The sequence below is a fragment of the Dactylosporangium aurantiacum genome, from assembly GCF_000716715.1.
Classification (GTDB): Bacteria; Actinomycetota; Actinomycetes; order Mycobacteriales; family Micromonosporaceae; genus Dactylosporangium; species Dactylosporangium aurantiacum.
Genome location: NZ_JNYJ01000029.1, coordinates 1 through 57,671 on the forward strand (window position 1 = coordinate 1; position 57,671 = coordinate 57,671).

A 57,671-nucleotide genomic window follows, 5' to 3' on the forward strand; every position below is an offset into this window, starting at 1 on the left:
GACCCGCAGGTAGTCGTTGGCCTTGTCGCCGACGTCGGCGTGCGACTCGCTGGTGGCCTTGACGTAGGTGCCGATCCCACCGTTCCAGAACAGGTCGACGGGGGCGGCGAGGATGGCGTGCATCAGCTCGTTGGGCGTCAGCGAGGTCAGCGCGGCCGGGATGCCCAGCGCCGCCTTCGCCTCGGACGTGAGCTGGATCGACTTCGCGGTGCGCGGGTAGACCCCGCCACCGGCGGAGATGATCGACCGGTCGTAGTCGTCCCAGGACGAGCGCGGCAGGTCGAACAGGCGCTGCCGCTCCTCGTACGACGCCACCGGGTCGGGGGTGGGGTCGATGAAGATGTGCCGGTGGTCGAAGGCCGCGACCAGCCGGATGTGCCGGGACAGCAGCATGCCGTTGCCGAACACGTCGCCGGACATGTCGCCGACGCCGACCACCGTGAAGTCGGTGGTCTGGGTGTCGACGCCCAGCTCGCGGAAGTGCCGCTTGACCGACTCCCAGGCGCCCTTGGCGGTGATGCCCATCCTCTTGTGGTCATACCCGGCCGAGCCGCCGGAGGCGAACGCGTCGCCGAGCCAGAACCCGTACTTGACGGAGATCTCGTTGGCGATGTCGGAGAACGTGGCGGTGCCCTTGTCCGCGGCGACCACGAGATACGGGTCGTCCGGGTCGTGGCGGACCACGTCGGCGGGGGCGAGGATCTTGCCGCCGTCGAGGTTGTCGGTGACGTCGAGCAGCGCGGAGATGAACAGCCGGTAGCACTCGACGGCCTCGTCGCGGTCGCCCGGCAGCTGCTTGAGGACGAAGCCGCCCTTCGCGCCGGTCGGCACGATCACGGCGTTCTTCACCATCTGCGCCTTGACCAGGCCGAGGATCTCGGTGCGGAAGTCCTCCCGCCGGTCGGACCAGCGCAGGCCGCCCCGGGCGACCGCGCCGAAGCGCAGGTGCACGCCCTCGAACCGGGGCGAGTACACCGCCGCGATCAGCTCCTTGGACTGCACCGCGCGGCTCTCCTCCGACAGCGGCAGCCGGGGGTCGAACCGGGCCGCGAACAGCGCGACGAGCTTGGAGGCGATCGCCGGGTACTGCAGCAGCGTCGACTCCATGTAGTCATGGGAGAACACGGTGCCGGCCTGGCGCAGGTACTTCGCGTAGGCGCGCAGCACGACGACCTCGCGCCAGGTGAGGCCGGCCTTGATGACCAGGGTGTTGAACCCGTCGACCTCCGCCTCGCCGCGCCAGGTCGCGGAGAACGCGTTCTCCAGGTGCGGGCGCACGTCGGCGATCGGTCGGGAGTCGGCGGGCAGCTGCAGCCCGAAGTCGTAGAGGTAGATCGTGCCGTCGGCGCGGTGCATCTCATACGGCCGCTCGTCGGTGACCCGCACGCCGAGCGAGTGCAGCACCGGCAGGACCGCGGACAGCAGCATGGGCTCGCCGTAGCGATACACCTTGAACCGGATGTCGCTCTCGTCCTGGCGGCGCCGGTAGACGTGCATGACGAGCTGCCCGGGCTCGTCGAGCAGCTCCAGCTTCGCGACGTCCTTCACCGCCTCATACGGCGTGTGCTCGTCCTTGTAGGTCTCCGAGAGGGCCCCGCTGTAGCGCTGGTAGAGCAGCTTCGCCTGGTGCTCGTCGTCGAGCTTGCGCTCCAGCACCAGCCGGAAGTCGTCGTCCCAGAGGCGGGTCGCCTCCGACAGCCGCTCGGTCAGGTCGTCGACATCGACCTCGCCGGGCGGGTTGCCGGGCTCGGTGCGCACGATGAAGTGCACCCGCGCGAACTTCGACTCGCTGACCCGGGTGGTGTAGTCCACGCCGATGCCGTTGAGCTCGGCGAGCAGGATCTGCTGGATGCGCAGCCGGTTGTCAGGTCCTTGCCGGAGTGGCTGCGCGGGGACAGACCCGAGCGCTCCACCACCTCGGCGACCTTGCGCTTGACCACCGGCAGGTCCCGCACGCTGGTGCGGTAGGCCGCGGAGGAGAACAGGCCGAGGAAGCGCTTCTCGCCGGTCACGTTGCCGTCGGCGTCGAAGAGCTTGAACCCGATGTAGTCCAGATACGCCGAGCGGTGCACGGTCGCCCTGGAGTTGGCCTTGGTGATGATCAGCAGCCGCTTCTCCAGCGCCTTGGCATACGCCTCGGCGGTCATGGAGCTCAGCACCCGCGGGTGCGGCTGGTCGGCGCGCAGGATGCCCAGGCCGGTGCCGAGGACGGCCTGCAGCAGGTCCTCGCCGTTGTCGCCCTTCACCAGCTTGTACTGCCGGAAGCCCAGGAACGTGAAGTGGTCGTCGGCGAGCCAGCGCAGCAGCTCGACGGAGTCGGTGATGTCCTTGTCGGGCACCGGCAGCTGGGCGCTGCCCAGCTCGTCGGCGAGCGTGAGCGCCTGGGTGCGCATCTTCGGCCAGTCCTCGACCGCCTCGCGCACGTCGTTGAGCACCCGGGCCAGGTCGGTGCGGACCGTCTCGAGGTCCTGCTCGTCGCGGATGCGGTCGATCTCGATGCGGATCCAGCTCTCGACGATGTCGCCCGGGGCGGCGTCCTCGGGCTCGATCCCGATCCGGACCCCCTCCAGGGCGCCCAGCGGCTGGCGGCGCACCACGACGAGCGGGTGGACGAGCAGGTTGACGTCGAGATTGCGGGCCGACAGCGCGCTGGTGACGGAGTCGACGAGGAACGGCATGTCGTCGGTGACGATCTCCAGCGACGTGCCGCCGGTCACACTGAGGCCCAGCCGGAGCTTCAGCTCCCCCGGGACCCGCTGCGCGGCGAGCTCCAGGTGCGACGCCGTGGCCGCGACCATCTTCGACACCTGGCAGCTGGCCAGCTCCTCATCGGGGACGAGGCGCCAGTAGTGCGCCACCAGTGCCGGGTCGACGTCCTGCGCGGCGGCCAGGACGACCGCCTCGGCGACGAGATGCTCGGCATTGGGCACTGTCTGCGTTAACTCGTCGTCCTCGATCGTTGGCTCGGCGACCGCAGTGCGCACCGTTGCCGTGGGCCGGTTCATCGGTCAGTTCTCCCCTCACCCACGACGCTGTGGGTTGTCCCGCACAGCCTAAGACGTCCCCCCGACATTGCTGATCGGTGCATACCCCGGCAGCCGGGTTCGGCATCGTCGGTTACCCGATCGACCGGTGGGTCCCTATACCAATTGTCCTACTTACCCGATCTTGGGGCGTGCGGATGGTGGCTTTCATGACGCAGAATCGCCCCCATGGCCGTTTCGTTTCGTCGCATGATCGCCCTCCTCGCCGGGCTGACGCTGCTGGGCGCCCTGCCCGCCTGCTCCAGCAAGCCACCGGACGACGCGCTGAAGACGTTCCTCGCCGCGTGGGAGCAGGGCAACATCGCCGGGATGAAGTTCGTGGGCACGGACGGCAAAGCGCTCAGCGGCGACGCCGCGCAGAAGCTGTGGACGACCGTGGCCGGCGATCTCGCGGCGACCCCGCCCAAGCTGACCATCAAGGGCGCGCCCGCGGTCAAGAAGGACGAGGCCAGCGCCGTGGTGACGGTCAAGTGGCCGGTCGCCGGCTCGACCTGGGAGTACGACACCACGGTCAACGCCAGGCGCGTCGACAAGCAGTGGACGGTCGTCTGGAACGCCAAGACCATCAACCCGGACCTCGACGCCAACGACAAGATCGTCGTGCGCAAGACGGCGGGTCCCCGCGGCAGCATTCTCGACGGCTCCGGCCAGCCGATCGTGAGCAGCAAGCCCGTGGTGATCATCGGCGTGCAGCCGCGCTCCGTCACCGACATCAACATCGTGGTGAAGAACCTCGGCGACGCGTTCACCGCCGCCAAGGTGCAGGTCGACCTGTCCAACCTGCCCAACCGGGTGAAGTCCGCGAAGCCCGACGCGTTCGTCGAGGTGGTGACGCTGCGCAAGGAGGTCTACGACACCGTCGCCAACAAGCTCAACTCGACGCCCGGCGTCGTCACCCGCAACTCGACGCAGACCCTCGGCCCCTCGGCCCAGTTCGCCCGTGCCCTGATCGGCACGTCCGGCGAGGTGACCAAGGAGATCATGGACAAGAACCCCGGCAAGTACAAGGTCGGCGATGTCGTCGGGCTGTCGGGCCTGCAGCAGAAGTACGACGCCGACCTGCAGGGCAAGCCGGGCGTCTCCGTGGTGGTGCCGATGCCAACCGGCACGCCGGACAAGAAGCTCTTCACCACCGAGGCGGCACCGGGCGCGGCGATCAAGCTCACCCTCGACGTCAACATGCAGAACGCGGCCGAGGCGGCCCTGGCCCTCGACACCCGCCGCTCCGCCCTCGTCGCGATCCGCGTCAGCGACAACGCGATCGTCGCGGTCGCCAACGGCCCCGGGGCCGCCGGCAACAACTTCGCGCTCCTCGGCCAGACCCCGCCGGGCTCGACGTTCAAGACGATCACCGCGCTCGGCGTGCTCAGCAAGGGCATGACCGGCGAGACCACGGTCGCCTGCCCGAAGAACCTCACCGTCGACGGCCGCACGTTCAAGAACTCCCACGACATGGAGCTCGGCAACGTGCCGTTCCGGGTCGACTTCGCCAAGTCGTGCAACACCGCGTTCGCCGCCCTCGCGCCGCAGCTCGCCCCGGACGGCCTGGCCAAGACCGCGCAGAGCGTCGGCATCGGCATCCCGTGGGACCTCGGCGTCGACGTGTTCACCGGCAAGGTCTCCGCCAACGGCTCCAAGTCCGAGCAGGCCGCCGCCGCGTTCGGGCAGGGCACCACGCTGTCCTCGCCGGTCGCCCTGGCCGGTGCCGCCGCCGCGATCGCCCGCGGCCAGTGGAAGCAGCCGCAGCTGGTGCTCGACCCCGCGCCGAAGAACCCGGCCGCCGACGGCCCGCAGCTCGACCAGGCGGCGCTGGACTCGCTGCGGCAGATGATGCGTGAGGTCGTCACCGCCGGCACCGCCGACCAGCTCAAGGACCTCCCGGGCGACCTGCGCGGCAAGACCGGCACCGCCGAGTACGACAACGACCCGGCGCACACCCACTCGTGGTTCATGGGCTACCGCGGCGACATCGCGTTCTGCGTCTTCGTGGAGAACGGCGGCGCCAGCACGGCCGCCGCGGTGCCGATCGCCGGGAAGTTCTTCCAGACCATCGGCTGACGGTCCACGGCCCAGCCCCGCCACGGTGGGGCTGGGCCGTCACCGCTGCTTCGGTGTCCGCCCCTCGTCAGGTGTACGGGCAGCCGGCACCACATCCGTCAACGGCGACTCGGGCGGCTCGGCGACCTCCCGCGGCGGCCTGCCCTGCGCCGGCACGAACGGCACCACGGCCTCGCGGTCCTGGACCGGCGCCTCGTCCTGCGGCGGCTCGGCCCGGCGGGCGAGCCGCCCCGTCGCCGGCGGCGCCGAGATCGGCGCGAGCGTCAGCGCGAGCCTGGGCGCCCGGCGCCCCTTACGCCCGGGCCGCCCGAACAGCGGCGCCCCGCCGGCCTGATCGGCGCCGTCGTCGACCGCGACCCCACCCGCCGGCTCCTCCGCGTCCGCCGGGCCGGCCTCATCCAGATCATCCTGTTTGCCCGGTTCATCCACCGGCGCGAGCCCACCGCCGACGGCGACCCAGCCGCCGTCCGCGGCCCCGGCCTCCGCCGTGGCCTCGACGTCGATCGGCTTCCGGGTGGTGATGCCGATCACAGCCCCGCGACTGTACGCCGGCAGCCTCGGCGCCTCACCCCGGCCCGCGACGTCCCGGCCGAGCCCCCGGTCGGCGGCCAGGTCGACCACCGCGCCGGTCCGCACGTCGACCCAGGCGACCGGCGGCAGGTCGAGCCCCGTGGCACCGGGCCCGTCCGCGGTGGAAGGCGCACCGCCGGCGTCACCCGACGGCTCGGTGCCGGTGGGCGCCTCGGGCAGGTCCGCCGCTGGGGCGGGCGGCCCGTCAGGCTCGGGCCCGGCCTGCGCCGCCGAGGCAGACAACTCCTCGACCTGCGGCTCGTCCTCCGCCGCGGGGGCGGGCGACCCGTCGAGCTCGGGACCGGCCTGCGCCGCCGCCGGGTCCCCCACCGGGTCATCCGCCGGCTCGGGTGAGAGCTCACCCAGTGGCTCGGCGACCTCCCCGACGGTCACGGCCTGGACCGGGACGTCGTCCGGGTCCGCGCCGACCGGCTCGCCGTCCGGGTCCAGCCCGTCGGCCGCCGGCACGAACGGCGGGTCCAGCGCCTCGGCCACCGGCGCGAACGGCGGCTCCATTGCCTCTGCCGCCCGCTCGAACGGCGGCTCCAATGCCTCAGCCACCGGCTCGAACGGCTCCTCGCCCGGGTCCACCGCCTCGGCCACCGGCGCGAGCGGCGGGTCCACCGCCTCGGCCACCGGCACGAACGGCGGGTCCAGCGCCTCGGCCGCCGGCACGAACGGCGGGTCCAGCGCCTCGGCCGCCGGCACGAACGGCGGGTCCAGCGCCTCGGCCACCGGCGCGAACGGCGGGTCCAGCGCCTCGGCCACCGGCGCGAACGGCTCGGCGGGCGGGGCCTGCAGCGGCGGCCCGGACACCACCGGGGCGACGTCCGTGGCGGCCAGCGCGGCGGACGTCACCAGCGGCTCCAGGCCGGCGACCAGGACGTCGGTGACCTCGCGCGCGTACTGCCCGTCGGGGTCGTAGTCCGGGTCGAAGACGGTGACCTGCACACCGACGCAGCGCGGGTCCGAGACCAGGCCGCTGAGCAGGATCTCCAGCTCCCGGTAGGCGATCCCGCCGACGTCCGGCGCGTCGACGGCCGGCATGACCGCCGGGTCGAGCACGTCGACGTCGACGTGGACCCAGAAGCCGGCGCAGTCGCGCAGCTGCTCGCGGGCCCACTGGGCGGAGCGGGCGGCGCCGTGCGAGCGCAGCTCCGGCACCGCCCGGGCGACGATCCCGGCGGCCTGCAGGTCGAGGCGGTACTCGTCGTGGGTACGGATGCCGAGCAGCACGACGTCGACGTCGCGGAAGTAGGGGCGGCGCTGCTCGATGGAGGCGAGGTTGCCCTGACCGCGGCCGGTGGCCAGGGCGAGGGCCTCCCCGGCCGCCGCACCGACGTAGGAGGCGTTGCCCTCGTGGCGGAAGTCGGAGTGGCCGTCGACGTAGACCAGGCCGACCCGGCCGGCGAGATCGGCGGAGTACCGCCGCATCGCCAGGCCGGCGCCGAGCAGGATCGAGCAGTCGCCGCCGAGGACGACCGGGAAGTCACCCGAGGCGAGGATGGCGCCGATCCGGTCGGCCAGCCGCCGGACGAAGACGGCGATCTCGTCGGCCTGGGCGACGCCGTCGCCGGGCTGCCAGCCGGCCGGGTCGTAGCGCGGCGGGGTGATGCACCCCGCGTCGCGGGCGCCCAGCCGGGCCAGCAGTCCGCTGTCGCGCAGCGCGCCGGGGGCTTTCGCGCAGCCGGGGACCGAGGTTGCGGTCGGTGGCCGCAACCCCAGGTTGCTCGGTGCGTCGACGACGGCGATCCGGCGCATCCCGCCCCGGCTCAGAACAGCGCGCTCGCCAGCGCCCGGCGGGCCTTGGCGACCGCGGGGTCGTCGGGCCCCGCGACGGTGAACAGCGAGACGAGGTGTTTGCGCACCGTCTCGCGGTCGTCGCCGGGGGTGCGGCGGACAAGGTCGATGAGGCGGCGGTAGGCGGCTTCGGCCTGACCGGTCAGCACCTCGATGTCGGCGGCGAGCAGCTGCGCGGGCACGTCGTCGGCGGCCTCCTGCGCCGCGGCGAGGACCGCCGCCGGGTCGAGCCCGCTGGTGCGGCGCAGCAGGGCGACCTGGGCCAGCCCGGACTCGGCGACCGGGTCGGCCGGGGTGTCGGCGAGGATGTTGCGGTACGCCTGCTCGGCGGTGTCGAGGTCGCCGTCCATGAGCGCGTCGTCGGCGGCCAGCAGCCGCGGGTCCTCGCCGCGCTGCACCTCGACGCCGGCGGCCTTGAGGACCGCGTCGATCCACTGGCGCAGGTGGGTCTCGGGCAGCATCTGGTTGAACGCGTCGACGGGCTGCCCGCCGACGATCGCGACGACGAACGGGATGCCCTGGATGCGGAACATCTGGGCCAGCCGCGGGTTGGCCTCGATGTCGACCCGGCCGAGCAGCCAGGCGCCCCCGCCGTCGGCGGCCAGCTTCTCCAGCAGCGGCGAGAACTGCTGGTGCGGCTGGCTGCCCTGGACGAAGAAGTCCAGGACGACGGGGGTGGTGACCGAGCGCTGCAGGACCGCGTCCTGGAAGCTGGTCTCGGTGACGTCGAACACGAACGCCGAGCTCGGCGCGGCAGCTGGTTGGGCAGATCGCTGCGCCGCGGCCTGATTGCTCCGGGCCAGGGCGCCGAGGTCCACCGCCCCGCGGGTGAAGATCGACTGGGTCTGCCTTGGGTCGCTCATGGAGCTAGTTTTGCACGTGCCCCAAGTGATCTGCCGCAAGTGACCGGTCGGATCCACCCGCCACCAGGGTGACGGCGCCGTCGATGTGCTCGACGGTGAAGAGGGTGCCGGGCGGGAAGTCGCCGAGCACCTCCGGCGGCAGCTGGACGGTGCCGTCCCCGGCGACGACGGCGAAGTCCTGCCCGTCGCGGCCCTCGGCGCCGACCCGGCCGTCGCGGATGGTCACGGCCCGGCCCAGGCGGGTGCCGACGTCACCGTCATGGGTGACCACGACGATGGTGGTGTTGCGCTCCTGGTTGACGGTCTCCAGCGCCTCGAGGACCTCGTCCCGGCCGGCGGTGTCGAGCTGGCTGGTCGGCTCGTCGACGAGCAGCAGGCCGGGCCCGGCGGCGATGCCCACGGCGAGGGCGGCGCGCTGGCGGGCGCCGGGCGCCAGCTCGTCGATGCGGGCGCGGCCGAGGCCGGGCAGGCCGACGAGGTCGAGGATGCGGTCCGGGTCGTCGAGCTTGATGCCCTCGGTGCGGGCCGCGCGCCGCTGGGCGAGCCAGATGTTGCGGTGCAGCGTCGCGTACGGCAGCAGGTTGCGGGCCGCGCCCTGCAGCACCACGCCGATCTCGGTGCCGCGCAGGCGGGCGATCTCGCCGTCGGAGAGCTTGCCCATGTCGTAGGTGCCGATGTTGACCCTGCCGGCGGAGGGCCGCATGAGCCCGGCCAGCAGCGCGATGAGCGTCGACTTGCCGGAGCCGGACGGCCCGACCAGGGCCAGGGTCTCCCCCGGGCCGATCGACAGGTCGACGCCGGCGAGGGCCACGACGTCACCCGCCTCGGCACGGTAGATGTGCACGACCCGCCGGCAGGCCACCGCCAACCCGTTCATGAGCAGTCCCCCATCTATCGCTGTCTGGTCGCGGCACGGAGCCGGGCACCGGCGAGGAGCGCCACACCGGTGAGGGCGAGGACGGACGCCGCCCAGGCGGCGGCGACCGGGAGCGGTGACGGCCAGATCGGCACCGGGAAGGTGCCGGGGTCGTCGGTGAACACCGGAAGATGTTCGCGCACCAGGAGCCAGCTTGCCAGAGCCGCGAACGGTCCGATGACCGCCGCCGTGCCGACGAGCGCCAGGTACCCGTTGGCCGACGCGTCCCGGCGGGCGACGCCCTGCGCCCGCAGCGCCCGCAGCTCCCCGCGGCGGCGCTGCCGGTCCAGGGCGGTGACGAGCCACAGGGCGCCGCCGGCGAGCAGCACCGCGAGGCCCGCGGCCAGCTCGTGGAAGCGCAGCGCGACCGCCGGCCCCTGCTCGTCCAGCGCGGCGCGGCGCGGCCCGAGCCGCTGGTCGGACATGACCACGAGGCCCTGCGCCGCGACGCGGTCCAGGATGTCGGCGGGCGCTCGGTCGTTGAGCCAGATCTGCGGCTGCAGCGTGTCGCCGCCGCCGCTGGAGATGCGGTCGATGTACTCGAGGTCGACGAGGCCGCCGCGCACCCCCATCCGCGGGATCTGCCCCACCTCGCCGTCGACCTTGACGGAGACCCTGGTCTGGTCGAAGCCGGACATGTGGTCGCCGATGCCGGCGGTGCGCGCCATGACGACGGGCAGCGGCGAGGGGAAGTCGGTCGGCAGGAGGCGGAACGCGACGTCGGCGCCCTTGTAGTTGGACACCTCCATGCGCAGCCCGTCGCCGATGAGGTCGAGGTCGGGCACGATCAGCCGGGGGCCGGGGGTCTCCGGGACGCGCCACTCGCCGGCGGTGCCGAAGGTGGTGAGCCGCTCCCCGCGCTGGGTCATGCCGTGCAGGGTGATCGTGGCGTCGAAGCCGCGCCCCTCCGGCTGGCTGATCTGCAGCGCGGCGAAGCGGCACCCGTTCACGCACATCGGCAGGTTTCTCGTGTACGTGTGCCGCCCCAGCTGCGGCGCGCCGAAGTCGACCTCGCCGACGGTGGAGCCGTCCAGCGGCACCGCCACGACGACGAACCGGACGCGGAAGGCGTCGACGAGCTTGTCGACGGTGATGTCGATCGACACGTCCTTGTTGTCGACGATGAGGCTGTCGCGTGCCACGTCGGGCCGCAGCGCGGCGGCGGCCTCCGCGGCGGTGAGGTGCGGGTCGTTCCACAGCGCGACCCGGGCGAGGCGCGAGGAGTCCACCGCGAGCATCGGCGGCACGCCGGAGTCGTCCGGCGGCGGCAGCATCGCCGTGGCCATGGCGAAGTCGCCGGCCGGGTCGATCGCCCGGACCTTGCCGAGCAGCTGGGTGCGGCCGACCGGCTCGACGGTGAGGACCCGGTCGGCGCCCTGCTCCACCCGGATGCGGGTGTCGCGGTTGTCGTCGGAGGCGGTCGCCGCGGTCGTCGCGAAGCACGCCAGGGCGACCGCGACCACGAACAGGGCGAGGATCCGCTGGCTGCCGGGGCGGCGGGCCATCGCGTACGCGGCGAGCGTCGGGCCGATCCGGCCGCGGCGCAGGGCCCGCCGGCCGCTGCGCTCGGCGAGCGGCAGCACGCCGCGGGCGGCGAGCAGGCCGAACGCGATGACGACCAGGGACGGGCCGAAGACCGCGAAGCCGGTCAGGCCGCCGTCGCCCTCGCGCAGCTGCAGCACGGCGACGACGGCGAGGACGACCACGGCGACCTCGAAGACCGGCGCGCCCCAGCGCGACAGCCGGCTGGGCACGTTGCGCAGCAGGTCGATGGTCCGCTTGGCGAGCTCGGCGCGCTGGGCGAGCACCGCGGCGAGGACGGCGCCGACCAGCGCGACCACCGCCCAGCGGTTGGCGCCGGCGGACAGCGGGACGTCGCCGCTGCTGCTCAGCAGCAGCCAGGCGGCGAAGCGGACCAGGTAGTGGCCGAGCAGGAAGCCGGCGGCGCCGCCGAACAGGATCGGCACGATGCTCTCGCCGGCGGCGAGCCACCAGCGGCGCGGGAACGTGGCGCCGCGCAGCGACAGCAGCCCGAGCTCGAGCCGGCGTTCGGCGGTGGCCGACGCGACCGCGACGAACAGCACGAACCAGCACAGCAGCACCAGCGGCACCGCGGCGACCGGCACCACCTGCGCGACGAGGCTGCGGTTGCGCTCGATCCGCTGCAGCAGCTGCGGCAGGTCGGCCTTCACCGTCGGCGCCCCGGACAGCCCGACCAGCTGCGACCGGCCGCTCTCCACGGCGGCGTTGACCGCGGCCAGGCTCTCGCCGGTGATCGCGCCGTGGTCGATCACCACGTCGAGGGCCTGCTTCTCGGTGACCCGCTCGACCGACTCCAGCGTGAGCCGGCCGGCCAGGATCGGCGCGGTGACGAGCCGGTCGGAGGGGCGCTCGTCGAAGTAGTCGAAGTCGGCCCAGTACTGCTCGGTCTTGTCCAGCGGCTCGTAGACGCCGACGACGGTCATCGTGCCGAACGCGCCGGTGGGCATCCACTCGCGGCCCTCGGCGTCGTACGCGCCGGCGGCGACCTCCAGCGTGCCGCCGACCTTGGTCTTGAGCTGGTCCATGCTCTGCCGGTTGAGCACGATCTCGCTCTGGCTGATGAAGCAGCGGCCCTCGATGAGGCGCACGTGCGCGCACGCGTCGTCGCGGTACACCATCCGCGGCGCGACCGGCTCGACGCCCGGCGTGGCGCTCTGCACGTACGTGTTGAACTCGACGCTGAAGACCGAGCTGAACCCGGGGAAGGTGAACACCTTCGGCACCAGGTCCTCGAACGCGCGGTCGCCCGCCTTGGCGTCGCGGCGCGCCTGCACCACCAGCTCGGCGACGGGCGCGGCCTCGACCTCGCTCGCCACCACGGCACGGTCGGCCGTGGCGACGTAGACGGGCGCGCTGACCGCGGCCGCCATGGCGAACATCGCCAGCACGAAGGCGGTGACCGCCTGCCCGGGACGGGCCCGGATCATCGACAGCACGAGACTGATCACGGCGTCACCTCCGCTGCGCTCCGGCGCCGCCGTGATCCAAGACTGCGCCGATGATGCCCGGCCCCTCCACTGCGCTCCGGACCGGTCATGGTGCGCTCCATCCATCGGCGAAGTACGGCAGGACGTCGCCGACGTAGGCGCGGATGAGCACGGCGAGCAGGACCCCGGTGACCAGGGAGACGCCGACGAGGATGAGGTACCCCTCGACGGCCACGCGCTGCACGACGCGCGCCGGCGCGCCCTGGATCCGCATCGCGGCCAGCTCGCGGGCGCGCGGCCGGCGTTCGACGGCGGCGACCACGAAGGCCGCGCCCACCGCGAGCGCCACCCCGAGGACCGCCGACAGCAGCATGAACTGCAGGGTCAGCGGCGGGCCGAAGGACGCGTACCGGGCGGCGGTGTCCTCGATGGACTCCTCGCCGAGCACGATCAGCCCGCGGGCCTCCAGCCGGGCGCGCAGGTCGGACGGCGCGCCGGGGGCGATCCAGACCTGCATCGACTCGCCCGCGCCGAAGTCGGCGCCGAGCCGGTCGGCGTACTCGAGGTCGGCGAGCACCCCCTGCTCGCCGAGGCGTGGCAGGCGGGTCGCGGCGCCGGCGACGTGCTCGGCGATCGACGCCGAGCCGTACGTGACGCGCTGGTCACCGGCGATGCGGCTCTGCAGCTTCCGGGCCCGGATGGTGGCCAGCGGCGCGGGCGTGTCGACCGGGTAGACGCCGGCGTCGGCGGCGGGGCCGGGCCGGATCGGCGCGACCCGCAGCAGCAGCCCGCCGCCGGTCGGCGTCACGATGAGGTTCGGTGGCGCCGGTGACACGGCCAGCCGCCACCGGGAGCGGTCCGCGAGGGAGTCGGTGGTCACCGCGGGGCGGCCGTCCGACAGGCCGCGGACGGTGACCTCGATGCCGGGCCGGGCGGCGAAGAAGACCTTCTGCTCCAGGGTGCTCTGCGTGATGGCCAGGGAGCTGAGCCGGCAGCCGGGCGCCGTTGCGCAGGCCGGGACCGGCGCCTTGAGCACCGCGGCGCCCTCCTGCAGCGGGCCGACCCGGGCGACGACGCGGTTGCCGGCCGGGTCGGCGAGCACCGCCTCGAAGAACAGCGTGCGGCCCCGCTCGACCGCGGTGACGCGCACGTCCAGGTCGAAGGCCAGCTCCCCACCGGTGATCATGATCGGGTCGGGGGCCGGCGGGTGCAGCGCCGCGGCGGCCTGCCTGGCGCCCATCCCGTACTCGGGCCGCCACGCCGCGACGGCGGGCAGGCGCGGCGCGTCGACGAGCAGGACCCGGTCCTGGCCGGAGCGCAGCGACTGGACCGCCGCCATCGCGTACCGGCCGGACTCGTCGGCGGCGCGGACCGCCTGGAGCAGGGCGAGCCGGTTCTCGGCGCGGACGGTGAGCACCCGGTCGGCGCCGACCTCCAGCTCGGCGCGGGTGTGCCCGGCGCGCTTGCCGGCGTCCCAGGTGACGTACGACGTGCCGAGCAGCGCCACCGTCACGATCATGAGTGCGGCGAGCCGGTGCACGCCGGGCCGGCGGGCCAGGTAGATCGCGGTGAGCGCGCGGGCCGGCCGGCCGTGCCGCAGCGCCCCCTCGACCAGCCGCCCGGCGACGGCGGTGATCGCGCGGGACGCGACCAGGGCACCGGCGAGCGCGGCGAGGCCCGGCGCCAGCAGCGCGAGCCCCGCGGCGTCGCCGGAGGCGCGGTGCCTCACCTGGTACAGGGCGATCCCGGCGACGATGACGAGCACCAGGTCGAACAGGTCACGCCACGCCCGGGCCTTGCCCGGGGTCTGGCGCAGCAGCTCCGCGACGCTCGCCCCGAGCGAGCGCCGCTCGGCGAGCATGGCGGCGGCCAGGGCGCCGAGGACGGCGACCACGACCGCCTGCAGGGACAGCGCGGTAGCCTGCCGCACCACCGTCGCGTCCTTGATCGTGCCGGTGACCGAGGTCGCCACAAGGTAGCCCAGCGGCAGCCCGACCAGCGCGCCGGCCAGCATCGGCACCGCGCTCTGCCCGCCGATGAGCGCCCAGGTGCGCCCGCGGGTGGCGCCGCGCAGCTTGACCAGGCCGACGTCCGGACGGCGTTCCTCGCCGGTGTACTTGACCGCCAGGTACAGCGCGAACCAGCACAGCAGCAGCAGCTGGAACGCGCCGACGGGGACGCCGAGGCCGACCAGCTGCCGGTCGCGCTCGACCCGGTCGACGGTGGCGTAGAGGCTGGTGTACATGGTCAGCCGGTTGTTGGCGGCCTTGACCGACGCCGCGTCGAGGAAGGCGCGGACCTCCGACGGGGAGTTGTCGACGAACAGCTCCGGCTCGGCGACCATGTCGACGATCGTGCGGATCTGGGAGGGGCGCAGCTTGTCGAACACGGCCGGGCCGACCAGCACCGCGTCGTCGACGGGCTCGGTGATCTCCGGCGGCGCGCCGACCGGCAGGTCCGCCGCGATCAGCAGGGCGTTGCTGGTCCAGAACGGGTCGAGCGGGTCGAGCGGCCGGTAGATGCCGGTGACGGTGAACTGCTCCACCCCCACGCCGGAGGTCGCGTCGAAGGTGATCGGGTCGCCGGGCTTCGCGCCCAGCCAGCGGGCGGTGCGGTAGCTCAGCATCACCTCGTCGGCGCCGGTGGCGCAGCGGCCCTCGATCCTGGCCTTCTCGCAGGCGCCGGTGCGCAGGGTGAGCGGCGAGTCGGTCTCCCGCTTCACGCCCCGGGTCGCGCCGTTGTCCTGCGCCGTGGCCGCGATCAGCGACCCCTCGACGTACGCCTGCGTGTAGCTGACGAACCCGCCGAGCTCCACGACGGAGGCGGTGAGCGCGGCGGTCGCCTCCAGCTGGGCGGCGATGTCGCCCTCCGCGGGACCCTGCCCGACCGTCTCCAGGGACCGCTCCTGAATCGGCGCGGCCTCCACGTGGCGGGTCGCGATACCCTCCGTGGACGCCAGGACGTACCAGGGCGCGGCGGCCGCGGCGGCCGCGGCGAGCGTGCTCAGCAGCAGCAGCGTCACCGCCTGCGCCCGCCGGGCCCGCAACGCTGCGAGCACGAGTGCCAGCAAGGCCCCTCCCCCGTCGGTCAAGGTCGTTCGTAGGTAGACCAGCCGGGGGAGGCACCGGTTGCATTGCGATCAGGTAACGCGGTCTAGAAGCGGGCGGGCTCCCGGTAGATGCCCCATTCGTCCTTGAGTGCCCCGCAGATCTCGCCGAGCGTCGCCTCCGCCCGGCACGCGTCCAGCATCGACGGGATCATGTTGCCGCCGGTACGCGCGACCGCCACCATCTCCTCGAGCCGCCGCCGCACCAGGTCGTTGTCGCGCTCGGTGCGCCGGGTGGCGAGCAGCTTGTTCTGCTCGATCTCGACCTCGTGGGAGACCCGCAGGATGTCCAGGTCCCGGGTCAGCGAGCCGGTGTGCACGTTGACGCCGACGACCCGCTTGTCGCCCTTCTCCAGGGCCTGCTGGTAGACGAAGGCGCTGTCGGCGATCTCCGACATGAACCAGCCGTCCTCGATGCCGCGCAGGATGCCGGCGGTGATCGTGCCGTCGCCGCCCATGTCCCGGATGCGCTGGAAGATCGCCTCCGCCTCGGCCTCGATGCGGTCGGTGAGGGCCTCGACGTACCAGGATCCGCCGAGCGGGTCGGCGACATTGGTGACGCCGGTCTCCTCCATCAGCACCTGCTGCGTGCGCAGGGCGATCTCGGCGGCCTCGTCGGTGGGCAGCGCGAGGGTCTCGTCCAGCGCGTTGGTGTGCAGCGAGTTGGTGCCGCCGAGAACCGCGCTGAGCGCCTCGACCGCGGTGCGGACCACGTTGTTGTACGGCTGCTGCGCGGTCAGCGACACCCCGGCGGTCTGCGTGTGGAACTTGAGCCACAGGGCCTTCTCGCTGGTGGCGCCGTACACGTCGCGCAACCACCTGGCCCAGATCCGCCGCGCGGCGCGGAACTTGGCGATCTCCTCGAAGAAGTCGATGTGCGCGTCGAAGAAGAAGCTCAGCCCCGGCGCGAACCGGTTGACGTCCAGCCCGCGCGACAGGCCCAGCTCCACGTACCCGAAGCCGTCGGCGAGGGTGTAGGCGAGCTCCTGCGCGGCGGTCGCGCCGGCCTCGCGGATGTGGTAGCCGGAGACGGACAGCGGCTTGTAGCGCGGGATCTGCGTGCCGCAGTACTCCATCAGGTCGCCGATGAGGCGCAGGTGCGGCTCGGGCGGGAAGAGCCACTCCTTCTGCGCGATGTACTCCTTGAAGATGTCCGTCTGCAGGGTGCCGTCCAGCCCGCGCAGGTCGGCGCCCTGGCGCTCGGCGGCCACCAGGTACATGCAGAAGACCGGGACCGCCGGGCCGGAGATCGTCATGCTCGTGGTGACGTCGGCGAGCGGGATGCCGTCGAAGAGCACGTCCATGTCGGCGGCGGAGTCGATGGCCACGCCGCAGTGGCCGACCTCGCCGAGGGACTGCGGGTCGTCGGAGTCGCGCCCCATCAGCGTGGGCATGTCGAAGGCGACGGAGAGCCCGCCACCGCCGGCGCCGAGCAGCATCTTGTAGCGGGCGTTGGTCTGCTGGGCGTTGCCGAAGCCGGAGAACTGCCGGATCGTCCAGGTGCGGCCGCGGTAACCGGTCGCGTACAGCCCCCGGGTGTACGGGAACTCGCCCGGCCAGCCGATGCGCTCGAAGCCGGGCACGTCGGCGCCCTCGGGCGGCCCGTAGACCGGGTCGACCCGGGCCCCGGACAGGGTGGTGAAGTCGGCGTCGCGCTTGCGGGCCTCGTCGTAGCGGCGCTGCCAGCGGGCGCGGCCCTCGGCGATGTCGTGGGCGTCCATCGGGTGTCGGCGCTCCTCGGGTGATCGGGGTGTCCGTCTCACCGTCGATGGTAGGCGCTTCCTGAACGATCGCTAAGGAGGGTGGGACAACTCCCACCCTCCGCGACGCTGTGACGCCCCGGCGCTACGCGGCCGACGCGGCCGCCGACTCGGGCAGCGTGTCGCTCACGTGCACGTCGTCCACGACGATGTCCACGGACGTGACCTCGAGCCCCAGCAGATTCTCCACCGCGCCGATGACGTTGGCGCGGACCTTCTCCGCGACGGAGTAGAGCACGAAGCCGTACTCGATCACGAGGGTGACCCGCACGGCGGCGCTGCGGCCCTCCAGGCGGACCTGCACGCCGCGGTTGCCGCTCTCGCGCTCCTCGCCGTCGCCGAGGCCGATCCGGTCGCGGACCGAGGCGAAGACCCGGGCGACGTCGCCGCCGAGGTCGTAGACGCCGGGCACCTCCCGCGCGGCGATGCCGGCGATCTTCTCGACCACCTCGTCGGCGATGGTGGTGGTGCCCCGCTCGGCGGTGAGCTCGGCGCTGTTGCGCAGCCGGTCGACGACCTGGGCGGCGATCCGGCCGGACGCGGCGGCGGTCGTCGAGGCCAGCTCACCGACCCGGTCGGCGGCGTCGGAGGCGAAGGCGCCGACCCGCTCGGCGGTGGTGCCCGCCACGGAACCCGGGGCGGCGGGCTCGACGGACAGCGCGTCGCCGGTCATGTCGGGGTCGTCCACATCGGTGCGTTGCGCGGGGATGCCCGCGGTCACCTCGGTCATTGCTGCTCCTCCCCTGGGTCGGTGGCCGAGCGCGAGCGTACCCGCGCCTGGCCACCGCAGGCAGGGTCCGTTCAGCGGACCAGCTGGGCCACCCCGTCGGAGAGGTGCAGCTCCCGGTCGCAGGCGGCGGCGGCCTCCGGGTCGTGCGTGGCGAAGACGACCGCCGCGCCCCGGCGGGCCTCCTCCTGCAGCAGCTCCATGACCTTCTGCCGGTTGGTGGAGTCCAGCTCGCTGGTCACCTCGTCGGCGAGCACCACGTCACCGTGCAGGGCCAGCCCGCGGGCGATCGCGGTGCGCTGCTGCTGGCCGCCGGAGAGCTCCTCGACCAGCTGGTCGGCCTGGCCGGCGAGGCCGAGCCGCTCCAGCGAGGACACGGTCGCCCGCCGGGCGTCCGCCGGTGCCGCACCGCCGGCGATCATCGCCACCTGGATGTTCTCCTGCGCGGTCAGGATCGCGGCGAGCCCGTTGTCCTGCGGGATCAGCACGACCTTCTCCGCCACGGCGTGGTCACGGTCCCGCAGCGGCGTGCTGTCGACGGCCACGACCCCGGCGGCGGGGCGCAGCAGACCCGCCATCGCCCACAGCAGCGTCGTCTTGCCGGCCCCGGACGGGCCGGTGACGGCGAGGATCTGCCCCGGCGAGACGACCACCGACACGTCGCGCAGCACCGGGTGGTCGCGCTCGTACGCCACCGTGACGCCGTCGACCGTCAACGTCTTCACTGCATGTCCTCCAACATCTGCGACATCACCGGGGACCTGGCGGGCACCAGCAGCACCGTGCCGTCGGCCTGCGGCTCCACGCCGACCAGCGAACCGGGCGGCAGCAGGCGCAGCGCGTCCTGCGGCAGGTGCACCGTACCGTCGCGACCCACCACCGCGTAGTCCTCTCCACGCCGGCCCTCCGCGCCGACCCGGCCGTCGCGGATGGTGACGGTGCGGCCCATCCGCCGGCCGACGTCCGGGTCGTGCGTCACGACGACCACGGTCGTGCCGGCCCTTCGCACCGCGTCCAGGGCGAGGAGCACCTCGTCGCGGGCGTGGCTGTCGAGCTGGCTGGTCGGCTCGTCGGCGAGCAGCAGTCCCGGCCGGGCGGCCAGCCCGACGGCGAGCGCCAACCGTTGACGCTCACCAGGAGAGAGTCGCTGCGGCCGTTGCCGGTTGCGTCCCCGCCCGCTCAGCCCGACCGTGGCGAGGACCTCGCGCGGGTCCGGCAGCTGCCGGCGCCGGTCGCCGGGCACGCCGCGCTGGGCGAAGCGCACGTTCTGCTCCGCGGTCAGGTACGGCAGCAGGTTGCGCGACGCGCCCTGCAGCACCACCCCGACGTCGGTGGCCCGCAGCTGCTGCAGCTGCGCCGGGGTGGCCCGGGCCAGGTCGTGCTCGCCGACGCTCACCCGCCCCGCCGACGGCGGCAGCAGGCCGGCGAGCAGCGACAGCAGCGTCGACTTGCCCGACCCGGACGGGCCGAGCAGCGCCACCGACTCGCCCGGGGCGATGTCCAGGTCGACCCCGGACAGCGCCACCACGTCGTAGCCCTCCAGCCGGTAGATGTACACCAGCCCACGACACGTCACCGACAGCCCGGTCACTGGGCACCGTCCCGCAGTCGCTCCGGCGTGGCGCGGCCCATCAGCCGCAGCACCATCAGTACCGCCGCCGACAACCCGATCACGATGACGCCGGCCGCCACCGGCAGGGCGCCCGCGCCGGGCCGGACGGTGACGGGCGCGGCGACCCCGACCGTCACGAGCGGGATCCCGGGCAGCATCACCATCGCGCCGACCAGGCCGGCCCCGAGACCGACCACGAGCGGCAGGCCCAGCAGCGCCCGGTACTCCCGGAACACCGCCCGGCGCAGCTGCCCGGCCCGCACCCCGGCGACCCGCAGCGCGGCGAGCTCGTAGAGGCGGGCGCGGACACCCACGTACGCGGTGAGCAGCACGACGCCGATCGCGAGCAGGATCGCGGCGCCCCCGGCGAGCAGGTAGAGCCACAGCCCGAGGGCCGGCGCGCGGCGGGCCAGCTGCGAGAGCTGCCCGTCGATGGTCTCCGTGCGCAGCACCTGTACCCCGGCCGCGGCGAGCCGCCGGTCGAGGTCCGCGGGCGCCGCGGCGGAGGCCCACACCTCGTAGCGCAGGGTGGCGTTGTCGGCGAGGCTGGCGCCGCGCTCGGCCATCCGGGTGGCGTAGTCGAGGTCGAAGAGGACCCCGCGCCGGCCCGCCCTCGGCAGGCTGGCCGCGTGCGCCGCGACCGTGAACGGCTGCGGCTGGTCGGAGAAGCCGGGCAGCCGGAACGTCGCCGCCGCGGCGTCGTCGGCGGGCGCGCCACCGGCGAGCACCGCGGGCAGCGCGGCGGGGGTGTCGACGTGCTCGACGACGGCGTCGGCGGGATCGCTGCCGGACACGTCGACGCCGAGCGCCGCGCCGGGCCGGACCGTGACCTGCGCGCCGCCGCCGGAGTGCCGGGGCTGCCAGCGGCCGGCGAGGTCGAAGCCGGGCGCGAGGGGCCCGCCGTCGCTCTGCAGGCCGCGCACGGTGACGCTGACCGCGAAGGGTTCGCTGCCGCCGGCGGCCCGCCCGACGGCCAGGCCGACGAGGCGGCAGCCGTTCGCGCAGCCGTTGAGGGTGGCGTGGTACGACTTCGCGCCCTTGCTCAGCCCGCCGAGCGTCACCGTGCGGGGCGGCTGGCCCGGCGCGGCGACGATCGCGGCGACCCGCAGTGCCGGCCTGGCCGGCAGCGCGTCGACGGTGATGTCGGCGGCGAGGTCCCTGCCGACCCGCAGCGGTGCCGCGACGTCCGGGTGCAGGCGCGCGGCCAGCTCGCCGACGTCGGCACGGGAGCGCCCGCGCCAGACGGCGACGTCCGCGAGCCGCCCCGACTGCACGCCCACCAGCTCGACGGGGGCGTTGTCGAAGCGCTGGCTGGCCCGCACCACGGCCATGGCGTGCCCGCCCGGGTCTGCCCGGTCGACCGCCGCCTCCAGGGCCGACGGGTGGTCGGCGGCGACGGTGAGGACCCGCTGCGCGCCGACCGTGTCGTCGGCGACGTCGCGGCGGGCCTGCGCGGCGGCGTCCCACGCGGTCGCGGCGAACGTCAGCAGCGCCACCGCGACCGTCACCACGACGACGAGCCGCTGCCCGCCGGGGCGGCGCGACAGCTGCGCGGCGGACAGCAGCGGCACGATCCGGCCGCGCCGCCGGGCGATGCGCAGCCGGGCGTTCGACCACAGGCCGAGCAGCCGGGCGGCGGCGACGCCGACGACGACCGCGAGCAGCGGCGGCGCGAGCAGGGCCAGCGGGGAGCCGCGGTCGTTGACGGCGGCGGCGAGGCTCGCCACGGCGAGCGCCACGACGACGCCCTCCGCGGCGCCGGCCCGCCAGCCGCCCCGCTCCGGGACCCGCCGCAGCAGGCCGAGGACGGGCCGGGCGAGGGTCTGCCGGCCGGCGAGGACGGCGGCGGCGAGCCCGGCGGCCAGCGCGACACCGGCCGCGGCGAACACCGGCCAGCGCACCTCCACCCGGACCCCGCCGGCGAGCAGCGCACCGGCGGCGGCCTGCACGAGCAGCAGCCCGGCGGCGATGCCGACCGGCACCGCGGCCACGATCAGCAGCAGCACCTCGCCGAGGCCGAACCTGGTCGCCCGCCCGGCCGGGTAGCCGCGCAGCTTGGCCAGGGCGATCTCCGGCGCCCGCTCGTCGGTCAGCGAGGCGACCAGCAGGAACAGCACGAACCAGCACAGCAGCAGCAGCGGCACGGCGATGACCGGTGCGGTGCGCCCGATGCTGGCCCGGTCGGTGTCGATGTCGCGCAGGACCGCGGGCAGGGTGGTGGTCACCTCCAGCTCCTGGCCGCGCAGCCGGTCGCCCAGGGTCTGGATGCCGTCTCGGAGCCCGGCGACGTCGTCGAGCCGGACCCGGTCGGCGCGCAGCGGGTACTCCAGGCGGGTCGCCAGGGTCGCCATGCGCTCCAGCCGCAGGTCGTCCTCGGTCATCGAGAACAGGGCGTCGGCCCGCTCGCCGTCGCCGCCGGCGGCCGCGCTGAAGTAGGAGGTGCGGCCCCAGTACGCGGCGTCGCCGTCGGTCGGGGTGTAGAGGCCGCGGATGGTGAACGTCCGGTCGTGCCCGCCGGTCGCCGGGCCCATGCGGACCGTGAGCCGGTCGCCGACCTTGAGGTCGCGGGCCGTGGCGGTGCGCTTGCTGACCGCGACCTCGCCGGGGTTGTCCGGGCAGTCGCCGTCGATCGTCAGGTGGTAGCAGGCGTTGTCGCGGTACGCGAGCTTGGCGCCCACGTCACCGAAGGTGACCTCCGTGTCGATGGCCGCCACCGGCAGGTCGAGCCGGTCGGCGAGCAGCTGGTCCTTGGTGAGCGCGGTGTTCATGGCCAGCCGGATCTCGGCGAGGTCCTTGAACGCGGCGCTGTCTGCGGTGCCCTTTGCCCCGACGGTCAGCCCGGTCGCGTCGGTGGACGCTGCGGACAGGCCGTCGGTGAGCACGGACTGCTGCGCGGCACGGCTGTACGCGGGTGCCAGCACGGCCGCCGTGGTCGCCGTCACGGCGAGGAGGAAGACCACGAACGACCGGCCGGCCCGGTATCTGATGCCACGCAGCATGACGGTCCAGGCCGTCAAGATGTGCCCCCTGTGCTGGTCGAGCTGAAGGTTGACCCGCAGACCTTAGCGGCCGTTCGGCAGCCCGGTCATGGTCACCAGCTCTCCCGCCGCGCTGTGCGGATCCAGGTCACCGTCCGCGACCCGCCGCGCCAGCCCGGCCAGCACCTCGCCGTCCCGCAACGCCTCCATCCGGCCACGCAGCGTGCCCAGGGCGATCGCCTCGATCTCGGCCGCGGCCCGCCGCTCCCGGCGCCGGCGCAGCTCGCCGGTGTCGTGCAGGTGCTCGCGGTGCTCGGTGATCGCGGCGACGATCTCCTCGATGCCCTCGCCCCGGGCCGCGACGCTGCGCAGCACCCTCGGCCGCCACTGGCCCGGCGCCCGCTCACCCAGGCCGATCATGCCCTGGATGTCGCGGTACGTGGCGTCGGCGCCGTCCCGGTCGGCCTTGTTGACCACGAAGATGTCGGCGATCTCCAGCACGCCCGCCTTGGCCGCCTGGATCGAGTCGCCCATGCCGGGGGCGAGCAGCACGAGGGTGGTGTCGGCGAGCCCGGCGATCTCGACCTCGGCCTGCCCGACGCCGACGGTCTCGACCACGACCGGGTCGCAGCCGGCGCCGTCGAGCACCCGCACCGCCTGTGGGGTCGCCGCCGACAGCCCGCCGAGGTGCCCCCGGCTGGACATGGAGCGGATGTAGACGCCCGGGTCGGTGGCGTGGTCCTGCATCCGGACCCGGTCGCCGAGGATCGCCCCGCCGGTGAACGGGCTGGACGGGTCGACGGCGAGCACGCCGACGCGCCGGTCCTGCTTGCGGAACGCGCGGACCAGCTCGTTGGTGGTGGTGGACTTGCCCACGCCGGGCGAGCCGGTGAGCCCGATGACGTGGGCGTCCCCGGCGTACGGCGCGAGGGCCGCCGCGACCTGCGGCAGCACCTCGTCGCCGTCCTCGACCAGCGACACCAGGCGCGCGACGGCGCGGGGGTCGCCCTCCCGCGCCTTCGCCACCAGGTCCGGCACGTCCCGGGACCGCCGGACGCTCACCGCTGCCGTTCCTTGCCCTCGTCGCATGTGCTGCTCATGTACGGCATGATCGCCGTTTCCCGTGCCGGGCGCTTCGCGCTGGTCCTCCGGTGCGCCGGCCGGCTCACTGCTTGGGGACGCGCAGCAGCAGGGCGTCACCCTGGCCGCCACCGCCGCACAGGGCCGCGGCACCGAGCCCGCCACCGCGGCGGCGCAGCTCCAGCGCGAGGGTCAGGGCAAGCCTGGCACCGGACATGCCGATCGGGTGGCCGAGCGCGATCGCGCCGCCGTTGACGTTGACGATCGCCGGGTCGACGCCGAGGTCGGCGGTCGACTGCACGCCCACCGCGGCGAACGCCTCGTTGATCTCGATCAGGTCGAGGTCGGCGGTGCTCAGCCCGGCCTTGCCCAGGGCGTGCTTGATCGCGTTGGACGGCTGGCTGGTCAGCGAGTTGTCGGGACCCGCGACGTTGCCGTGCGCGCCGATCTCGGCGAGCCAGGTCAGCCCCAGCTCCTCGGCCTTGGTCCGGCTCATGACGACGACCGCGCAGGCGCCGTCGGAGATCGGCGAGGACGTCGCGGCGGTGATGGTGCCGTCCTTGCTGAACGCGGGCCGCAGCTTCGCGAGCGTCTCCACCGTCGTCTCCGGCCGGATCTGCTCGTCGTCGGTGACCAGCAGCGGGTCACCCTTGCGCTGGGGGATCTCCACCGGCACGATCTCGTCGGCGAAGCGCCCCTCCTTCTGCGCGGCGGCGGCCTTCTGGTGGCTGGCCGCGCCGAACGCGTCCTGCTGCTCGCGGGTGATGCCGAGCCGGGCGACGTGCCGCTCGGTCGACTCACCCATCGACACCTGGTCGTAGGCGTCGGTCAGGCCGTCCAGCGCCATGTGGTCGCGGATGACGACGTCGCCGTACTTGTACCCCTGGCGCTGCCCGACCAGCAGGTGCGGGGCGTTGGTCATCGACTCCATGCCACCGGCGACCACGATGTCAAACTCGCCGGCCCGGATCAGCTGGTCGGCCAGGGCGATCGCGTCGAGGCCCGACAGGCAGACCTTGTTGACGGTCAGGGCCGGCACCGACATCGGGATGCCGGCGTCGATCGCGGCCTGGCGGGCGGGGATCTGCCCGGCGCCGGCGGTCAGCACCTGGCCCATGATCACGTACTGGACCTGCTCGGGCGCGACGCCCGAACGCTCCAGCGCCGCCTTGATCGCGATGCCGCCGAGCTTGGTGGCGGGAAAGTCCTTCAGCGCGCCGAGCAGGCGCCCCATCGGTGTGCGGGCGCCGTTGACGATCACCGACTGAGTCATCCGGAGGCCTTTCGAGAGATGGTTCACATCGCACCGTCGCGACTGAACGATTACTAGGGTCCAGACTATCGCCATGACCTCCTCCGACCCGCAGTTGGATATCTCACCCGTCGGCATCCTCCGTATCGATCACGTCGGTATCGCCGTGGCCGATCTCGACGCCGCGATCGAGTTCTACGGCCGCGTCTTCGGCATGCGCTGCGTCCATCAGGAAACGAACGAGGAGCAGGGCGTGCGGGAGGCCATGCTCTCGGTCGGGCCGACCACCGACGGCGGCTGCCTGCAGCTGCTCGCCCCGCTGAGCCCGTCCTCGACCATCGCGAAGTTCCTGGACCGCAGCGGCCCGGGCGTGCAGCAGCTCGCCTACACGGTGACTGACATCGATGCGACCTGTGCCGAGCTGCGCGCCCGCGGCGTGCGGCTGCTGTATGACGAACCGCGCCGCGGCACGTCCGACTCACGGATCAATTTCGTGCATCCGAAAGACGCCGGAGGCGTGCTCGTGGAGCTGGTGGAGCCTTTCCGCGCAGCTTCGCGCAACCACTCCTGAGCCGGTCAGTGGACTTCTTCACAGGCCCGTTCCTGATTTAGCTACCGTTCAGTAACGTCCGGCGCAGGGCATCGAGATGTGTCGCCGAGCCCCATAGGCACCCCGCTTTCCGGGGTCCCACGCTTGTTGCCTTCAAACCCTGACGTTAGGAGCCAGCGGTGCAGCACATCCTCGACGCGATCATGCAGGCGGAGCGGGCCTCGGACCCGGCAGCCGAGCTCCGCGCCGTGGCCGGCCTGCCGGTGCCGTCGTCGTACCGCGGCGTGGTCGTGCGCGCCGACGAGACCGAGATGTTCGACGGCCTCGCCACCCGCGACAAGGACCCGCGCAAGTCCCTGCACGTGCAGGAGGTCCCCACCCCCGAGGTCGGCCCCGGCGAGGCGCTGATCGCGGTCATGGGCAGCGCGGTCAACTACAACACCGTCTGGACCTCGATCTTCGAGCCCGTCTCGACGTTCGGCTTCCTGCAGCGGTACGGCCGCCTCAACGACCTCGCGAAACGCCACGACCTGCCCTACCACGTGGTCGGCTCCGACGCCGCCGGCGTGGTGCTCAAGGTCGGCCCGGGCGTGAGCAAGTGGAAGCCGGGCGACGAGGTGGTCGCGCACTGCCTGAGCGTCGAGCTGGAGGACGCCACCGGCCACGACGACACGATGCTCGACCCGCAGCAGCGGATCTGGGGCTTCGAGACCAACTTCGGCGGCCTCGCCGAGCTGGCCCTGGTCAAGGCCAACCAGCTCATGCCCAAGCCCACCCACCTGTCCTGGGAGGAGGCCGCCTGCCCCGGACTGGTCAACTCCACCGCCTACCGGCAGCTCGTCTCCCACCACGGCGCGCAGATGAAGCAGGGCGACACCGTGCTCATCTGGGGCGCGTCGGGCGGGCTCGGCTCGTACGCCACCCAGTTCGCCCTCAACGGCGGCGCCACCCCGGTCTGCGTCGTGTCCAGCCCGCAGAAGGCCGACCTGTGCCGCGCCATGGGCGCCGAACTGGTGATCGACCGGTCCTCGTACACCTTCTGGAAGGACGAGCACACGCAGGACACCGCGGAATGGCGCCGCTTCGGCGCGGAGATCCGCGCCCTGACCGGCGGCGAGGACCCCGACATCGTGTTCGAGCACCCCGGCCGGGAGACCTTCGGCGTCAGCGTTTACGTCGCCAAGCGCGGCGGCACCATCGTCACCTGCGCCTCGACGTCCGGGTTCATGCACCAGTACGACAACCGCTACCTCTGGATGCACCTGAAGCGCATCATCGGCAGCCACTTCGCCAACTACCGCGAGGCGTGGGAGGCCAACCGGCTCATCGCGCTCGGGCGGATCCACCCGACACTGTCGCGCTCCTACCCCCTCGAACAGACCGGCCAAGCCGCCCACGACGTGCACCGCAACGCCCACCAGGGCAAGGTCGGCGTGCTCTGCCTCGCCCCGACCGAAGGCCTCGGCGTCCGCGACCCGGAGCTGCGCGCCCGCCACGAAGCGGCCATCAACCGCTTCCGCAACCAGTAACGGCGCGCCCCACGAACCCCGCGTCGGGGCAGTCACAGCGCAGTGGCTGTCCCGCCGCGGCAGTTGCCAGCTTCGGCGGCAGTTACCAGCTTCGGCGGCAGTCGCCGCGGCGGCCGGGGGGTTCCCACTCCGGAGCCCCCCATGCTCGCCGGCGCTCGCACTGCCTGCGCTGCGCGCGGCAGACTCACCCGCGTGCGCGCCGCATCCCGGTGGTCGCTGTTACCGGCGGTTGGCCTGCCCGCCGCCGCCCGGCGCCGAGGCGGCGTGCGACGCCCAGCGCCGATGCGGGCGTGCGACTCCTCTGCCACAGCCGGCCTCCGACGAGGCGCGGCCACTCCCGCGGCGACAGACGGTAGGCAGCTCCGCCGACGGACGCTCCGGCGCCCGCCCAGGCGCTCCGACCCGCGGACCGACCGGGACTTTCACCCACCGACTCCCCCGGACCTGCCTCCGCCGGCCGACAGCGCCGCTCCCCAAGGACTCGCCTCCCAACGCACCCTTTCCCACGGCCGGCCGCCGACCAGGCGCGGCCACTCCCGCGGCGACAGACGGAGGACGGCTCCACCGACGGACGCTCCGGCACCTGAACGGACGCTGCGACCTCCGAACCGGCCGAGGCGCCCACCCGTCGAATCCCCCGGTCATGTCCCCTCCAGTCGACCGCCCTTCCCATGCCGGCTCCGGGGCGGGTGCGGCGTCCGGATCGTTCGCTTCGGCCGGGAACGATCCTTTGGCGGCACAACGATCAATGCGGGGGAATCGTGCGGCGTCTATGGCGTGGCGGGTGCATGAGGGGCGGTCGATCAACGGTGGCCGAAATGGGGGTGCGGGGCGGGTCGCCGGGGCGCAGTTGGGGGTGGCGGGGGTGTCGCGGGGCATGTCATCCGGGGTGGTCGGCGGTATGGGGATTGTCTCGGCAGGCCCGCCGTTCGGTGACCTTGACCTGGCCGGACGGTCACCCGACACGCCGACAAAGCGTGACAAACACGTGGCGTGTCCTGCCCCGGTGAAGTTGACCTTGTGACCATCTCGGATGAGTGCCGCTGCACCCTTGCGAAAGCCCCCCGGTGGTCTGCAAGTATGTGCCAATGCCCCAGCAGCAGTCCTCGGTTGACTTCTTTCAGAACGGCTCGGATCACGAAGAGCTGAGTGTGGTCCTGCGTGGTTACGACCGCGCGCAGGTCGACGCCAAGCTGCAGCGGATCAACGCGCAGCTCCAGCAGGCCAACCAGGCTCGCGAAGAGGCCGAGAGCCGCCTCGCCGAGGCCCAGCGGCGCATCCGTCAGACCGAGCAGCGGCTCGGCACGATGGAGCAGAAGCTGAGCGACACCAACAAGCAGCTGGAGGAGAACAACCGGCCGACGCTGTCGGGGCTGGGCACGCGGGTCGAGCAGATCCTGCGGCTCGCCGAGGAGCAGGCCAACGACCACCGGGGCGAGGCCAAGCGGGAGACCGAGGGCATCATCTCCGCCGCGCGGCTCGAGGCTCGCGAGATCACCGACAAGGCGCGGGCCGAGTCCGCCGCCATGAAGGCGACCGCCGAGCGCGAGGCCGGCAACCTGCGCACCGCCGCCGAGCGGGAGGCCGCCGAGGTCCGGGTGCAGGCCCGGCGCGAGGCCGACACGCTGCGCGCCGACGCGGAGCGCGAGACCAAGCAGCTGCGCACGGCCACGGCGCACGAGGTCGCCGAGCTGAAGGCGACCGTCGAGCGCGAGGTGGCGACGCTGCGGGCCACCGCCGAGCGGGAGATCACCCAGCTGCGCGCCAAGGCCGCCCGCGAGGCGGAGGAGAAGCGCGCCGAGGCGACCAAGCTGCTCACCGACGCCCGGGACAAGCGCGACAAGGACCTGCAGTCCCTCGCCCTGGAGATCGCCGAGCGGCAGGAGAAGGCGGAGCGCGACGAGTCCGCCCGCCACGCCTCCGCGGTCGCCGCGACGCAGAAGCTCGTCAACGAGGCCGAGAGCCGCGCCCGGGCCGCCGAGGACCGCGCGAAGGAGATCGAGCAGCGGGCCGAGGCGCGCCGGGTCGAGTCCGAGCGGTCCGCCGCCGAGACCCTCGACAAGGCGAAGAACCTCGCCGAGAAGACCGTCAACGAGGCTCGCGCCGAGGCGCACCGCCAGCTCAGCGAGGCGCGTGCCGAGGCGGAGGAGACGACGCAGCGGGCCCGGCGCGAGGTCGAGGACCTCACGCGCCAGAAGGACGCGGTCACCTCGCAGCTCGGTCAGATGCTGTCCGGCCTCGCCGGGATCATGCCGTCGGTCCAGCCCCCGCAGCAGGGTGGCCCCGCCGACGCGAAGAAGGGCAAGTCCGGAGACGGCGAGAAGGTCTCCGCCTGACGCTCGCGGGACGCGGTGATCCGACCGCTTCTCGATCATTCACGGGGAGTTCGATCGCACGTCCCGTCATGCGCGGTGTGTAATTGCGCGTGGCGGGACGTTGCGTGTGAGGATGGGTGTTATGTCAGACCGCGACCTCTTCGACACGGGCCCGGGCGGGGTCTCTTCTGAGCCTGACTTCGAGACCGCGCTGCGTGGGTACAACCGCAGCCAGGTCGACAAGTACTGGACCCAGTCCGAGAACGAGATCCATGCGCTGAAGCTGGAGAACGAAGAGGTCTGGGGTCAGGTCCAGGCGCTCGCCGCACAGGTCCAGGACCTGCAGATGGAGCTCGCCGACCTGCGCCGGCGCGGTCCGGTGGGCGATGTCTCCTTCCGGCATCTGGGTGCCCGGGTGGAGCAGATCCTCGGCCTCGCCGAGGACCAGGCCGAGGCGATCCGGGCCAACGCCGTGCAGGACATCTCGGGGCTGCGCACCGAGGCGGAGCGGCTGCTCGCCGACGCCCGCACCCGGGCCGCCAAGGCCAACGAGGACTTCGAGCTCGCCCTCGCCGCCAGGCGCGCGGAGGAGGAGCGCGCGGTCACGGAGCGTCGCGCCGCGCTCGCCGCCGAGGTCCGCGCGATCGAGGAGCGGTCCGTCGCGTCGCGCGCCGAGGCCGAGCGGATCGTCGCGCACGCCCATGCCGAGGCGCAGCGCATCACCGCCGAGGTCACCGCGCAGCTCGAGCAGGCCCGGCACCAGGCGGAGCGGGAGCTGCAGGCGCTGCGCGCGAGCGCGGAGCAGCACGCGGCCCAGGTCCGCGCCGAGGCCGACCAGCACGCCGCCGCCGCGCAGCAGCACGCGGCGACCGTCACGACCGAGGCCCAGCAGCAGGCCGCCGCGCTCCTCGCCGATGCGCGGCAGCAGGCCGAGGACGTCACCAAGCAGGCGCAGGCCAGGGCGGCGGCGCTCACCGCTGAGGCCGAGCAGCAGGCGGCCGCGGTCACCGCGCAGGCCCAGGAGGCGGCCGCCGCCGTCGCGGCCAAGGCGCAGGAGGCCGCGGCGACCGTCGCCGCGCAGGCCGAGGAGCACGCCGCCGCCGTCACCGCCCAGGCGGAGGCGACGGCCGCGGCCGTCGCGGCCCAGGCGGAGCAGTCCGCGACCGCGGTCACCGAGCAGGCCGCCGCGCAGGCGAAGGCGATCGCGGACACCGCCGTGGCCAAGGCGGAGGCGGCCGCCGCCGAGGCGCACGCCGCCGCGACCGAGGCGCACCGCAAGAGCACCGACGAGGCCACCCGCAAGGCCACCGCCGAGGCCGAGGCCCGGGCGGCCGCCGCCCGCGCCGCGATCGAGCAGGAGCTCAGCGAGCTGCGGGCCACCCACGACACCGAGCTCGCCGAGCTGCGCGCCACGGCGGAGCGGGAGCTCGCCGAGGCCCGCGCCGCGGCCAAGGCGGAGGCGCAGGAGCTGAGCGCCACCGCACAGGCCGAGACGGAGGAGCTGCGCGCCGCCGCGAAGACCGAGGCCGAGGAGCTGCGCACCGCCGCGAAGGCCGAGGCCGACGCGCTGCGCGCCGAGGCGGCCGCGGCCGTGACCGCCGCCGAGGCCACCGCCGCCGCACAGGCCACCGCGACCGCCGAGGCCGAGGCCGCGGCCGCCGCCGCCCAGGCGAAGGCGGAAGCGGAGCAGGCCACCGCCAAGGCGAAGGCCGAGGCCGACAAAGCCACCGCCAAGGCGAAGGCCGAGGCCGACAAAGCCACCGCGAAGGCGAAGGCCGACGCGGAAGCCGCCGCCGCGGCGCAGGCCGCCGCGGGCGCCAAGGCCGCCGAGGAGCAGGCGGCCAAGGTCGAGGCCGCCACGGCGAAGCTCGCCGAGGCCGAGGCCCGCCTCGCCGAGGTGCAGTCGCAGGAGGCCGCCCTCCGCGCGCGGCTCAAGGAGTCCGCGGACGCCGAGGCCCGCCTGGCCGAGCTGCGCGAGCAGGAGACGGAGCTCACCAGCAAGATCGCCCAGACCGAGGCGGCGCTGAGCACCGAGCTGACCGGGCTGCGGGCGCAGGAGACGGAGCTGACGACCCAGGTCGCGGCCGCCGAGGCGCGCCTGGCCGAGCTGCGGCAGCAGACCGTGGACGCCGAGGCCCTGAGCGAGAAGGTCGCCGCGGCCGAGGAGCGGCTGCGGCAGGTCGAGGAGAAGGCCGCCGCGGCGCAGCAGCGGGCGCAGGAGATCGAGCAGCTCGCGACCGCCGCCGGCGCCGAGGCCGCCGAGCGTGCCGCGAAGGTCGTGGCGGAGGCCGAGCAGGCCGCCCAGGCGATCCTCGAGGCCGCCCGCGCCGAGGCCGCGCAGGCCGCCGTCGCCGAGGCCGCGCAGGCCGCCGTCGCCGAGGCCGCGCAGGCCGTCGCCACCGCCACCAAGGACAAGGACGCGACCAACAGCAACGGCAAGGTGAAGGTGGCCGCCGAGTAGACCGGGCAGGTCACGGGGGTGAGCGGAGCCGCCGGCCGGCCGGAAACCCCGAAAACTCCCGTGCCGCAGCTGCGGAAAGCCGACACTCAGGTTGAGGGCGCGGCGAGGGATCACGTATCGTCCGCGGGTCTGCGCGCCGGGTCACGTACAGGGGAGGTCGTGTGAGCAGCACGGAGCAGGTGCAACGAGACCGGCCCGGGCGTCACACCGCTCCACCCACCCCGCAGCGCCGGCGCACCGGCCGCGTCGCGATCGGCGTCGCCGTGCTGCTCGTGCTGGCCGCCGGCACGTTCGCGGTGGTGCAGTACGTGTCGAGCGACTCGCAGAGCCAGTCCAGCGGCGGCACCGAGAAGGCCACCGTCATCAGCACCGCCGGCACCGTCGTCGACGGCCAGCAGCTGACCACGGCGCTGCACATCAAGGCCGACAACGTCAAGGTCGTCAACTCGACCGTCCGGCACGCGGGCACGGTCGCGATCCGGGTGTTCCCCGGCGTCAGCGGCACCGTCGTGGAGAACACGGAGGTGTACTGCGACGGCAAGGACATGGTCGGCGTCGGCAACGGCGGCTACACCGCCACCAAGGTGAAGGTCCACGGCTGCGCGACCGGGTTCCAGCACTACGCGGGCGCCCCGGCGCGGGTGACCGACTCGACGGTCGACGACCAGCCGTACCAGGCGAGCTACGCCTTCACGGAGTCCGGCAAGAAGCACCCGACCAGCGGCGCGGGCCTGGTCGCCGGCCCGGTCAAGGCCGCGAAACCCTGGCCCGGCCCCGACAACACGGGCGTGCCGGCGGGGACGCAGCTCACGCCGTACACGGGCCAATACGCGATCACCCAGGACAACACCGTCATCGACGGGAAGATCCTCACCGACTGCCTGGACATCAGGGCGAAGAACGTGACGATCAAGCGGTCGAAGATCAGCTGCAAGAACAAGGGCGGCATGATCATCCGGGTGTTCGACGACGTGGTGCCTGACGCGAGCCTGCTGCTGGAGGACTCCGAGGTGGTGGGCGAGGGGCAGGGGCTCGGCCTCGGCTTCGGCCACTACACGATGCGCCGCGTCAACATGCACCACCTCAACGAGGGCCCCCGCGTCTCCGACGGCGCGGTCATCGAGGACAGCTGGATCCACGACCTCGTCTTCACCGACGAGAAGGACCACCAGGACATCCTGCAGACGACCGGCGGCGAGCACATGATCGTGCGGCACAACACCCTCGAGGCGTTCAACCCGGCCACGAACGACCCGTTCAACGCGGGCTTCCAGCTCGGCTCCGAGACCGCGCCGAAGCTCAGCGACCTGCTGGTCGAGGGCAACCTGTTCTCCGGCGGCAACTACACGGTGAACCTGCGGCCGGACACGAAGGCGGAGAAGGTGGTCTTCCGCAACAACGTGTTCGTGCAGAACAGCAGGTACGGGCCCGCCTCCAACGAGGACCTGCCGGGCGTCACCTGGGAAGCCAGCAATGTCTACCTCGAGGGCGGCAGGCCCGTCACCGCGGCGCCCTAGAAGCGCACGACGGCCTTCGTGACCGTGTACGCCTCGGCGTAGTGTGCCCGGCACTCCATGCCGCGGATCCGGGCCAGGCCGAGGAACACCTCGTCGTCCCACCAGTCGCGGGCCTTCTGCGACGGGAAGTGCTCGTGCAGCAGCGCGACCTTCCGCCGGCCCTGGTCGGGCGTCAGCGGCACGTACACGTTGCGGCGGGACAGGTCACCGTCCCACTTCGGGATCTCGTAGTGCATGACCAGCGCGTCCCGGAACGCGGTCGAGGCGAGCGAGCCGAGCAGCCGGTGGTCCTGGTGCGCGTCGTCGGTCGACGGGGCGAGCACCAGGTCCGGGGCGCCGAGCCGGGCGGCGGCCTCGACGATCTCCTTGGCCGCGTTCCAGTGCGCCGGCAGCCGGCCGTCGGGCAGGTCGTGCAGGTGGAACTCGACCGTGCCCTGGGACAGGAACGCGGTGGCCGCGGCCCGGGCCTCCTCCTGCCGGGCCGGCACCCCCGTGGCCAGGACGTAGTGCACCGTGACCCCGGCGGGCAGCGACAGCAGCAGCCCGCCGGCGGCGATCTCGATGTCGTCGGGGTGCGCCCCCAGGGCGACGACGGACCGGACGCCGGCGAGCGAGAAGTCGATCACGAGCGCTGCGTCGGGACGAGGGACGGGCGGCGGGTGGAGTCCCACAGCATCCACGGGCAGTTGCCGTGGTTGTAGGCCTCCTCCATCTCGGCGCGGTCCTTGAACGTGTCGACCGCCCGCCAGAACCCGTCGTACTGCTGGGCCAGCAGCTTGCGGTCCGGGATGAGCCGGTCGAAGGCGTGCGGCACCATGTCCTCGCCCTCCCGCAGGTGGTCGAAGATCTCCGGCCGCATGATGAAGTAGCCGCCGTTCTCCCAGGTCATCAGCTCGCGGAAGTCCCGGACCCGCGAGACGGCGCCGTCGGGGCCCATCTCGACCACGTGGTGCGTGGAGACCGGCGGCACCGCGAGCATGCTGACCGCGGCCGTGGACGCGCGGAAACGCTCCACCATCTCCGGCAGCGGCGCGTCGGTCAGCGTGTCGGCGTAGTTGGCCAGGAACATCGGCTCGTCCTCGACGTACTTGCGCACGCGCATGAGCCGCTCACCGATCGTGGCCTTGAGGCCGGTGTCGATGAAGGTGATGTTCCAGTCGGTGATGTCGGTCGAGAACAGCTGCACGTCGCGGTTGCCGCCGACGAGGGTGAAGTCGTTGGACAGCGTCTCGTCGTAGTGCAGGAAGTAGTCCTTGACGACCGCGGCGCCGTAGCCGAGGGCGAGGACGAAGTCGGTGTGCCCGAAGTGCGCGTAGTAGCGCATGACGTGCCAGAGCAGCGGCCTGTCGCCGATCATGGCCATCGGCTTGGGCACGTTGCTGGTGCCCTCGCGCATCCGCATGCCGAGACCACCGCAGAACAGGACGACCTTCACGACGAACTACCCCTCAACGTCGAGTGCCGGGATCGGGTAGACCAGCTTGCCGCCCCAGTCGCGCACGTAGGACAGCTGCGCGCTGATCTCGGTGCGCAGGTTCCACGGCAGGACGAGGACGTAGTCGGGCCGGTCGGCGGCGATGCGCTCCGGCGCGTGGATCGGGATGTGCGTGCCGGGCAGGAACATGCCCTGCTTGTGCGGCGACCGGTCGACCGTGTACTCGAGCAGGTCCTCGCGGATGCCGCAGTGGTTGAGCAGCGTGTTGCCCTTGCCGGGGGCGCCGTAGCCGACGACCCGCTTGCCCTCGGCGCGGGCCCGCATGAGGAAGTCGAGCAGGTCGCGCTTGATGGTGAAGACCTCGTCGGCGAAGCCCTGGTGCCCCTCGAACGTGTGCAGCCCGGCGGCCGCCTCGGCGTCGAGGACGGCCTTGACGGCGACGGACGGCTCGCCCGCGGTCCCGGTGTGTTTCGCGTGTACCCGCAGCGACCCGCCGTGCGTGTCGAGCTCCTCGACGTCCACGACGGCGAGGCCGCCCTTGGCGAGCGCCCGGGACGCGGTGAGCAGCGACAGGTACTGGTAGTGCTCGTGGTAGATGGTGTCGAACTGCCGGCGCTCGATGAGGCGGAGCAGGTGCGGGAACTCCAGCGTGACCAATCCGTCTGGTTTGACCAGATTCGCCAGACCCTGACTGAAGCCAATAATGTCCGGAATATGGGCATAAACGTTATTTGCCGCTACCAGATCGGCGCGGCCGTATTGCGCCGCGACCGATTCGCCGGTTTCCGGCCCGAGAAAGCAGACCTCGGTGCGGATCCCCTTTTCGCGGGCGACCGCCGCGACATTTCCGGCCGGCTCGACGCCGATCACGGGAATACCCGCGGCCACAAAGTGCTGCAGAAGGTACCCGTCATTACTGGCCACTTCGGCGACCAGGCTCTCGGCCGTTAGGTTGAGTTTCTCGATCATCGCGACCGAGTACCGCCGGGCGTGCTCCACCCAGGATGATGAATAGGAGGAGAAGTACAGGTAGTCGGAAAAGATCTCCTCACCTGCCACGTACGCCGGGAGCTGCACCAACAGACACTCAGAGCAGGTGCGCACGTGCAGTGGGTAGAACGTTTCCGGGGCGTCGACCCTGTCCGCCGGTACGTAGCTCTCACACAACGGTGACATACCGAGGTCGACGAAGGTCTCGGTGAGCTCGGCGCCACAGAGCCGGCACGAGACAACGGGCATGCGTCCCCCCAAAATAATCGTTGGCGCTAGGCTCCCAGCTATACGGCAGGAGCAAGATGTGGACGCGTCAGCCTAAGGCAGAATCCAAGCCAAGAAGCTAGCGGTCACCGAAGACTGCTGTTCAACGCCAGAGTAAGAAGTCCGACACACCACCGAGGGCACTTTCGGTCCCTCTTAGACTCGCCTTCCACCCGCCGAGCGTTCGGGAGCTTTGCCATGCGCGTACTCGTCACTGGTCACGACGGATACATCGGCAGCGTGCTGGTGCCGATACTCCGGCAGGCCGGGCACGAGGTGGTCGGTCTCGACACGGGGCTGTTCGCGGACTGCGTCCTCGGGCCGGCGCCCGAGGAGGTCAAGACCCTGCGGGTCGACCTCCGTGACGTCGAGCCGTCCCACGTCACGGGATTCGACGCGGTCGTGCACCTCGCCGCGCTGTGCAACGACCCGTTGGGCAACCTCAACCCCGACCTGACGTACGACGTCAACCACCGCTCGACGATCCGCCTGGCGAAGGCCGCCAAGGCCGCCGGGGTGCAGCGGTTCCTCTTCTCGTCGTCCTGCTCGCTGTACGGCAAGGGCGCCGACGACACCCCGCTGGACGAGACGGCCGGCTTCCAGCCGGTGACGCCCTACGGCGAGTCCAAGATCCTGTCCGAGCAGGGCCTGCTGGAGCTCGCCGACGACGACTTCTCCCCGGTGTTCCTGCGCAACTCCACGGCCTACGGCTTCTCGCCGCGGCTGCGCGGCGACCTGGTGGTCAACGACCTCGCCGCGCACGCGCTGCTGACCGGGCAGGTGCGGCTGCTGTCCGACGGCAAGGCGTGGCGCCCGCTGGTGCACATCGAGGACATCTCCGCCGCGTTCCTGGCGTTGCTGGAGGTCGACCGGGGCCGGGTGCACGCCAAGGCGTACAACATCGGCAAGAGCAGCGAGAACTACCTGATCCGCGACGTGGCCAACCTCGTCGCCGAGGTGGTGCCGGGCAGCGAGGTCACCTTCGCCGAGGGCGCCGGCACCGACCTGCGCAACTACCGGGTCACCTGCGACCTGATCGCGGCCGAGGTCCCCGAGTTCCAGCCGAAGTGGACCGTGAAGCTCGGCGTGGAGCAGCTCATCGAGCAGTACCAGCGGCACGGCCTGACGATCGAGCAGTTCGGCAGCGAGACCCACCAGCGCATCAAGCGGATCAAGTCGCTGATGGCCGCCGGCAAGCTCGACAACGACCTGCGCTGGGTGAACGCATGACCACCGACCGTCTTTGCGACGCCTGCGGCGAGGAGCGGCTCGTGCCGTTCGCGGACCTGGGCGACATCCCGGTCCTGTGCGGCGTGCACTGGGAGGCCCACGGCGACGCCGTCGCGTCCCCGGTCGGCCGGATGGAGCTGGCGCACTGCCCGCGCTGCGCATACGTGCGCAACATCGCGTTCGAGCCGGACAAGCTCGTCTACGACACGACGATGGACACCAACCTGCACTTCTCCCCCGCGTTCCAGCGGTTCTCGGCGGACCTGGTGCAGAGCCTCAGCGAGCGGTACGACCTCAACGGCAAGCTCGTGCTCGACATCGGCTGCGGCCAGGGCGAGTTCCTCAAGGAGCTGACCCACGTCGGCGGCGCCACCGGCGTGGGCTACGACGCGATGTACGCCGGCGAGACCGGCACCAGCGGCGCGACCACGTTCCACAGCGCGCTCGCCCCGCGCGGCGGCGGCCTGCCGGAGTACGACTTCTTCACCTCGCGACACTGGTTCGAGCACCTCGACGACCCCTACGAGTTCCTGGTCGACCTGCGGGAGCAGGCGAAGGGGCGCGAGGTCTTCGGCTACGTCGAGGTCCCCGACGCGGTGTACGACCTCGCCACCGCCGGCTGGGAGGTCATCTACCCGCACGTGTCGTACTTCGACGCGTACTCGCTGGCGAGCATCTTCGGCCGGGCCGGCTGGACGGTCGAGTCGACGGGCACCCTGTTCTCGGGGATGTTCCGCTACATCGAGGTGTCGGCGAACCGGCCGCGCGCCGGTGGTCACGTCGCGCACACCGGCGAGCTTCCGTCGATGCGGGCCCGCGACAAGCAGCTCGCGGCGATCGCCGGCTTCGCGGAGCGGCACCACGCCGAGCGGGAGCGCTGGCGCGGCACGATCGCGCAGCTCAACGCCGACGGCGCCCGGCCGGTGCTGTGGGGCGCGGGCTCGCGCGGCGTGCAGTTCCTGACCCTGGCCGACCGTGAGCTGGGCCTGCACGGCGTCGTGGACCTCAACCCACGCAAGTGGGGCCGGTTCCTGCCGGTCACCGGGCACCGGGTGGACCCGCCGTCGACGCTGACGACGCTGCAGCCGAAGGCCGTCGTGATCACGAACCCGGCCTACAAGGAGGAGATCGCCAAGTCCCTCGCGGACCTCGGCGTGACCGCAGAGATCCTGGTGGCGTGACCATGACCCAGCCCCGTGTGACGATCGGAATGACGACGTACAACGTCGAGAAGTACCTGCCGCTCGCGATCGAGTCGATGCTGGCGCAGGACTACCCGGACTTCGAGATCGTCGTGTGCGACAACGTGTCCACCGACGGCACGTGGGAGATCCTGGAGCGCTACGCCGCCAAGGACGAGCGGGTCCGCATCTACCGCAACCCGGAGAACCTCGGCGAGGCCGGCAACTTCCGGCGGGTGGTGCAGCTGGCCCGCGGCGAGCTGTTCCGCCTTGCCGCGCACGACGACCTCGCCGCGCCGACGCTGATCAGCCGGTGCGTGGAGGCGCTCGACGCGCACCCCGAGGCGATCCTGGCGTTCCCGCAGACGATGCTGATCGACAGCGACGGCAACGAGATCGGCCCGTGGGACGACGCCATGGACACCCACGACCTGCGCTCGCGCAGCCGGGTCAGCTGGTACGCGCGCAAGTGGAACCTCTGCAACGAGGTCTTCGGCGTGATCCGCACCGACGTGCTGCGCAGGACCCGGCTGCTCGGGCCGTTCCTGTCCAGCGACGTGCGGATGCTGCACGAGCTGGCGCTGCGCGGCGAGTTCATCCAGGTGCCGCAGCGGCTGTTCTTCCGCCGGATGCACGCGACCAACACGTTCGGCGCCCAGCGCGACACCGACGAGGTGCTCGAGTGGCTGGAGCCGGGCGCGGCCAAGGGCAAGAGCCGCAAGCGCAAGCCGGCCACCGACCAGAGCCACCACACCCGGATGACCTGGGAGATCACCAAGGCGCTGCTCAGCAACGAGCTGCCGGTGACCGAGCGGGCCGTCGCGACCGGGGCGTTCCTCACCTCGTGGGGCACCCGCCGCGGCCGGGCCAAACTGGGCCGGATCCGCCGCTCGATCACGCGCACCCCCATCGCACCGCCGCCGTGGGAGAAGCCGTCCGACAAGCCGTCTGACCAGCAGTCCCAGGCCTAGGAGCCAGCATGAGTCAGGGCGTCGACCAATCCGTCGATCCGCTCGACCGCACCGTCGACCTCGACCGCACCGTGGAGATCAACGCGCTTGCACCACCTCCGGCGCAGGAAGCGGAGGAGGCCGGAGCGGCGCCGCGCACACGGCTCAAGTCGGCGATCTTCTGGTCGTACGCGCTGACCGCGGGCCGGCTCGGCACCACGACGATCGTCACATTCGTGCTGGCGAAGATGCTGGGCCCGCACGCGCTGGGCGTCGTCACGACCGCGCTGCTGTTCGTGATGATCACGCAGATGCTGCTCCAGCAGACCCTGCTGACCACGATCATCCAGCGGGAGCAGCTCGACGACGACCACCTCGACGCCGGGTTCTGGCTGGTCATCGGGGGCAGCCTCGCGCTGACCGCGCTCGCTGCCGGCCTGGCACCGCTGTGGGCGGCGTTCAACGACCAGCCGCAGCTGACGATGATCTGCATCGCGCTGACGCCGATGATCCTGCTGCAGGGCCTGACCGTGGTCCCCGAGGCGATCCTGCGCCGGAAGATGACCTTCCGGCCGCTCGCCATCCGCACACTCATCGCGACCGCGATCGGTGGCGTGGTCGGCATCGGGATGGCGTTCGCCGGCTACCAGGCCTGGGCCCTGGTCGCACAGCAGCTGGTGACCGCCGGCGTCGGCGCGGTCGTGCTGTGGTCGGTCACCGACTGGCGCCCGCACTGGCGGCTGCCCCGCCGGGCGGCCAGGGACCTGTGGGGCTTCTCGTCCCAGACCGCGCTCGGCGGCGTCGGCGTGTTCCTCGCGATCCGCATGGACGTGCTGGTGATCGGCAAGTTCTTCGGTGCGAACGCGACAGGTCTGTACCGCATCGCGCAGCGCCTGCCCGACATGCTGACCGAGGTGACCAGCCGTTCTCTGCAGCAGGTGTCGCTGCCGGAGCTCGCCCGGCTGCAGAAACAGCCCGTCGAGCTCGGTGACCGGCTGGCCAAGATGCTGCACGTGTCCGCCGTGACGGGCCTGCCGGCGCTCGGCATCCTCGCCGCCACCGCGAAGCCGCTCGTCGCGCTGCTCGGTCCAGAGTGGTCGCCGGCCGGCACCGCCATGCAGCTGCTGTGCATCGTCGGCATCGTCAACGTCTACGGCGTGCTGCTCGGGCCGGCGCTCCAGGCGGTCGGGCGGCCGGGCATCAACACCGCGCTGTCCTGGTTCCAGCTGGTGGTCGGCGTCACCACGTTCTACTTCATCGGGCAGCTGCTGAACGGCTCCACCGACGACCGGGCGCAGGTCGCCGCGATCGCGCTGGGCATGTCCGCGGTCGAACTGTCGATCACCATCCTGATGATGTACATCACCTTCGTCCGGGTGCTGAAGGTCAACACCTGGCAGATCCTCGGCCCGACCGTCCCGGCGTTCGTCGCGGGGGCCGCGGGCTTCCTGGTGCCGTTCCTGATCGACCGGTCCGGCATGGTCGGCGGGCCATGGGTGCTGAAATTCGTGGTTTACGGCGTGCTGGCCACGGGCATCTCCGCCGGTCTGCTGCTCGGCCTGGACGGGCGCACGCGGGGGATGGTCATGGGAAAGCTCGGAACCAAGCTCGGAAAGAAGTAGGAGCGGTCTTGCTGTTCGACGAGTCCAACCGCCTGCGCCCCCTCGCGCACGCGGTGATCCCCGGTGGGGCGCACACCTATGCCAAGGGCGACGACCAGTTCCCCGAGGAGGCGCCGGGCTTCATCGTCCGGGGCAGCGGCTGCCACGTGTGGGACGCCGACGGCAACGAGTTCATCGAGTACGGGATGGGGCTGCGCTCGGTCACGCTCGGCCACGGCTACGAGCCGGTGGTGCGGGCCGCGGCGCGGCAGATGGCGGAGGGGCTCAACTTCAGCCGTCCGGCCACCATCGAGCTGGCCGCGGCGCAGCGGCTGCGCACCGCGCTCGGCGTGCCCGACCGGATGGTGAAGTTCGCGAAGAACGGCTCCGACGCCACGAGCGCCGCGGTGAAGCTGGCCCGCGCGTTCACCGGCCGGGACCTCGTCGCGGTCTGCGCCGACCACCCGTTCTTCTCCACCGACGACTGGTTCATCGGCACGACCGGGATGCCGGCCGGGATCCCCGACGCGATCCGGGCGCTGACCCTGCGGTACCGCTACAACGACCTCGCGAGCGTGGAGGCGCTGATCGCGGCGCACCCCGGGCAGATCGCCTGCCTGGTGCAGGAGGTCGAGACGACCGAGCCGCCCGCGCCGGGCTTCCTCGCCGGCCTGCGGGCGCTGTGCGACCGGCACGGCATCCTGCTGATCCTCGACGAGATCATCACCGGCTTCCGCTGGCACCTGCGCGGCGCGTCGTACGTGCACGGCGTCCAGGCGGACCTGACCAGCTACGGCAAGGCGCTCGGCAACGGCTTCGCGGTCGCCGCGCTCGTCGGCCGGGCCGACGTCATGGCGCTCGGCGGCCTGCACACCGACCGGGAGCGGGTCTTCCTGCTGTCCACCACGTACGGTGCCGACACGCACACGCTCGCCGCGACGATGGCGGTCCTCGACGTGTACGAGCGGGAGCCGGTCATCGAGCACCTGCACCGGCAGGGCCGGCGGCTCGCCGACGGGGTGCGGGCGGCCGCGGCGGCGCACGGGGTCGCCGACTTCGTCGGCGTGGCGGGCCGTGACAGCAACCTGATCTACGTCACCAGGGACGCCGGCGGCGAGCGGTCGCAGGCGTTCCGGACCCTGTTCCTGCAGGAGCTGATCCGCCGCGGCGTGATCGCGCCGTCGTTCGTGGTGAGCTACTCGCACACCGACGCCGACATCGACCGCACGATCGAGGCGGTCGACGGCGCCCTGGCCGTCTACGCGAAGGCGCTGAGCGACGGCGTCGAGGCGTACCTGGTCGGCCGTGCCGTGAAGCCCGTCTTCCGCCCGTACGTGTAGGGGGCGCACCGTGGTCGCAGTCATCGAGCGGGACGAAGAGGTCCGGCGCGGCACCCGTACACCGGTGAAGGCCGCCGCCGTCGTGGGCGCGCTGGTGCTCGGCACGGCCGCGTCGATCCTGCGCCAGCCCGGGCCCGGCGCCCTGGACACGGTCTGGGCCGAGGACGGCGAGATCTTCCTGACCCAGGCGGTGCGCGACGGTGCCGGGGCGTTCACCACGTCCTACGCCGGCTACTACCACCTCGTCGCCCGGCTCGTCGCCGGCGTCGCCGCGCTGCTGCCGCCGGCGCAGGCCGCGGCCGCGCTCGCGATCGGCGCGGCGCTGGTCACGACGGCCTTCGCGATCGCCGCGTACGCGCTCAGCGGGGAGTACCTGTCCTCGGCGGTGGCCCGGCTCGTGGTGTCGGTGCCGGTCGCGGTGCTGCCGATGGCGCAGGGTGACGTGCTGAACTCGCCCGCGAACCTGCACTGGACCGGGCTGTACGTGCTGTTCTGGTTCCTGCTGTGCCGGCCGGAGTCGACCGCCGGCAGGGTGCTCGCCTGCGCCGGGATCGTGCTCGTCGTCGGCAGCGACATCCTCACCGGGGTCTACCTGCCGCTCGTCGCGTTCGTGCTGTGGTTCCACCGGGACCGGTACGCCGTGGCGAAGGCCGTCGCGTTCCTGGTGCCCTTCGCCCTGCAGGTGCTCGGGCTGCTGACCGGGGCCAGCGAGCGGGAGGGCCTGGCGCCGGACCCGGTGCGGGCGGTGACCGGCTTCGTGCTGCGCGCCGTGCCGACGGCGCTGTTCGGCGAGCGGTGGGTCGGCCAGACGATCAGCGCGCGCAGCCTGGTGCTCGCCGCGGTCGCGTGGCTGCTCATCGGCGCGCTGCTGGTCCTGGGCCTGCGCAAGGTCATCCGTCCACGGTGGACGCTGGTGGTCGCGGCCGGGGTGCACAGCGCGCTGGTCTACATCGCGCCGGTCGCGCTGAGCGGCATCGCCACCCCGCGCTACAACGTGGCGCCGGCCCTGCTGCTGCTGGTCACCGTGGTCGCCCTGCTCAACGACGTGGTCGGGGTCCGGGTCCTCGCGGCGCTGATGCTGCTCGTGTGCGCGGTGAACTTCCGGGTGGACAACGCCAGGGCGGACGGGCCCGCCTGGCACACCGGGCTGGAGGGTGCGCGGGCCGCCTGCGCCGCCGGCCCGGAGGGCGCCGTGTCGATCGAGGTGACCCCGCTGGCCGCGCCCGGATGGCATGTGGCGCTGCCGTGTGACTATGTCGACAGAAAATGACCCGCGGGCATTGCGGTCATCGGCGCGCGAGCAATTATCAGGCGAACTATGATCCACTCCAGAGTTACGGCATGAATTTCCTCGACCGTTCGGCCAGCGTTGCCTGCCGGAACGACGGAGGCCTCTGCACCCCGGAACGAGATTCACCTTCCGGGGCACACATGTACGCTGAGCTGCGCACCAGGAGATCATCCTTGTCCGTTTAGCCACATAAGTACCACATATGTAATTTGTTGTTTTTGTCATTCTTGAGCGCGTCAAGCGGCATTTCATGTTCCGTTAAAAGACGCATGTAAAGAATGCGACACGGCGAGTTTGCCAGTGCCCACTTGCCTCGCCGACGCGTTATCCGCCAGTGTCGCTAGGCGACTGCCCGTGGGGGGCGCCGCGACGATTTTTCATCGGGAGCAGGGTCGGTCATGAAGGTTGGCGTCATCGGCTGCGGCTACTGGGGAGCGAAGCACGTCCGCGTGCTGTCCTCGTTGCCCGAGGTGTCCCTGGTCGTCGCGATCGACGCCCAGACGGAGCGGATCGAGCCGCTGCGCCGGATGTATCCGAGCGCGCTGTGCGTCACCAGCCTCGACGAGGTGATCGACCTCATCGACGCCGCGGTCATCGCCACGCCGCCGCGCTCGCACGCGCCCCTCGCGAAGCGGCTGCTCGCCGCCGGCAAGCACGTCATGGTCGAGAAGCCGATGACCGCCTCGACCGCCGAGGCCCGCGAGCTGGTCGCGATGGCCGACGAGGCCGGGCTCACGCTGGCCACCGGCCACACCTTCGAGCACAACGCGGTGGTCAAGCACCTGCGCGACATGGTCGCCGCCGAGGAGCTCGGCAAGATCTACTACATCGACACCGCGCGGCTGAACCTCGGCCTCTACCAGCCCGACGTCAACGTCGTGTGGGACCTCGCGCCGCACGACATCTCGATCATCAACATGGTGCTGGGCAGCACGCCGACCGCGGTGAGCGCCTGGGGCGCCAGCCACGCCGGCACCCCGTTCGAGGACGTCGCCTACCTGCGGCTGGAGTACGGCGCGATCGGCGCCACCGCGAACATCCACGTCAGCTGGCTGGACCCGTCGAAGGTCCGCCGCGTCACCGTGGTCGGCAGCCAGCGCATGGCGGTGTACGACGACATGCTCGACGAGGGCCGCCTGCGCATCTACGACAAGGGCGTCCAGGGCGCCCCGCTGGACGGCACGGTGCCGATGTCGTACCGCTACGGCGGCATCACCGCGCCGCACATCCCGATGACGGAGCCGCTCAGCGAGGTCGACCGTGACTTCGTGCAGTCGGCGATCACCGGCCGCACCCCGCAGGTCGACGGCCGCCGCGGCCTCGCCGTGGTGGAGGTCCTGGAGGCCGCCGCCGAGTCGATGGCCACCGGCCGCACCGTCAACCTCTCCCAGCCCGCCGTCGTCTGACCGTCGCTCCGCAGCCTTCCGCTCCACGGCCTTTTCGCTCCGCAGCCTTGAGAAAGGACCTCACGTCCGTGCGCATCCCGTTCAATGACCTCGCCACGCCGCACGCGTCGATCGTCGAGGACGTCGTCGCGGAGGTGCGGGCGCTGGCCGGCAACTCCCGCTTCATCGGCGGGCCGGCCGTCGAGGCCTTCGAGCAGGACTTCGCGGCGTACTGCCGCACCACGCACGCCGTGGGCGTCGCCAACGGCACCGACGCGATCGAGCTGACCCTGCGGGCGCTCGGCATCGGCGGCGGCGACGAGGTCCTGGTCCCGGCCAACACGTTCATCGCGACCGCCTCCGCCGTCGCGGCCACCGGCGCCACCCCGGTCTTCGTCGACGTCGACCCGGTCAGCCTCCTCGTCACGCCCGCCTCGCTGGAGGCCGGGGTGACCGGGCGGACCGCCGCGGTGATCCCGGTGCACCTGTACGGGCACATGGTGCCGCCCGCCGACGTGCTGCCGTTCGCGGCCAAGCACGGCCTGGCCGTCATCGAGGACTCCGCGCAGGCCCACGGCGCCGACGCGCCGGCCCAGCATGACGCCCCGGGTGAGAAGGTGCGGGCCGGGTCGTACGGGGTCGCGGGAACGTTTAGCTTTTACCCGGGCAAGAACCTCGGCGCCTGGGGCGACGGCGGCGCGGTCGTGACCGACGACGCTCAGCTCGCCTCACGGATCCGGTCGCTGGCCAACCACGGCCGGTCCGAGGGCACCGACCACTACGAACACCGCTACATCGGGCGCAACAGCCGGCTCGACGCGTTGCAGGCGACCGTCCTGCGCCGCAAGCTGGCCGACCTGGACGCCGGCACGGCACAGCGCCGGCGCGTCGCCGCGGTCTACGCGGAGGCGCTCGCCGCGCACGGCATCCCGCTGGTGGCACCGCTGCCCGGGGTGGACAGCGCGTGGCACCTCCTCGTCGCGCGGGTGCCCGGACGGGAGACCGTCCGCCGCCTGCTCGACGAGGCCGGCATCGGCACCGGGGTCCACTACCCGGTTCCGTGCCACCGGCAGCACGCATACGCTACCGACCAGACCGTCAGCCTTCCGGCGGCCGAGCAGGCCGCCGCCGAGATCCTCTCCCTTCCCTTCTTCCCACACCTGCGGGACGAAGAGGTCGCCTATGTCGCGGACCACCTCGCCAAGGCGATCACCGCGCTCTGATCTCCGTCAGCTCGCTCGTTCGTTGTCGCACCAACGCACAGTGAGGAGGTGTCGCCGTTGACCGCGCCACAGGCCGTCGACGCAACACTGAGCACCACACCCGACGCCGCACCCTCCGACGCACCCTCCGACGCCTTGGCGGACACCTCGTCCGACGACGCCACCGTCGTGATCTCGTCCCTGCCCCAGCCGGCCAGCGGCGCGGCGGAGCTCACGGACGACGCCACGGTCGAGATCCCGATGCCGCAGCGGGTGCTGCGCAAGGTCGGCAGCGGCTGGGGGCTCATCCAGGGGCACCGGGAGGGCCGCTCGCTCATCCCGCGGCGGTCGTTGCGCCAGTTCGTCGAGGCGTTGGTGGCCCTGGCGATCCTCGCCGTGCTGTCGCCGGTGCTGATCGCGGTCGCGCTCGCGGTCAAGTGGACCAGCGAGGGCCCGGTGCTGTTCCGGCAGGAGCGGCTGGGCCTGCACCGGAGCACGTTCAAGATCATCAAGTTCCGCACGATGAGCAACAAGAACAGCGACGCCCAGCACCGCGAGTTCGTCAAGAAGATGCTCACCTCCGACGACGACGTCGACGGCGGCGAGCAGGGCGTCTACAAGCTGGTGAACGACCCGCGGATCACCCCCATCGGCGGCTTCCTGCGGCGCACCAGCATCGACGAGCTGCCCCAGCTGTGGAACGTGGTCCGCGGCGAGATGTCCCTCGTCGGCCCGCGCCCGGTCCTGGCCTGGGAGGCGGACCTCTTCCCGCCGGAGGCGGAGCGCCGCTTCGCGTGCCGGCCCGGCATGACCGGCCTGTGGCAGGTCTCCGGCCGCAGCACCCTGGACTTCAAGGCCGCCCTCGAGCTCGACGTCAAGTACGTGGAGAAGAAGTCGGTCTGGTACGACATCTCGATCCTCTGGCGGACCGTCGGAGTGGTCTTCAACCGGTCGGTGGCACGATGAGCGGTCCCCAGCGCAGCACAGGATCCGCTCACCGTAAGGGCAAGGTGGCTCAGTGAAGGATCCACGACTTCACGTCGTGATCGCGGTGGCGAATCTGCCGGTCGAGCGCGACCGTCGGGTCATCCGTGAGGTCAAGGCCCTGGAGGCGGCCGGTTACCGGGTCACGGTGATCTGCCCGCGCGGGGTCACCCGCATCACGCGGGTGCCCGGCACCGTCGACGCGAAGGTCCGCTCGTACCGGATGTACGAGTCCTCCGGTGGCGCCGTGTCCTTCGCGGTCGAGTTCGCCTGGTCCTTCGTCTGCATCGGCTGGCACCTGATGGCCGCCGTGGTGCGCGACCGGGCCGTCGCCGCGCAGGTCTGCAACCCGCCGGACGTCTTCTTCCCCCTCGCGCTGCTCATGCGGATGCTGGGCCGGCCGTGGGTGTTCGACCACCACGACCTGTCACCCGAGGTGTACCAGGCCCGCGGCGGCCGCCCCGGCTCCCTGCTGGACAAGGTGCTGCTGCGCTTCGAGAAGTGGTCGCAGCGCGCCGCCTCGGCGGTCGTGTCGACCAACGAGTCCTACCGGGAGCTCGCGATCAGCCGCGGCGGCTGCGACCCGTCCCGGGTCGTCGTGGTCCGCAACGGCCCGTCGGCCGCCGAGGTCAAGCCGGTCGCCTCGGCCCTGTCCGACATCGACGACCACACCATCGTCTACCTGGGTGTCCTTGGCGCGCAGGACGGCGTCGACAACGCCATCCTGGCCGCCGAGCGCCTGGTCGAGCTGCGCGGCCGGCTGGGCTGGCGGCTGGTCGTGGCCGGTGACGGCGAGTGCCTGGAGAGCCTCAAGGCGCTGACGGTCGAGCGCAAGCTCGAGGACGTCGTGGAGTTCACCGGCTGGCTCGGCGTCGAGGAGATCGACCGCCTGTTGCGGACCGCTTCCGTCGGATTGCAGCCAGATCCTCGCAGTGCGCACGCCGAGGTGTCGACAATGGCCAAGACCGTCGAATACCTCGCCCGGGGACTGCCGGTCGTCGGTGTGGACATGCGGGAGACCCGGCGCAGCGCCGGTGACGCCGGGGTCTACGTCGAGCACGGCACCCCCGAGGAGTTCGCCGGTGCACTGCACCGCCTGCTCGATGACCCGGTGGCACGTGCGTCGATGCGCAATGTCGCGCTCGCGCGGTTCCGCAACACTCTGGCCTGGGAACACCAGGCGGCGGCTTATGTCCGGCTATGGGACGAGTTGCTGTCCACCCGCCGTGAGAGGTACAAAGCGGGATCGGCGATCATTCGGCAAGCCGGACCCGCGGATGTCAGTCAGGCAGAACAACGACAGTGATGAGTGCAAATGAATACCGCCCGCCCGGCGATCGCGCTTGTGTGAGGGGATGACGTGGACCTCTGGGATCTCGCCAAGCTGATGGGTCGTCGCTGGTATCTCATGGCGCCGATGATCATCTTGACCCTCGCCGCGACCAGCTGGGCGCTGCTCACCATCAAGCCCGACTACACCTCGACCGGCCAGATCATGCTGATCCCGCCGGCCGACCGCACCCCGCTGACGCCTGCCGAGCTGCAGTCGACCAACACCTGGGTCGAGGTCGGCGAGGACATCATGGCCAAGGCCCTGTCGATCTCGCTGAACACCAACCAGACCCACAAGGAGATCGAGGGCGAGGGCTTCTCCTCGGCCTTCGAGGTGGCCGCCGAGGACCGCTCCAGCATCCTCACGGTGACCGCGACCGCCACCACGCCGGAGGCCGCCCAGGCCACCGTGCAGCGGCTGGAGAAGCAGATCACCCGCGAGGTCGAGGAGATGCAGGCGCGGTACAAGCCCAAGGCGGGCCGCGCGATCAGCACCCAGGTCCTCGACGCCGGCGACACCATCGAGGTCGTCTCCTCGAAGGTCAAGCGCGCCGCCGTCGTCATCATCGGTGTCGGTCTGCTGCTCACCGCGGCGGTGACCATCGTCGGTGACAACATCCTGCGCCGCCGGGCCCGCGCCCAGCTGCTGCGCCGGCAGAAGACCGACGACCTGGACGGCGACGACGGCGACGACGTCATCGCCGACACCGACCGGTCACCGGCCGGCCGCGTCAACGGCGCCGGCAAGGGCGGGTCCGGCGCCGCCGCCAAGCAGGACGAGACCGCGGTGATCAGCGCCGTCAACGGCACCGGCACGAGGATCAAGAGCACGGTCACCAGCGGCAACGGCGGCAACGGCGGCGCCCCGGCCGGTGCGGGCCTCACCGTGGCCTACCGGCAGGCCGAGATCGCCCCGGACGACGACCGCCGCGGGGTCGAGCCCGACGACGCGACCATCATCCTGCCCCTGGGCAACACGCCGTGGGCCGGCCGGGAGGGGCGCGACAAGGACGCTGAGGCGCGCAACCGTTGACCTCCAGCACCGTGGCCGGCGAGAGCCGCACACGTCAGGCGCCACCGGCCGCGGTGGCGCCTGACGACCTGCGGATCTTCAAGCGCAGGCCGAAACGGAAGCGGGTCCAGGCCTACCGCCCGTCGCCCGACCTGTTGCCGGTCCTCGTCGACGAGCGCACCTACGCCTCCCGCCGCCGGCGCAGCCACGTCGACGCCGCGTCGCTGCTCGTCCTGGTCGTGGTGCTGATCCAACTGCTGCCGTCCCGGCTCGTGGTGCCGGACCTGACCTCGGTCGGCCGCCCCGGCCTGCTGATCGGCCTGCTGCTGGCCGTCTGGTGGCTGCTGTCCAAGCTGCACCCGCGGCTGGCGATGACCGGCCCGCAGCCGATGCGCTGGGCGTTCGTGGCCTACGCGCTGACCCTGCTGCTGTCCTACGCGGCCGGCCAGTTCCGCGGCATGCCGGTGCTGGAGGCCAACTCCGCCGACCGCGCCCTGCTCGGCGCGCTCGCCTTCATGGGCATCGTCTTCATGACCGCCGACGGCGTGCCGACCCGCGAGCGCCTCGACGACGTGCAGCGGGTCCTGGTGTACTGCACCGCGATCAACGCCCTGCTGGGCATCATGCAGTTCATCACCAAGAAGGACCTGACGCAGAACATCATCGTCCCCGGCCTGACCCTGCAGGGCGAGCTGGTCGGCCTCGCCGACCGCGGCGGCGGCGGCCTCATCCGCGTCGCCGGCACCACCGGGCACTTCATCGAGTTCAGCGTGGTCATGGCGTTCGCGGTGCCGCTGGGCATCCACTACGCCCGGTACGCCAAGACGAAGCTCGAGCGGCGGCTGTTCCTCGTCGCGACGCTGGTGATCGCCGGCTCGATCCCCCTCGCGCTGTCGCGCACCGGCATCCTCGCCGTCGGCATCGCCCTGCTGTGCATGTGGCCGGCGTGGAACTGGCGCTTCCGGTTCAACGTCGCGGTCATCAGCATGGGGCTGCTCGGCGTGCTGTCCGTGGTGCGGCCCGGCCTGCTGGGCACGCTGCGCTCGCTGTTCAGCAACGCCGAGGACGACCCGAGCATCAAGGGCCGCACCGACGACTACGCCATCGTCTTCCAGTACGCCTCCGAACGCCCCTGGCTGGGCCGGGGCACCGGCACGTTCATCCCCGAGCTGTACCGCTACCTGGACAACCAGTGGCTGATGACGCTCATGAACAACGGCTACCTCGGCATCGCCGGGATGGTGGTGCTGCACTTCGCCGGCGTGTTCCTGGCGATCATCGCGTTCCGCCGGGCGGAGAATGAGGTCGACCGGCACCTGTGCGCGGCGATCTCGGCGGTGCCGCTCATCGCGGCGCTCACCGGCCTCACGTTCGACTCGTTCTCGTTCAGCACCTTCGTGGTCGTGCTCGCCCTGCAGCTCGGCGCCGCCGGCGCGATGTGGCGCTTCACGCACCCGGCCCGCACCACCCGCGGCGCCGCTGTCGGCGCCCTCCAACGCTGACCCTGGAGCTCCGGTGATCTCAGTCGTCATCGCCGCGCACAACGAGGCGGCGGTCATCGGCCGCTGCCTCGACGGCATCATCGCCCCCGACATCGACGTCACCGTCGTGGCCAACGGCTGCAGCGACGACACCGCCGCGATCGCCGCGGCCCGCCCCGGCGTCCGGGTCATCGACCGCCCCGAGCCGGGCAAGTCGGGCGCGCTGAACGCCGGCGACGCGGTCGCGGCCGGCTTCCCCCGCGTCTACCTCGACGCCGACATCCCGCTGACCGCCGCCGACCTGCGCACCCTCGCCGCGTTCCTGGAGGGCACGCCCGGGCTGCTCGCCGCGACCACGCGCCGGGCCCTGGACACCCGCGGCCGGCCGCTGCTGGTGAAGGCGCACAGCGCGATCAACGGCCGGCTCCCCGCGTACCGCGACGCGCTCTACGGCCGCGGCGTCATCGCCCTGTCCGCGGCCGGGCGGGCCCGGTTCGACACGTTCCCCGAGATCGTCGCCGACGACCTGTTCCTGGACGGGCTCTTCGCCCCCGGCGAGAAGGCCGAGACGCCGGCGGTCGTCTCCCTCGTCGAGACCCCTCGCCGCACTTCTGACCTCGTGCGGCGTTTGGCCAGGGTACGAGCGGGTAACGCGGCTCTGCGCGCCGCAGGTGCCGCCCGTCCCGCGGCGCGCTCCTCGTGGCTTCGCGACGTCGTGCTCCCCAGGCCCTGGCTTCTGCCCGCGGCGGTGGGCTACGTTGCGCTGACCGCCGCCGCATCGCGGGCCGCCCGCCGCAGCGACGTCGGATGGGGCCACGACACGTCCACCCGCGGAGCAGTCGGAGCGCAGCAGTGAGCCTTGAGCCAGTCGTCAGCGTCGTCCTCGTCTCGTACAACACCCGCGAGCTGACGCTCAAGAACCTCGCGGGCCTGCAGGCGGGCACCGCCGTGCCGATCGAGATCATCGTGGTCGACAACGCCTCGACCGACAACTCGGCGGCCGCGATCGGCCACGCCTACCCGGAGGTCCGCGTCCTGCGCCAGCCGACGAACGTCGGCTTCGGCAACGCGGTCAACCTCGGCGCCGCGCACGCCACCGGCCGCTGGATCCTGCTCATCAACCCCGACACCGAGCCGGTCGGCGACGTGATCCGCACCCTGGTCGAGTTCGCCGGCAGCCACCCCGAGCACCGCATCTACACCGGCCGGACGCTGCGCGCCGACCACACCGACGACGGTCACTCGGTGCACGCGCTGCCGAGCCTGTGGGGGTACGTCTGCTTCGCCACCGGCCTGTCGTCGCTGCGCCGGCGCTCGCCGCTGTTCAACCCCGACGAGCTGCCCGGCCTCGACCGCGCCATCGGCGGCGAGGTGCCCGCGGTGTCCGGCTGCCTGCTGCTGATCGACCGGCCGCTGTGGCAGCAGCTGGGCGGTTTCACCCCCGACTACTTCATGTACAGCGAGGACATCGACCTCAGCGCCCGCGCCCGCGAGCTGGGCGCCCGGCCCGTCCTCGTCCCCGAGGCGCAGCTGCTGCACGTGGGTGGCGCCGCCTCCAGCACGGTCAACAAGCGGATCATGGTGCTGCGCGGCAAGACCACGTTCGTCCGCCTCCGGTGGTCGCCCGGCCGCGCCAGGCTCGCCCGCCTGCTGTTGTCGGCGGGTGTACTGGTCCGCGCGCTCGCCGGCGCCGGCTGGCGCGACGTGTGGCGCCAGCGGGCGACGTGGCTGGACGGCTGGCCCGCGCCGGCCGGCGCCTCGGCCATCCCCGCCCAGTCCGGGCCCTCGTCACCGGTCCACGCTCCGGCGCCCAGCCGCTCGGGGTCCGAGCGGTAGCGGTTCAGCCGTACCGCGGGGCGCTGCGGCTGCGCTGGATGTTGGGGGTACGCCGTTCCCGGGCGCGCCAGCAGCCGGTGTGCCAGTGGCGGCGGTCACCCAGGTCGCCGCGGCCGTCGGCGGGCCACGCCACCAGGTGCGGCACGCCGGGCGCGATCTCGTGGTCGCAGCCCGGGCAGCGGTACGCCTTCACCGCCGCGCTGGCCGGGATGTTGCGCACCTGCCACTCGCCGTCGCTCCACGTCTGCACCCCCTCGACGCCGCGCTTGACCCGTTCGAGGTCGATCGGCTCGGGCGCGGCGTCGCGACGAGGGTGGTTGCGACGTGGGCTCACACCTCCAGCGTACCGATGATCACCGAACGGGACCGATCACGGGCGGCCGGTCCCCCGCCGTCGCCGGTCAGCGCTTCGAGTAGTCGCGGAAGCCGCGGCCGACCTTGCGGCCCAGGTAGCCCGCCGTCACCAGGTGCTCCAGCAGCGGCGCCGGGGCGAACCCGGGCTCGCGCAGCTCCAGGTACAGCTCCCGCTGGATCGCCAGCGACACGTCCAGCCCGACGACGTCGAGCAGCTCGAACGGCCCCATCGGGTAGCCGCAGCCGAGCTTCATCGCGTAGTCGATGTCGTCCGCCGTCGAGTACGACGCCTCGACCATCTTCACCGCGTCGTTCAGGTACGGGAACAGCAGCGCGTTGACCACGAACCCCGACCGGTCGGCGCACACCACCGCGTGCTTGGCCAGCGCCCGGCACACCGCGGTCGCGGTCCGCACCGTCGCGTCGGACGTGCGGATCGTGCGGACCACCTCGACCAGCCCCATGACCGGCGCCGGGTTGAAGAAGTGCAGCCCCACCACGTCCGCGGGGCGCTCGGTCGCGACCGCGCACTCGATGACCGGCAGGCTCGACGTGGTCGTGGCCAGCACGACCCCCGGCTTGCAGATCTCGTCGAGCGAGGCGAACAGCGCCTTCTTCACCGACAGCTCCTCGACCACCGCCTCGACCACCAGGTCGACGTCGGAGAGGTGGTCGAGCGACGCCGACCAGGTGACCCGCCCGATCGCGGCGTCGCGGTCCTTCTCCGTCAGCTTGCCGCGCACGACGCCCTTGTTGAGCGACGTCTTGAGCCGCTCGCACACCTGCGCGGACTTCTCCGCGCCCCGGGTCACCGACACGACCTCGAACCCGGCCTTCGCGAACACCTCGATGATGCCCGTCGCCATCGTGCCCGAGCCGACCACGCCGACCTTCGCGATGTGCGCCGGCTTGTCCTGCTCCGCGTCGACGGCCGGGGTCAGCTCGTCGGCGACCACGACCGGCGAGCCCGGCTTCTCGTACGTGTAGAACCCCCGCCCGGACTTCCGCCCGAGCAGCCCCGCCGTCACCATCTGCTTGATCAGCGGCACCGGCGCGTGCCGGCGGTCCCGGCCGCCCCGCCGGTACATCGTGTCGAGGATCTCGTACGCCGTGTCCAGCCCGATCAGGTCCATCAGCGCCAGCGGCCCCATCGGCAGCCCGCACCCGAGCTTCATCGCCGCGTCGATGTCCTCGCGGGTCGCGTACCGCGACTCGACCATCGACACGGCCTGGTTGAGGTACCCGAACAGCAGCGCGTTCGCGATGAACCCGGCCCGGTCCGTGATCGTCACGTCCACCTTGCCGAGCCGCTCGCACAGCGCCTCGATGTCGGTGACCACGTCCTGCGACGTCACCACCGTCCGCACCACCTCGACCAGCTTCATGATCGGTGCCGGGTTGAAGAAGTGCATGCCGATGACCTGGTTCGGCCGCCCCGTCGCCACCGAGATCTCCGTGACCGACAGGCTGGACGTGTTCGTCGCGAGGATCGCCTCGGGCTTGCAGACCCGGTCCAGCTCGGCGAAGATCCGCTGCTTGAGGTCCAGGTGCTCGGGCACCGCCTCGATCACCAGGTCCACGTCGTGCAGCGCGTCCAGCCCGACCGCGAACCTGATCCGCCCGAGCAGCGCGTCGCGGTCGTCGGCGGAGAGCTTGCCCTTGGCGACCGCCCGGTCGAGCGACCCGCGCAGCGTCGCCTCACCCCGGTGCAGCGCACCGTCGCTGATCTCGACCGCGGTCACCGCCAGCCCGCTGCGCGCGAAGACCTCGACGATGCCGGCGCCCATGGTGCCCAGCCCGACCACACCCACGGAACCAAACTCGCGCGCCATCGCACGACCTCCCTAACGACCGCTCAGGTTACTGGCGAGTCTCCCACGCCCTCCCCCCTTCACGCCCTGTGGGATATCTGGCTGTTTCTGGCTTCGGGCGGCTTGCGCCGCGGCCGGCCGGGGGGTTCCCACCCCGGAGCCCCCCATGCTCGCTGCCGCTCGCACTGCCTGCGCTGCGCGCGGCAGCCTCACGCGCGTGCGCGCCGCATCCCGGTGGTCGCCGTCCGTCCGAGACATGGACGACGGACGTGCTGGACCGACCGGCAGGCGAAACGGACGGACGAGCCAACGGACGAGCCAACGGACGAGCCAACGGACGAGCCAACGGACGAGCCAACGGACGAGCCAACGGACGAGCCTGGCGGTCCGACGGACGGCGGGTCACGACGCGATTGATCGACGCGCAGACAGGCTCGCGGACGGTCCGGACATGGACGATCCAGGCGCAGCCGGCCCGCCGGCACCCGGTCAGCGCAGCGGTCCCGGCAGTCGCCGCGCCGGCCGGGTGGACTCGGCGGTCGGTCAGGTCCAGCGGATCGTGGCGCGCTCGCGCCACAGGGCCAGCACGGCCTCGTCGCCGTGGACGTGGAGGTCGGTGGTGGTGCGCCGGTTCCACAGCGCGAGATACAGGTCGCTGGCGGGCCCGCGCAGGGTGCAGTCGGCGGCGGTGGGTGTGCCGCGGGTGATGTCGGCGCCGGTCGGGCCCATGCGGACCGTCCAGGAGTGGGGGGCGTCGGCGGCCTCGACGGCGAGGACGGCGGGCTCGTCGCAGCGCAGGCGGCGGCCGCGGGCGGCGTAGAACGCCATGAGCAGCTCGTCGATGCCGTCGACGCCGAGGTCACGGTCGACGCCGTCGGGCTGGCCGATGGCGGCGTGCAGGTCGGCGCGGTGGACGATCGTCTCGTGGGCCTGGCGGCGGGCCCAGAAGGAGAGCGGGGAGTCGGCCGGCAGGAAGTGCCAGCAGGTCAGGTCGGCGGGGGCGGCGCGGAGCTGGTCGACGAGGGCGACGTGCCCCTCCTGGAACCAGGCGACGAGGTCGGCGTCGGCGGGCATGGGGCCGACGGCACCCTCCTCCTCGTCGTCGGTGAGGACGGCGGGCCGGGCGTCGCGGACATACGCGGTCGCCCAGCGGTGGACATAGCCCACGTGCTGCACGAGGTCGCGGACCGTCCACTCGGGGCAGGTCGGCACCGCGGCGTCGAGGCCCGCCTTCTCGGCGGCGTCGACGAAGTCGAGCCCGGCACGCTCCAGCGCATCGATGTGCTGCCCGATTTCCATGCCGACATGCTAAGCCGACCCCCCGACAAAAACCCTCAGGCGACCAGCAGCCCGCCGAGCCAGATCCCGGCGATCAGCAGCGCCGTGGCGAGTTCGATGAGCATCGACACCCCGGCCGCCTTGAGCGCGTGTTTGGTGGACTCCCAGGCGCGCGCGTTGTCCTTCTGCCGGACCCGCTCGACGATGAACACGCCCAGGACGAAGCCGATGACCAGGCCGACGACCGGGATCAGGAAGAACCCGACGATGCCCAGCAGACCGCCCAGGAACAGGGTCAGGTTCGGCACGCCGGCGCGCTTGAGGTTGCGCCCGGGGACCAGGTACTTGGCGGTGAACCCGAGGGCCAGCACGAGGGTGGCGGCCACGGCGACCGTCCAGCCGACGGCGCCGTGGCCGCCGAAGAGCGCCCACACCATGACCCCGGCCCAGCACAGCAGCAGGCCGGGGAGCATGGGGACCACGACGCCGACCACTCCGATGAGCACCGCGGCGGCGGAGATGAAGGCCACGAGCCCGGAGCTGTCGGTCACATCCACGGTGATCAGGCTAGGCGGCGGCGACCACCCTCGCCAGTTCGGCGGCGAAGTCCTCGGCGCGCTCCACGTGCGGGGAGTGGCCGCATCCTTCGTAGACGATTTCCGTGTACGGCCCGTACGCGGTCAGCACGGCCCTGGTCTGGCCGATCATCGGCTGGGGCGGGCAGGCCTCCTCGCCCGGCCAGCCGGGGACGAGGCCGAGCTTGCCGAGCTGGGCGAGGTCGAAGAACGAGGCGTCGGAGACGATCGCGTCCTGGTCGCCGCGGATCCACGTGATCGGCGGCTTGACGGGCAGGTCGACGATGCCGGAGAGGTTCAGCCAGCGCGGGGACAGGGTGTTGAGCACGCCGCGGTCGCCGGGGCCGACGCCGGGCCAGTGGTCGCTGGTGGAGCCGGTGCCGGGGTACTGGTCGTCGCCGACGGCGGTGCTGAGCATGGTGTCCAGCAGGAGCTCCTCGTCGTCGCCGAACGCGGCCGGGTCGGCGACGTAGAAGGCGCGCATGACGTTGCGCGGGCTGGCCTGCTCCTCGGTGCCCCGGTCCTTCGCGGCGAGCAGCCGCACGAAGTCGGGGTTCGCCGAGCCGCCGCCGGTGCCGGCGAAGTCGGGCGTGGTCGGGGTGCCGTCGAGGTCCCGGGTGCCGCCGAACCCGTACGGGGAGACCGGCGCCTCCAGCACGAGCGCGGCGATCGACTCGGGATGGTCCAGCAGCAGCTGCATCGCGACGCCGCCGCCGAGCGAGTGCCCGACCACGACGGGCTTGCGCGCGAAGCCGGCCAGCAGCGGGGCGATGTCGTCGGCGAAGTCGCGCACGCCGCGGGTGGCGTCGACGCCGAGTGCGGGGCTCTCGCCGTACCCCCGCAGGTCCGGCGCGACGATCCGCCAGTCCTGCGGCAGGTGGCGAAGCAAGGGCTCCCAATATCCGGACGATGAACAATTTCCGTGGATGAGCAGGACGGCAGGGCCGTCGGCAGGGCCTCGGGTGGTGACGTGCATCACCGCATCGTGGCACCCAGGTGGAGGTGCATCACATGTTGTCGGCCCACATG

40 protein-coding genes and 2 pseudogenes (1 of these 42 running past the window's edge) are annotated in these 57,671 nt (G+C 72.4%); 20 read left to right on the forward strand and 22 right to left on the reverse strand.

Translation table 11 applies throughout. The features are described from left to right. Positions 1-3,005: pseudogene (locus OP18_RS55680) on the reverse strand (NAD-glutamate dehydrogenase domain-containing protein); the annotation flags it as partial. Positions 3,006-3,212: 207 nt separating this feature from the next. Between OP18_RS55680 and OP18_RS29075 the strand changes: the two are divergent. Further along, on the forward strand, positions 3,213-5,102 hold the full coding sequence (locus tag OP18_RS29075) for a penicillin-binding transpeptidase domain-containing protein (protein ID WP_033362280.1): 1,890 nt from the start codon (positions 3,213-3,215) through the stop codon (positions 5,100-5,102). A gap of 1,421 nt (positions 5,103-6,523) precedes the next feature. On the opposite strand, the pseudogene OP18_RS60945 reads toward OP18_RS29075, so the two are convergent. From OP18_RS60945 to OP18_RS29135, 12 genes and pseudogenes are all read right to left on the reverse strand, one after another. Then, positions 6,524-7,433: pseudogene (locus OP18_RS60945) on the reverse strand (arginase family protein); the annotation flags it as partial. Between the two features lie 11 nt (positions 7,434-7,444). After that, positions 7,445-8,335 (reverse strand): tetratricopeptide repeat protein, encoded by an 891-nt coding sequence (locus tag OP18_RS29085; RefSeq protein ID WP_033362281.1) that lies wholly within the window; start codon positions 8,333-8,335, stop codon positions 7,445-7,447. Between the two features lie 4 nt (positions 8,336-8,339). Then, positions 8,340-9,212, reverse strand: coding sequence for an ABC transporter ATP-binding protein (locus OP18_RS29090; protein ID WP_052387520.1), 873 nt, complete (start codon positions 9,210-9,212; stop codon positions 8,340-8,342). Between the two features lie 14 nt (positions 9,213-9,226). Next, positions 9,227-12,241 (reverse strand): ABC transporter permease, encoded by a 3,015-nt coding sequence (locus tag OP18_RS29095; RefSeq protein ID WP_033362282.1) that lies wholly within the window; start codon positions 12,239-12,241, stop codon positions 9,227-9,229. 85 nt (positions 12,242-12,326) lie between these two features. After that, positions 12,327-15,290 carry an FtsX-like permease family protein gene (locus OP18_RS29100; protein ID WP_033362283.1) on the reverse strand — a complete coding sequence of 988 codons (2,964 nt, stop codon included), beginning with the start codon at positions 15,288-15,290 and terminating at the stop codon, positions 12,327-12,329. A gap of 83 nt (positions 15,291-15,373) precedes the next feature. Beyond that, on the reverse strand, positions 15,374-17,047 hold the full coding sequence (icmA, locus tag OP18_RS29105; RefSeq protein ID WP_033362284.1) for a coenzyme B12-dependent isobutyryl-CoA mutase large subunit: 1,674 nt from the start codon (positions 17,045-17,047) through the stop codon (positions 15,374-15,376). Between the two features lie 124 nt (positions 17,048-17,171). Continuing rightward, entirely contained in the window at positions 17,172-17,816 is a 645-nt protein-coding gene (locus OP18_RS29110; RefSeq protein WP_245635559.1) for an Asp23/Gls24 family envelope stress response protein, read from the reverse strand. Positions 17,817-17,887: 71 nt separating this feature from the next. Then, the gene (locus tag OP18_RS29115; RefSeq protein ID WP_033362285.1) at positions 17,888-18,538 is read right to left on the reverse strand and encodes an ATP-binding cassette domain-containing protein; all 651 of its coding nucleotides are present in this window, start codon (positions 18,536-18,538) and stop codon (positions 17,888-17,890) included. Beyond that, positions 18,535-19,374 carry an ABC transporter ATP-binding protein gene (locus tag OP18_RS29120; protein ID WP_245635565.1) on the reverse strand — a complete coding sequence of 280 codons (840 nt, stop codon included), beginning with the start codon at positions 19,372-19,374 and terminating at the stop codon, positions 18,535-18,537. The genes OP18_RS29115 and OP18_RS29120 overlap by 4 nt, the downstream gene beginning before the upstream one ends. A gap of 26 nt (positions 19,375-19,400) precedes the next feature. Continuing rightward, the gene (locus tag OP18_RS29125; protein WP_033362287.1) at positions 19,401-22,442 is read right to left on the reverse strand and encodes an FtsX-like permease family protein; all 3,042 of its coding nucleotides are present in this window, start codon (positions 22,440-22,442) and stop codon (positions 19,401-19,403) included. Between the two features lie 45 nt (positions 22,443-22,487). Beyond that, a complete protein-coding gene (gene meaB / locus OP18_RS29130; RefSeq protein WP_033362288.1) occupies positions 22,488-23,492 on the reverse strand; it encodes a methylmalonyl Co-A mutase-associated GTPase MeaB in 1,005 nt (334 codons plus the stop codon). Positions 23,493-23,568: 76 nt separating this feature from the next. Further along, positions 23,569-24,756 (reverse strand): acetyl-CoA C-acetyltransferase, encoded by a 1,188-nt coding sequence (locus OP18_RS29135; protein ID WP_033362289.1) that lies wholly within the window; start codon positions 24,754-24,756, stop codon positions 23,569-23,571. A 73-nt stretch (positions 24,757-24,829) separates the two neighbouring features. On the opposite strand from OP18_RS29135, the gene mce reads away from it, so the two are divergent. The 5 genes from mce (at position 24,830) to OP18_RS53240 (ending at position 33,107) form a co-directional block, all read left to right on the forward strand. Beyond that, complete coding sequence (gene mce / locus OP18_RS29140) at positions 24,830-25,306, forward strand: methylmalonyl-CoA epimerase (RefSeq protein WP_033362290.1); 477 nt, start codon at positions 24,830-24,832, stop codon at positions 25,304-25,306. 158 nt (positions 25,307-25,464) lie between these two features. After that, the gene (gene ccrA / locus OP18_RS29145; protein ID WP_033362291.1) at positions 25,465-26,814 is read left to right on the forward strand and encodes a crotonyl-CoA carboxylase/reductase; all 1,350 of its coding nucleotides are present in this window, start codon (positions 25,465-25,467) and stop codon (positions 26,812-26,814) included. Between the two features lie 1,088 nt (positions 26,815-27,902). Next, positions 27,903-29,150, forward strand: a complete 1,248-nt coding sequence (locus tag OP18_RS29150; RefSeq protein ID WP_033362292.1) for a coiled-coil domain-containing protein — start codon at positions 27,903-27,905, stop codon at positions 29,148-29,150. A 121-nt stretch (positions 29,151-29,271) separates the two neighbouring features. Continuing rightward, positions 29,272-31,590, forward strand: coding sequence for a coiled-coil domain-containing protein (locus tag OP18_RS57705; protein WP_052387521.1), 2,319 nt, complete (start codon positions 29,272-29,274; stop codon positions 31,588-31,590). 161 nt (positions 31,591-31,751) lie between these two features. Continuing rightward, positions 31,752-33,107, forward strand: coding sequence for a right-handed parallel beta-helix repeat-containing protein (locus OP18_RS53240; protein ID WP_052387522.1), 1,356 nt, complete (start codon positions 31,752-31,754; stop codon positions 33,105-33,107). Here OP18_RS53240 and OP18_RS29170 read toward each other — a convergent pair. From OP18_RS29170 to OP18_RS29180, 3 genes are read right to left on the reverse strand one after another with little or no spacing between them, the layout of a single operon-like run. Beyond that, entirely contained in the window at positions 33,104-33,733 is a 630-nt protein-coding gene (locus tag OP18_RS29170) for a PIG-L deacetylase family protein (RefSeq protein WP_033362293.1), read from the reverse strand. The two genes, OP18_RS53240 and OP18_RS29170, sit on opposite strands and share 4 nt — an antisense overlap. Then, a complete protein-coding gene (locus OP18_RS29175) occupies positions 33,730-34,542 on the reverse strand; it encodes a sugar phosphate nucleotidyltransferase (protein WP_033362294.1) in 813 nt (270 codons plus the stop codon). Before OP18_RS29175 ends, OP18_RS29170 begins: the two co-directional genes overlap by 4 nt. 6 nt (positions 34,543-34,548) lie before the next feature. Then, positions 34,549-35,781 carry a class I SAM-dependent methyltransferase gene (locus OP18_RS29180; protein ID WP_081971225.1) on the reverse strand — a complete coding sequence of 411 codons (1,233 nt, stop codon included), beginning with the start codon at positions 35,779-35,781 and terminating at the stop codon, positions 34,549-34,551. A gap of 216 nt (positions 35,782-35,997) precedes the next feature. Between OP18_RS29180 and OP18_RS29185 the strand changes: the two genes are divergently transcribed. From OP18_RS29185 to OP18_RS29250, 14 genes are all read left to right on the forward strand, one after another. After that, entirely contained in the window at positions 35,998-37,029 is a 1,032-nt protein-coding gene (locus tag OP18_RS29185) for an NAD-dependent epimerase/dehydratase family protein (protein ID WP_033362295.1), read from the forward strand. After that, positions 37,026-38,210, forward strand: coding sequence for a class I SAM-dependent methyltransferase (locus OP18_RS29190; RefSeq protein ID WP_033362296.1), 1,185 nt, complete (start codon positions 37,026-37,028; stop codon positions 38,208-38,210). The genes OP18_RS29185 and OP18_RS29190 overlap by 4 nt, the downstream gene beginning before the upstream one ends. Positions 38,211-38,227: 17 nt before the next feature. Continuing rightward, positions 38,228-39,181, forward strand: a complete 954-nt coding sequence (locus OP18_RS29195) for a glycosyltransferase family 2 protein (protein ID WP_162189853.1) — start codon at positions 38,228-38,230, stop codon at positions 39,179-39,181. Between the two features lie 8 nt (positions 39,182-39,189). Then, a complete protein-coding gene (locus OP18_RS59860; protein ID WP_033362297.1) occupies positions 39,190-40,782 on the forward strand; it encodes a lipopolysaccharide biosynthesis protein in 1,593 nt (530 codons plus the stop codon). Between the two features lie 8 nt (positions 40,783-40,790). Next, on the forward strand, positions 40,791-42,101 hold the full coding sequence (locus tag OP18_RS29205; protein WP_052387524.1) for a glutamate-1-semialdehyde 2,1-aminomutase: 1,311 nt from the start codon (positions 40,791-40,793) through the stop codon (positions 42,099-42,101). A 10-nt stretch (positions 42,102-42,111) separates the two neighbouring features. Then, positions 42,112-43,371 (forward strand): hypothetical protein, encoded by a 1,260-nt coding sequence (locus tag OP18_RS29210; RefSeq protein WP_156089873.1) that lies wholly within the window; start codon positions 42,112-42,114, stop codon positions 43,369-43,371. Between the two features lie 419 nt (positions 43,372-43,790). Further along, on the forward strand, positions 43,791-44,798 hold the full coding sequence (locus tag OP18_RS29215; RefSeq protein ID WP_033362299.1) for a Gfo/Idh/MocA family protein: 1,008 nt from the start codon (positions 43,791-43,793) through the stop codon (positions 44,796-44,798). A gap of 68 nt (positions 44,799-44,866) precedes the next feature. Continuing rightward, positions 44,867-46,000 (forward strand): DegT/DnrJ/EryC1/StrS family aminotransferase, encoded by a 1,134-nt coding sequence (locus OP18_RS29220; RefSeq protein WP_033362300.1) that lies wholly within the window; start codon positions 44,867-44,869, stop codon positions 45,998-46,000. Between the two features lie 57 nt (positions 46,001-46,057). Continuing rightward, a complete protein-coding gene (locus OP18_RS29225; RefSeq protein ID WP_156089874.1) occupies positions 46,058-46,945 on the forward strand; it encodes a sugar transferase in 888 nt (295 codons plus the stop codon). A 52-nt stretch (positions 46,946-46,997) separates the two neighbouring features. Next, positions 46,998-48,269, forward strand: a complete 1,272-nt coding sequence (locus OP18_RS29230; protein ID WP_081971228.1) for a glycosyltransferase family 4 protein — start codon at positions 46,998-47,000, stop codon at positions 48,267-48,269. 54 nt (positions 48,270-48,323) lie between these two features. After that, a complete protein-coding gene (locus OP18_RS29235) occupies positions 48,324-49,328 on the forward strand; it encodes a hypothetical protein (protein ID WP_156089875.1) in 1,005 nt (334 codons plus the stop codon). A gap of 53 nt (positions 49,329-49,381) precedes the next feature. Beyond that, positions 49,382-50,809 (forward strand): O-antigen ligase family protein, encoded by a 1,428-nt coding sequence (locus OP18_RS29240; RefSeq protein ID WP_156089876.1) that lies wholly within the window; start codon positions 49,382-49,384, stop codon positions 50,807-50,809. A gap of 13 nt (positions 50,810-50,822) precedes the next feature. Continuing rightward, positions 50,823-51,644, forward strand: coding sequence for a glycosyltransferase family 2 protein (locus OP18_RS29245; RefSeq protein WP_052387528.1), 822 nt, complete (start codon positions 50,823-50,825; stop codon positions 51,642-51,644). Next, on the forward strand, positions 51,641-52,624 hold the full coding sequence (locus tag OP18_RS29250) for a glycosyltransferase family 2 protein (protein ID WP_052387529.1): 984 nt from the start codon (positions 51,641-51,643) through the stop codon (positions 52,622-52,624). Before OP18_RS29245 ends, OP18_RS29250 begins: the two co-directional genes overlap by 4 nt. 4 nt (positions 52,625-52,628) lie before the next feature. On the opposite strand, the gene OP18_RS29255 is transcribed toward OP18_RS29250, so the two are convergent. The 6 genes from OP18_RS29255 to OP18_RS29280 form a co-directional block, all read right to left on the reverse strand. Continuing rightward, on the reverse strand, positions 52,629-52,910 hold the full coding sequence (locus OP18_RS29255) for a ligand-gated ion channel (RefSeq protein ID WP_389253047.1): 282 nt from the start codon (positions 52,908-52,910) through the stop codon (positions 52,629-52,631). Between the two features lie 115 nt (positions 52,911-53,025). Further along, positions 53,026-54,810, reverse strand: a complete 1,785-nt coding sequence (locus OP18_RS29260; RefSeq protein WP_033362303.1) for a 3-hydroxyacyl-CoA dehydrogenase family protein — start codon at positions 54,808-54,810, stop codon at positions 53,026-53,028. A 522-nt stretch (positions 54,811-55,332) separates the two neighbouring features. Further along, positions 55,333-56,088: a maleylpyruvate isomerase family mycothiol-dependent enzyme gene (locus OP18_RS29265; RefSeq protein WP_033362304.1), complete on the reverse strand. Its 756-nt coding sequence runs from the start codon at positions 56,086-56,088 to the stop codon at positions 55,333-55,335. A 35-nt stretch (positions 56,089-56,123) separates the two neighbouring features. Beyond that, entirely contained in the window at positions 56,124-56,624 is a 501-nt protein-coding gene (locus OP18_RS29270; protein ID WP_033362305.1) for a DUF456 domain-containing protein, read from the reverse strand. A 10-nt stretch (positions 56,625-56,634) separates the two neighbouring features. Next, the gene (locus OP18_RS29275; protein WP_052387530.1) at positions 56,635-57,618 is read right to left on the reverse strand and encodes an alpha/beta hydrolase; all 984 of its coding nucleotides are present in this window, start codon (positions 57,616-57,618) and stop codon (positions 56,635-56,637) included. A 31-nt stretch (positions 57,619-57,649) separates the two neighbouring features. Further along, on the reverse strand, positions 57,650-57,671 hold the end of the coding sequence (locus tag OP18_RS29280) for a DUF7144 family membrane protein (RefSeq protein WP_033362307.1). It continues 395 nt past the right edge of the window; 22 of the gene's 417 nt are visible here — the last part of the coding sequence; the start codon falls outside the window, past its right edge — the gene reads right to left on this strand; the stop codon is at positions 57,650-57,652.

Coding starts and splice junctions, on each gene's coding strand:
- mce (WP_033362290.1), top strand. CDS start 24,830: ATGACCTCCTCCGACCCGCAGTTGGATATCTCACCCGTCGGCATCCTC.
- OP18_RS29135 (WP_033362289.1), bottom strand. CDS start 24,756: ATGACTCAGTCGGTGATCGTCAACGGCGCCCGCACACCGATGGGGCGC.
- OP18_RS29075 (WP_033362280.1), top strand. CDS start 3,213: ATGGCCGTTTCGTTTCGTCGCATGATCGCCCTCCTCGCCGGGCTGACG.
- OP18_RS29265 (WP_033362304.1), bottom strand. CDS start 56,088: ATGGAAATCGGGCAGCACATCGATGCGCTGGAGCGTGCCGGGCTCGAC.
- OP18_RS29110 (WP_245635559.1), bottom strand. CDS start 17,816: ATGACCGAGGTGACCGCGGGCATCCCCGCGCAACGCACCGATGTGGAC.
- OP18_RS29275 (WP_052387530.1), bottom strand. CDS start 57,618: ATGCACGTCACCACCCGAGGCCCTGCCGACGGCCCTGCCGTCCTGCTC.
- meaB (WP_033362288.1), bottom strand. CDS start 23,492: ATGCGACGAGGGCAAGGAACGGCAGCGGTGAGCGTCCGGCGGTCCCGG.
- OP18_RS29180 (WP_081971225.1), bottom strand. CDS start 35,781: ATGCCCGTTGTCTCGTGCCGGCTCTGTGGCGCCGAGCTCACCGAGACC.
- OP18_RS59860 (WP_033362297.1), top strand. CDS start 39,190: ATGAGTCAGGGCGTCGACCAATCCGTCGATCCGCTCGACCGCACCGTC.
- OP18_RS29090 (WP_052387520.1), bottom strand. CDS start 9,212: ATGAACGGGTTGGCGGTGGCCTGCCGGCGGGTCGTGCACATCTACCGT.
- OP18_RS29190 (WP_033362296.1), top strand. CDS start 37,026: ATGACCACCGACCGTCTTTGCGACGCCTGCGGCGAGGAGCGGCTCGTG.
- OP18_RS29185 (WP_033362295.1), top strand. CDS start 35,998: ATGCGCGTACTCGTCACTGGTCACGACGGATACATCGGCAGCGTGCTG.
- OP18_RS29085 (WP_033362281.1), bottom strand. CDS start 8,335: ATGAGCGACCCAAGGCAGACCCAGTCGATCTTCACCCGCGGGGCGGTG.
- icmA (WP_033362284.1), bottom strand. CDS start 17,047: ATGGACGCCCACGACATCGCCGAGGGCCGCGCCCGCTGGCAGCGCCGC.
- OP18_RS29150 (WP_033362292.1), top strand. CDS start 27,903: ATGCCCCAGCAGCAGTCCTCGGTTGACTTCTTTCAGAACGGCTCGGAT.
- OP18_RS29260 (WP_033362303.1), bottom strand. CDS start 54,810: ATGGCGCGCGAGTTTGGTTCCGTGGGTGTGGTCGGGCTGGGCACCATG.
- OP18_RS57705 (WP_052387521.1), top strand. CDS start 29,272: ATGTCAGACCGCGACCTCTTCGACACGGGCCCGGGCGGGGTCTCTTCT.
- OP18_RS29215 (WP_033362299.1), top strand. CDS start 43,791: ATGAAGGTTGGCGTCATCGGCTGCGGCTACTGGGGAGCGAAGCACGTC.